Source organism: Leclercia sp. UBA5076 (assembly GCF_002416465.1).
In the GTDB taxonomy this organism is placed as follows: Bacteria; Pseudomonadota; Gammaproteobacteria; order Enterobacterales; family Enterobacteriaceae; genus Enterobacter.
Map to the genome: position 1 here is coordinate 57,672 of NZ_DIAO01000019.1, position 51,881 is coordinate 109,552.

Below are 51,881 nucleotides of genomic sequence, written 5' to 3' on the forward strand. Positions count from 1 at the left end.
GCTGGCTCCGCAACCCATCAGCACAGCCACGATACCGTTGCAGGTTAGCGCCACGGTGGCGAACGCGTTAGGAAGTAGCCAGACGATTAAGCTGGATGGTGAAGCCGTTATCAGCCTTGTTTACTTGTAATCGGATCGGCGAGCAGGCCCGCCGATCCGTCAGGATCACACTTCGAGGTAGTTCATGATGCCGTCAGCTGCTTTACGGCCTTCGGCAATGGCGGTCACCACCAGGTCTGAACCGCGAACGATATCGCCACCGGCGAAGATTTTCGGGTTGCTGGTCTGGAACGCGTTGTCGCTGCCTTCCGGGGCGATGATGCGGCCCTGTGAATCCAGCTCGACGCTGTGCTTCGCCAGCCACTCCATGCTGTGAGGGCGGAAACCGAACGCCATGACGACCGCGTCAGCCGGGATCACAAACTCCGAACCAGCCACAATCTCGGCGCGGCGACGGCCTTTGGCATCCGGGGCTCCCATCTCGGTACGCGCCATCTTCACGCCGCTCACTCTGCCGTTGGCATTCACTTCAATACCCAGAGGCTGGATGTTGAACTGGAATTCCACGCCCTCTTCACGCGCGTTTTTCACTTCGCGTTTTGAGCCCGGCATGTTCTCTTCGTCACGACGGTATGCGCAGATTACGTGTGCCGCATTCTGACGAATGGAGGTCCGCACGCAGTCCATCGCGGTATCGCCCCCGCCCAGCACCACTACGCGTTTGCCTTCCATACTCACAAACGGCTCGTCGGCGGTTTCGCCATAGCCCATCAGCTGCTTGGTGTTGGCAATCAGGAACGGCAGCGCGTCGTATACGCCCGGCGCCTCTTCGTTCTCCAGCCCGCCACGCATCGACTGATAGGTACCCACGCCCAGGAATACGGCGTCGTAATCTTTCAGCAGATCGTCGAGCATCACGTCGCGGCCCACTTCGGTGTTGAGTTTGAACTCAATGCCCATGCCGGTGAAGATTTCACGGCGGCGGGTCATCACCTCTTTTTCCAGCTTGAAGGCCGGGATGCCGAAGGTCAGCAGACCGCCGATCTCCGGATGACGGTCAAACACCACCGCTTTCACGCCGTTGCGAGTCAGCACGTCGGCACAGGCCAGGCCTGCCGGACCGGCACCAATGATCGCCACGCGTTTGTCAGTCTGACGCACGCCGGTCATGTCCGGGCGCCAGCCCATCTCAAACGCTTTATCGTTGATATAGCGTTCAATATTGCCGATGGTCACCGCGCCGAACTCGTCGTTCAGGGTGCAGGAGCCTTCACACAGACGGTCCTGCGGACACACGCGGCCGCACACTTCCGGCAGGGTGTTGGTCTGGTGAGAGAGCTCGGCGGCCTCAAAAATACGTCCTTCGTTAGCCAGCTTCAGCCAGTTCGGGATGTAGTTATGTACCGGACATTTCCACTCGCAGTACGGGTTGCCGCAGGAGAGGCAACGGTCTGCCTGTGCTTTGGCCTGGCCTTCGGAAAACGGCTCATAAATTTCAACAAATTCAATTTTACGGATCTTCAGCGGCTTCTTCGGCGGATCCACACGCTGCAGGTCGATAAACTGGTAAACATTCTGGCTCATCTGAATTCCTTACTGCGCCTGCACACGCAGCTCTGCTGCGCTACGACTACGGTGACCCAACAGGGCTTTAACATCGCTGGACTTCGGTTTAACCAGCGCGAATTTCGCAGAGAACGCCGGCCAGTTGGCCAGGATCTCTTCGCCGCGCACGGAACCGGTATGATGCACGTGCTCGGTAATCAGACCACGCAGGTGCTCCTCGTGGATCGCCAGGCTATCAACCTCCAGCACTTCCACCAGTTCCGGGTTCACGCGTTTGCGGAACTCACCGTCTTCATCCAGTACGTAGGCGAAACCACCGGTCATACCTGCACCGAAGTTAACGCCCGTTTTGCCCAGTACGCAGACAATCCCGCCGGTCATGTATTCACAGCCGTTATCGCCGATACCTTCCACCACGGTGATAGCACCGGAGTTACGCACCGCAAAACGCTCACCTGCACGGCCTGCGGCGAACAGACGACCACCGGTGGCACCGTACAGACAGGTGTTGCCGATGATGCTCGCATCACAGCTGCGGAAGGCAGAACCCACCGGAGGACGTACCGCCAGCAGACCGCCCGCCATGCCTTTACCGACGTAGTCGTTGGCATCGCCAGTCAGGTACAGCTCAACGCCGCCGGCGTTCCAGACGCCGAAGCTCTGGCCCGCGGTACCGCTGAAGTGCGCGATAATCGGATCGGCAGCCAGGCCCTGGTCGCCGTGCGTCTGCGCGATGTAGCCAGAGAGCGACGCGCCTACGGAACGGTCGGTGTTGCGAATATCAAACCAGAAGGTTTTGCTCTGCTTCTCATCCACAAACGGCTTCGCCTGCTGCAACAGCTGCGCATTCAACACGCCATTGTCGAACGGCGGGTTGTTCTCGGTGCAGTAGACCGCTTTACCCGGATGCGGCTCAGCCGTTTCCAGCAGGCGGGAAAGCTTCAGGTTCTGCTGTTTAGCCGTGAACCCGTCCAGCTCTTTCAGCAGGTCGGTACGGCCAATCAGATCCACCAGACGCGTTACGCCCAGCTGCGCCATCAGCTCGCGGGTTTCGCGGGCGATGAAGTCAAAGTAGTTGGTCACTTTGAACGGCAGACCGTGATAGTGGTTCTTACGCAACTTCTCGTCCTGGGTAGCAACACCGGTTGCGCAGTTGTTCAGGTGACAAATACGCAGGTATTTACAGCCCAGCGCCACCATCGGGCCGGTACCGAAACCAAAGCTCTCTGCACCCAGAATCGCCGCTTTAATGATGTCGAGACCGGTTTTCAGGCCGCCATCCACCTGCAGACGGATCTTGTGACGCAGGCCGTTAGCCACCAGCGCCTGCTGGGTTTCCACCAGACCCAGCTCCCACGGACAGCCCGCGTATTTCACGGAGGAGAGCGGGCTTGCGCCGGTGCCGCCGTCGTAACCGGCGATGGTGATGAGATCCGCATAGGCTTTTGCCACGCCGGTGGCGATGGTGCCGACACCCGGTTCGGAAACCAGCTTCACGGAGATCATCGCTTTCGGGTTGACCTGTTTCAGGTCGAAAATTAGCTGCGCTAAGTCCTCGATAGAGTAGATATCGTGGTGCGGCGGCGGGGAGATGAGCGTCACGCCCGGTACCGAGTAGCGCAGTTTGGCGATGTACGGGGTCACTTTGTCACCAGGTAACTGGCCGCCTTCGCCCGGTTTTGCACCCTGAGCGACTTTAATCTGAATCACGTCGGCGTTGACCAGGTACGCTGGGGTCACACCGAAGCGACCGGATGCCACCTGCTTGATACGCGACACTTTATTGGTGCCGTAGCGCGCCGGATCTTCACCGCCTTCGCCGGAGTTAGAGTTGCCGCCGATGCTGTTCATCGCCTCAGCCAGCGCCTCGTGGGCTTCCGGGCTCAGCGCACCGATGGACATCGCAGCGGTATCGAAGCGTTTGAACAGTTCAGACGCAGGCTCTACGTCGTCGATGCTCACAGCCTCGTCACCCGGGTTCAGCGCCAGCAGGTCACGCAGTGTGGCCGCCGGGCGGTTGTTAACCAGCTCAGCATACTGCTGATAATCGCTGTACTCGCCGCTCTGGACAGCCTGTTGCAGGGTGCGAACCACGTCCGGGTTATAGGCGTGGTATTCGCCGCCGTGCACGTACTTCAGCTGTCCGCCCTGATCCAGCGGCTTACGTGCCAGCCAGGCGCGTTTGGAGAGATTCAGCAGATCCTGCTGGAAGTCGCTGAAGCCCGCTCCGCCGATACGGCTGATCACACCCTGGAAGCAGAGATCGGCGACATCATCATGCAGACCAACGGCTTCGAACAGCTTCGAGCAGCGGTAAGAGGCGATGGTCGAGATGCCCATTTTGGACATGATCTTGTACAGACCTTTGTTGATGCCGTTACGGTAGTTCAGCATCACGGTACGGTAATCTTTTTCGATGGCGTTGGTGTCGACCAGTTTTGCCAGCGTTTCGTAGGCCAGGTACGGGTAGATCGCCGTCGCACCAAAGCCCAGCAGCACGGCAAAGTGGTGCGGGTCGCGCGCACTTGCGGTCTCAACAATGATGTTGGCGTCGCAGCGCAGGCTCTTCTCCACCAGGCGGGTCTGGATTGCACCCACCGCCATAGGCGCCGGAACCGGCAGACGGTTCTTCGCGATATTACGGTCGGACAGCACCAGCAGAACGGTACCGTTACGCACCATCTGTTCGGCCTTATCGCACAGCGCTTTCACCGTCTCTTCGAGGTTCGCTTCGGTCACGTCGAAGGTGATATCGAGCGTGTCGGCGCGGTAGTGCTCCTCTTGCATGGTGGTCAGCTGGGTAAAATCGGAGTAGAGCAGGATCGGCGATTTAAAGGTCAGACGGTGGGCCTGGCCTTCGGCTTCGCAGAAGACGTTCATCTCGCGACCAATGCTGGTCGCCAGCGACATTACGTGGGCTTCACGCAGCGGGTCGATCGGCGGGTTGGTGACCTGCGCGAACTGCTGACGGAAATAGTCATAAATAATGCGCGGCTGGCTGGAGAGCACGGCAAACGGGGTATCGTCACCCATAGAGCCGACCGCTTCCTGGCCGTTTTCACCCAGTACGCGGATAACAGAGTCCAGCTCTTCCGCACTGTAATTAAACTGTTTCTGGTAGCTGGCGAGGGTATCGTCATCCAGCTCGCGGCTGCCCACGTCGTTATCCGGCAGATCTTCGAACGGCACCAGACGGCGGACGTTTTTCTCCATCCACTCTTTATACGGGTGACGGCTCTTCAGATCGTTGTCGGTTTCCGCGGAGTGCAGGATGCGACCGCCACGGGTGTCGATGACCATCAGCTCGCCAGGGCCAACGCGGCCTTTTTCTACCACTTCGTCAGGCTGGTAATCCCAGATGCCTACTTCGGAGGCACAGGTGATCAGCTTGTCTTTGGTGATGACATAGCGCGCCGGACGCAGACCGTTACGGTCGAGGTTACAGGCGGCAAAGCGACCGTCGGACATGACGATACCCGCCGGGCCATCCCACGGCTCCATGTGCATGGAGTTAAAGTCGAAGAAGGCACGCAGCTCCGGATCCATATCCGGGTTGTTCTGCCATGCTGGTGGAACGAGCAGGCGCATGGCGCGGACGATATCCATCCCGCCGGCGAGCAGCAGCTCCAGCATGTTATCCATAGAGCTGGAGTCCGAGCCGGTTTCGTTAACGAACGGCGCGGCATCGTGCAGATCCGGGATCAGCGGGGTCTGGAATTTATAGGTACGGGCGCGGGCCCACTGGCGGTTACCGGTGATGGTGTTGATCTCGCCGTTGTGCGCCAGATAGCGGAACGGCTGAGCCAGCGGCCAGCGAGGTACGGTGTTGGTGGAGAAGCGCTGGTGGAACAGGCAAATGGCCGATTCCAGACGCAGGTCCGCCAGGTCCAGGTAGAAGCGCGGCAGGTCAGCCGGCATACAGAGACCTTTATAGATGTTCACCAGGTTCGAGAGGCTACAAACGTAGAACTCTTTATCGTCCTGGAGACGTTTTTCAATGCGGCGGCGGGCGATAAACAGGCGGCGTTCCATATCACGCGGACGCCAGCCCGCAGGCGCGTTGACAAAGATTTGCTCGATACGAGGCAGCGAGGAGAGGGCGATTTCACCGAGCACCCCTTCGTTGGTTGGCACATCGCGCCAGCCGACAATAGAGAGGGTTTCACGTTGAAGTTCTTCTTCGACGATGCGGCGTGATACGGCGGCTTTTTCAGCGTCCTGATTCAGGAACAGCATGCCGACAGCGTAGTTTTTGGCTAAACGCCAGCCGCGCTCTTCCGCCACGATACGGAAGAAACGATCCGGTTTTTGCAGCAGCAGACCGCAACCGTCGCCGGTTTTACCATCCGCAAGGATAGCGCCACGGTGCTGCATACGGGCCAGTGCGTGTATAGCGGTACGCACTACCTTGTGGCTAGGTTCGCCTTCTATGTGGGCGATCAGGCCGAAACCACAGTTATCCTTCTCAAGGGATTTATCGTACAACATATCAGTGAACCTCCCCAGGCTCGTCGGGCTTCCCACTGAACCGTGGCGCACAGGCACAGAAAGAGCATGGCGACGGGGTTTGCGCTTCATACGCGTACCTCGCATTCGCCCTCTTAATATCCTTTTCGCGCAGGTAAACAAGTTTGAGGACTTGCTTCAGAGGGAATCTCAATTACTGCATAAATATGATGAGCAGGCTGCTCATCCAGAAAGCTTCCAGCGGATTTCCAACTTATCGGGAATCTGTACACAGGTCAAATGGCAATCTTATTTATCCAGATATGTGCTACTAACAGGTTATATCATTGATTTAAGTATATATTTAGCTGCTTTCACATCACTGTAACCTTGCTGTGGGCTTTTGGGGAGTGTGATCTGACTCACTATATGAAAGCGGTATTATCGCTGTAGCATGCTAAATAGTGCGATTTAAGCAGGATTAAATGCTGTCATGCTACTAAAGCCCGCATGATGTCACTGTTTTTCAGCAAAGACGATATAAATGAAAAAAACCATCAGAACATAAGGAAAAGTAATTAAGCAGGCGGTGAATGAAATTGCAATTATCCTGGTTAATTATTCAAAAGATAAAAGCGCACCAGGGCGATTGATCCAGGTCATCGCCGACGGCGGTTAAAAATGGCAGGCTTGTCCCCTTTCAACGGGGCGGTCTAACAGATTATGCAGTTACAGAAATTAGTCAATATGTTTGGTGGGGATCTTTCGCGCCGGTACGGGCAAAAGGTTCATAAGCTGTCGCTCCACGGGGGATTTAGCTGCCCGAACCGCGACGGCACTATCGGACGCGGCGGCTGTACCTTCTGTAATGTGGCCTCTTTTGCTGACGAAGCGCAGCAGTACCAGTCTATCGCTGCCCAGCTCGCCCATCAGTCCACGCGGGTTAACCGGGCGAAGCAGTATCTGGCCTATTTCCAGGCTTATACCAGTACCTGGGCTGAAGTACAGGTGCTGCGGTCGATGTATCAACAGGCGGTGAGCCAGGCGAATATCGTCGGGCTCTGCGTCGGCACCCGCCCCGACTGCGTACCGGAAGCGGTACTGGATCTGCTCAGCGAATATAAAGCGCAGGGGTACGAGATCTGGCTGGAGCTGGGATTGCAGACCGCCCACGATAAAACTTTGCACCGCATCAACCGTGGTCACGATTTTGCCTGCTATCAGCGCACCACCCGGCTGGCGCGCGAGCGCGGGCTGAAGGTCTGTACCCACCTTATTGTTGGCCTGCCGGGAGAAGGGCGACATCATGCACTGGAAACCCTGCACAGTGTGGTAGAGACCGGCGTGGATGGCATCAAGCTGCACCCGCTGCATATCGTCAGTGGCAGCATTATGGCGAAAGCGTGGGAAGCCGGGCGGCTGAACGGGATTGAGCTGGACGAGTATGTTCTCACCGCCGGGGAGATGATTCGCCACACACCACCGGAAGTGGTCTATCACCGCATCTCCGCCAGCGCCCGTCGCCCAACGCTACTGGCACCGCTGTGGTGTGAGAATCGCTGGACGGGGATGGTAGAGCTGGACCGCTATCTGAACGAGCAGGGCGTGCAGGGGTCGGCGCTGGGCACACCCTGGGTACCCACGCTATCTCCGGCGTCCGCCCAGTAAACTGCCCAGCACACCGCGGACAATCTGATTCGTCACCTGACGTGCCGCGCTTTTCGCCATGGTTTGCACCACCCCGTCGCGTTTACCGCCGCGCGGCCCGGTGCTGCCAAACAGAATCTCTTTTAACCCGCCGAGAATGCCCTCATCGACCGCCACGGACTGGCCTTTAGCGGCTGGCGCCTGCTGCTGCTCTGTGGTGGCCTGCACCCCTTTTTGCAGCATCTCAAACGCGGACTCCCGGTCCACCTGATCTTCATATTTTCCGTAGAGCGGGGAATGGTTGATCAGCCCGTTACGCTCGTCGTCGCTAATCGGCCCCATTCTGGAGTAGGGCACAATGACCATCGCGCGCTCCACCATAGATGGGCTGCCTTTGGCATCCAGGAAAGAGATCAGCGCTTCGCCGGTGCCGAGCGCCTGAATAGCGGACTCGGTATCAAAGGCCGGATTGGCGCGCATGGTCTGAGCCGCGGCTTTGACCGCTTTCTGATCTTTCGGCGTAAAGGCGCGCAGGGCATGCTGGACGCGGTTACCCAGCTGGCCCAGGACGTTATCAGGAATATCGGCCGGGTTTTGCGAAACGAACCAGACGCCCACTCCTTTAGAGCGGATCAGGCGGATCACCTGTTCGATCTTATCCAGCAGCACCTGCGGCGCATCGCTGAACAGCAGATGGGCTTCGTCGAAGAAGAAGACCAGCTTCGGTTTGTTCAGATCGCCCGCTTCCGGTAGCTGTTCATAGAGCTCTGAGAGCATCCAGAGCAGGCTGGCCGCGTAGAGCTTCGGCATCTGGTAGAGCTTTTCCGCGCTCAGGATGTTGATAATACCTTTGCCGTTGCTGTCGGTTCGCATCCAGTCCCGGATGTCGAGCATCGGCTCGCCAAAGAAGTGTTCAGCTCCCTGCTGCTCCAGGGAGAGTAAGCCACGCTGGATGGCGCCGATGGAGGCGGGACTGATATTGCCGTACTGCGTCTGGAAGGCTTTGGCGTTATCCCCGATATAGTGCGTAATGGCCCGCAGATCTTTGAAATCGAGCAGCAACAGCCCCTGGTCATCGGCAATGCGGAAGATAATGTTCAGCACGCCGGTCTGCACCTCGTTCAGATCGAGCAGACGTGCCAGCAGCAGCGGGCCGAGATCGGAAACGGTCGCCCGTACCGGGTGCCCATGCTCGCCAAAAATATCCCACGCCACCACCGGGTTGCCCTGCGGCTGCCAGTCGGTCACGCCAATACTCTTCAGCCGTTCGAGTAACTTATCCGATGCGGCCCCCTCCCGGGCAACGCCGCTGAGATCGCCTTTCACGTCAGCCATAAACACCGGCACGCCAATAGTGGAAAATGACTCGGCCAGCTTTTGCAACGTTACCGTTTTCCCCGTGCCCGTTGCGCCGGTGATCAGACCATGACGGTTTGCCATCGCGGGCAGCAAAAACAGTTCTGTGTCCGGCGTCCGGGCAATCAGCAGGGGTGTACTCATGATGCGCATCCTCGTGGAATCCTGGGTGGAGTATAGGCAACCTGCCGGCAAAATGAATGTGTCAATTTCTTAGTTTGCAGCGCATTACGCAGCGCGGACTATGCTTTTGCATACGGTTAACAACATATTGGAAAGCTATGTCCAGATTCTTCTTTAACGACCGCAAACAGCTGGTGAATGATGCCATTGAAGGGATGCTGATCTCCGCCCCGCACGGCAATCTCGCCAGGCTGGATATCGATCCGGCTATCCGCGTAGTGGTGCGTGCCGACTGGGATAAAAGTCGCGTGGCGGTGATATCCGGCGGGGGCTCCGGCCATGAACCGGCGCACGCGGGCTTTGTTGGTAAAGGGATGCTGACCGCGGCCGTCTGCGGCGATCTGTTTGCGTCCCCCAGCGTCGAGGCGGTGCTCAGCGCCATTGTGGCCGTCACGGGCGATCGGGGCTGTCTGCTGATCGTCAAAAACTACACCGGGGATCGTCTCAACTTTGGCCTCGCGGCAGAAAAGGCCAAACGCTACGGGCTCAAAGTGGAGATGGTGATCGTGGCCGATGACATTGCCCTGCCGGATAACAAGCAGCCGCGCGGCATCGCCGGAACCGCGCTGGTGCATAAGGTAGCCGGGTATGCTGCCGAACAGGGCAAGTCGCTAAACGAGGTGCGGGATATGGCCCGCCAGGCCTGCGATAATCTCTGGAGCCTGGGTGTGGCTATGCAGACCTGCAATCTGCCGGGCAGCGACGATGAAGAGGGGCGCATCAAAAAAGGCCATGTCGAGCTGGGGCTGGGGATCCACGGCGAGCCCGGGGCCTCGGTGGTAGAGACACAAAACAGCCAAGCCATTATCGATACGCTGGTGCAACCCCTGCTGGCGCAGGCGGGGCAGGGGCGACTGGCGATCCTGATCAATAACCTCGGCGGCGTGTCGGCCCTGGAGATGGCGCTGCTGACCAAAGAGCTGGCCCATTCCGCCCTGAAGGATCAGATTGCGTATTTGATTGGCCCGGCGCCGCTGGTGAGCTCGCTGGACATGAAAGGCTTTTCGTTATCGCTGCTGAAGCTGAACGCGGCATTTGAGCAGGCGCTGAACGCCCCGGTGGAGACGCTGGGCTGGCAAAAGCCCGTCGTCTTTGCGCCGCTGCGTACGCTGACCCATACCCCGCTGCACGACAGCGTAGAATTTACCCCGTCGGCAAATGCGCAGGTGGCGCAGCACGTCGCTGCGGTGGCGGAGCGGTTAATTGCCCTGGAAAACCGCCTTAACGCCCTGGACGCGAAAGTGGGCGATGGCGATACCGGTTCGACCTTTGCGCAAGGTGCGCGGGACATTGCGCAATGGCTGGAGGAGGATCGCCTGCCGCTGAACGATCTGCCGCAGCTGCTGCTGGTGGTGGGGGAGCGGCTGGCAACGGTGATGGGCGGGTCGAGCGGGGTGTTGATGTCGATCTTCTTTACCGCCGCCGGGCAGGCGCTGCGTAGCGGCAAGCCTCTGCCGGATGCTTTGCTGACCGGGCTTGCGCAAATGAAGCACTATGGCGGCGCCGATCTGGGCGATCGCACCTTGATCGATGCGCTGCAGCCCGCGCTGGAAGCGTGGCAGAAAGAGGGGCTTCAGGCTGCCGTCAGGGCGGCAAAAGAGGGGGCAGATGCCACGACGAGCATGGGCAAAGCCGGAGCGGGGCGCTCATCCTATGTGAATAAGGAGAATCTGCAGGGCGTTGCCGATCCTGGCGCGGTTGCGGTGGCGGAGGTGTTTGCGGCTCTGGTGCGGTTGTAGAGAAACGCCCGGTGGCGCTACGTTTACCGGGCCTACAAAGCACATGTAGGCCGGGTAAGGCGTGGCCGCCACCCGGCACATTGACGTCAAAAATCCGCTTTTAATACCACACGGTAACGGGCTTTTCCGTCACGAACATGCTGGATCGCTTCGTTGATTTTCGACATCGGATACATCTCGATAGTCGGCGCGACACCGGTGCGGCCAGCAAACTTCATCAGTTTGCGCAGCTCGTACGGCGTGCCCGTTGCGGAACCGGAGATGCTGCGGTCGCCACCGATCAGCGTAAAGGCGGGAACCGGGAGCGGCTTCAGCACGGCACCGACGGTATGGAAGTTTCCGCCATAGGCCAGCGCTTCAAAGTAGGGCTGCCAGTCGAGATCGACATTTACGGTGTTGATGATCAGATCGAACTGCCCCGCCAGAGCGGTCAGCGCCTCGGGATCGCGGCTGTTGACCACTTTGTCAGCCCCCATCGCCAGCACTTCCTGCTCTTTGGCCGGGTTTGAGCTGAAGGCGGTCACTTCACAGCCCATCGCATGCAGCAGCTTAATGGCAATGTGGCCCAGACCACCGATGCCAATCACCCCCACGCGGCTGGTGGCGGTGACGTGGTGCATCAGCAGCGGTTTAAAGACCGTGATCCCGCCGCACAGCAGCGGACCGGCAGATTCAATATCCATCTGCTCAGGGAGAGGAATGACCCACTGCCAGTCGGCACGCAGTTTGTCGGCGAAGCCGCCGTTGTTCAGGATGGTGGGTGTGGCCCCTTGCAGACAGTTGATCTGGTTGCCGCTGATACAGGCATCACAATGACCACAGCTACGGGCGGTCCAGCCAATGCCCACGCGCTGACCAATTTTCAGCCCCTTATCCTGTGCGGCATCGCCCAGGGCAACAACGCGACCGATCACTTCATGACCGGCAATCAGCGGGTATTGTGAGAAGCCCCACTCGTTATCGATCATCGACAGGTCGGAATGGCAAATGCCGCAGTAATCCACCTGCACTTCGACGTCTTCTGCTTTCAGCTCGCCTGCATCGTATTCGTACAGCTCAAGCTCTGCACCCGCCTGCGGTGCAGCGTAGCTTTTTATCTTTGACATCAGTTTTCCCCTTCGTGGTGTTGAACTGAGAGTGTAGAGCATTCAGTTTACAACCGCTTAACAGAAGGGGGCAGGAGAGAGGTTACAGCGTTTTCAGCATCCGCACTTCGCAATCAACATGGCCGGTACAGCCCAGCGGCTGGTCAATATGCTCAAAGCCGAGATGCTCGTACAGCCTGATGGCTTCGGTCAGAAAGGCGGTGGTTTCAAGGTAGCAGCGCTTAAACCCTTGCGCGCGGGCATGATCGAGCGCCTGTAACGCCAGTTTTTTCGCCAGGCCTTGTCCACGGACGACAGGCAGGAAATACATTTTTTGCAGCTCGCAGATATCGGGTTCGCTGCAGGCGAGCGGTGCAATACCACCGCCGCCCACAACCTGCCCGTTCTGCTCGACAACCCAATAGGCATGTCCCGGCTGGCTGTACAGGGCGTACAGTTCGTCGAGATTGGGGTCCGCAACGGTATAACCTTTATCGGCCGTCAGGCCGTATTCGGCAGATACCCGGCGGATAACGCCGGCAATGGCCGGGTTATCCGTGGCGGTGATACGGCGCAGGTGCGCCGTTACTGGAGCATTTACACGCATTGCTTCACTCATTACAACGCACTAATGATCGCCTGCTGTTCAATCAGCTTCGCTTTTGCTTGTGCATAACCGTTCAGCTTTTCACGCTCTTTGGCGATCACCGCTTCCGGGGCACGGGCAACGAAGCCTTCATTGGACAGTTTGCTTTCGATACGGCCAATTTCATCGTCGACTTTAGCCACTTCTTTCGCCAGACGTGCCAGCTCAGCATCTTTGTCAATCAGGCCTGCCATCGGGATCAGCAGCTCGGCGCCGTCGATGATTTTGGTCACGGAAACCGGACCTTTATCATCGGCTGGCAGCACGGTGATGCTCTCCAGACGTGCCATGGTCTGCAGGAAGGTACTGTTCTCGGTCACGCGACGCTGTGCCGCTTCGCTGCAACCGCGCAGCAACAGCGCCAGTGGTTTGCCCGGGGCGATGTTCATTTCGGCACGGATATTACGCACCGCAATGATTGCCTGCTTCAGCCATTCGGTATCGGATGCGGCGGCTTCATCAATCTGCGTGGCATCGAAGGACGGGAACGGCTGCAGCATGATGGTATCAGCATTGATGCCCGCAATGACCTTCACACGCTGCCAGATGGTTTCGGTGATGAACGGGATGATCGGGTGCGCCAGGCGCAGCAGACCTTCCAGAACGGTAATCAGCGTATGGCGCGTGCCGCGCAGTTCCGCTTCAGTGCCGCCGTTCATGACCGGCTTGGTCAGCTCCAGGTACCAGTCGCAGAACTGGTTCCAGGTGAATTCGTACAGAATGCCTGCCGCGATATCGAAGCGATAGTTATCCAGCGCTTCGCGGAACGCTTTGATGGTCTGGTTGAATTCAGCCAGGATCCAGCGGTCTGCCAGGGACAGGGTCATTTCGCCGCCGTTAAAGCCGCAATCCTGATCCTCGGTGTTCATCAGCACAAAGCGGCTGGCGTTCCACAGCTTGTTACAGAAGTTACGGTAACCTTCCAGGCGCTTCATGTCCCAGTTGATATCACGGCCGGTAGAGGCCAGCGCCGCCAGAGTGAAACGCAGGGCGTCAGTACCGTGCGGCTCAATGCCGTTCGGGAACTGTTTCTCGGTGCGCTTGCGGATCTTCTCAGCCAGCTGCGGCTGCATCATGTTGCCGGTACGTTTCTCCAGCAGCTCTTCCAGAGAGATACCGTCAACCATATCCAGAGGGTCAATAACGTTACCCTTCGACTTGGACATCTTCTGGCCTTCGTCGTCACGAATCAGACCGGTCATATAGACGGTATGGAACGGAACCTGCGGCTTGCCGTTTTCATCTTTGATGAAGTGCATGGTCATCATGATCATGCGGGCGATCCAGAAGAAGATGATATCGAAGCCGGAGACCATCACGCTGGTTGGGTGGAACTGACGCAGCGCATCGGTGTTTTCTGGCCAGCCGAGGGTGGAGAAGGTCCACAGCGCGGAGGAGAACCAGGTGTCCAGTACGTCTTCGTCCTGACGCAGGGCAACGTCAGCGCTCAGGTTGTTTTCCTGACGCACTTCGTCTTCAGTACGGCCAACGTAGACATTGCCTTCGTTGTCATACCATGCCGGGATACGGTGACCCCACCACAACTGACGGGAGATACACCAGTCCTGAATATCGCGCATCCAGGAGAAGTACATGTTTTCGTACTGTTTTGGCACGAACTGGATGTCGCCGTTTTCGACCGCTTCAACCGCCGGTTTCGCCAGTACGTCAGCACGGACGTACCACTGGTCGGTCAGCATCGGCTCGATCACCACGCCGCCACGGTCGCCATAAGGGACGGTCAGGTCGTGTGGCTTGATTTCGTCCAGCAGGCCCAGGGCGTCGACAGCGGCAACGATCGCTTTACGCGCGGCGAAGCGCTCCAGCTTCTGGAACTCAGCCGGAATGTCGCTTGAGTAAACGTCGGATTCGTTACCTTTGGTGTCATACACCTCTGCGCTTTCACGGATATCGCCGTCAAAGGTCAGGATGTTGATCATTGGCAGGGCGTGACGACGACCCACTTCGTAGTCGTTAAAGTCGTGTGCCGGGGTGATCTTCACGCAGCCGGTACCTTTTTCCATGTCGGCGTGTTCGTCGCCCACAATCGGAATACGGCGGTTCACCAGCGGCAGCACCACAAATTTACCAATCAGATCTTTGTAACGCGGATCTTCCGGGTTAACGGCCACGCCGGTATCGCCCAACAGCGTTTCCGGTCGGGTGGTCGCGACAATCAGGTAATCTTTACCGTCTGCCGTTTTTGCGCCATCGGCCAGCGGATAGCGGATATGCCACATGGAGCCTTTCGACTCGCGGTTTTCCACTTCCAGGTCAGAGATGGCGGTGCGCAGTTTCGGGTCCCAGTTTACCAGGCGCTTGCCACGGTAAATCAGGTCTTCTTTATAAAGACGGACGAACACTTCTTTAACGGCGTTGGAAAGACCTTCGTCCATGGTGAAGCGCTCGCGCTCCCAGTCCACGGAGTTGCCGAGACGGCGCATCTGACGGGTAATGGTGCCGCCAGATTCAGCTTTCCACTGCCAGATTTTGTCGATAAAGGCGTCGCGGCCATAGTCGTGACGGGTTTTACCTTCTTCAGCGGCAATCTTACGCTCAACCACCATCTGGGTAGCGATACCCGCGTGGTCAGTACCGGCCTGCCACAGGGTGTTTTTGCCCTGCATGCGCTGGTAACGGATCATGGTATCCATGATGGTCTGCTGGAAGGCATGCCCCATATGCAAACTGCCGGTGACGTTCGGCGGCGGGATCATGATGCAGAAGGACTCTTTGCTTTCATCGCCGTTAGGCTTGAAATAGCCCTGCTGTTCCCAGTGCTCGTAAAGCGGCTGTTCGATATCGCGTGGGTTATATGTCTTTTCCATTATTTCCAGGTTGCCGTATTCAGGTTAAAACCAGCCAGGCGGTACGCTTTATAGCGTTCGCGCGCCAGTTGTTTCAGGGAATCTTCGTGAGGGACAAAGTCTATCACTTCTGTGAAAGCGGTGGCAAAATCTGCAAAGCCGCTGCGCAGGCTAATCAGAATATCGCGTGGACTGCTGTTACGCTTTTGCGGCCAGGCGATCTCCACCGGCGCACCGCCGCGCGGTCCTTCTCCCGCCAGATTATGCGGAACAAAACTTTCCGGCGGTCGTGCCCACAGCGCTTCATCCAGACGGATGGCCTGCTGCTCATCTTCGCAGGCAATCAGCACGCGAAGACCCGCGCGCCAACGTTCTGCGGCAATGTCACACACCAGTTGTTCAACGGCGCTTAAGCCATCCTGTTGGGTGTCATTGTCCAGAAGATAGAACGTTGCGTTTTTCATATATGGGGTTTCTTGTGGTGACTTTAAATGCTTAAGCCCGGTGGCGCTACGCTTACCGGGCCTACGGTTTACTGCCGTTTGTAGGCCGGGTAAGGCGAAGCCGCCACCCGGCATTTACCTTTACTCGTCGCCGTTAAAACCGGCGCGATTGAGCAGGAACTGCGACAGCAGAGCCACTGGACGGCCGGTTGCGCCTTTGGCTTTACCGGAGCGCCATGCGGTGCCCGCGATATCCAGGTGTGCCCAGTTATACTTGCGGGTAAAGCGCGACAGGAAGCAGCCCGCGGTAATTGCACCGCCAGGACGACCGCCGATATTTGCCATATCCGCAAAGTTAGACTCAAGCTGCTCCTGATACTCGTCACCCAGCGGCAGACGCCATGCGCGATCGCCCGCCTGCTCAGAGGCACCAATCAGCTCATGCGCCAGCGGGTTGTGGTTCGACATCAGGCCGGTAATGTGGTGACCCAGGGCAATCACGCAGGCGCCAGTCAGGGTGGCAACATCGATAACCGCTTCCGGATCGAAGCGCTCAACGTAGGTCAGCACGTCGCACAGCACCAGACGGCCTTCGGCGTCAGTGTTCAGGACTTCAACGGTCTGCCCGGACATGGTGGTGAGGACGTCGCCTGGACGATAGGCGCGCCCGCCCGGCATGTTTTCGCAGCCCGCCAGCACGCCAGTGACGTTAATTGGCAGCTGCAGCTCGGCCACCATGCGCATTACGCCGTAAACCGCCGCCGCGCCGCACATGTCGTACTTCATCTCGTCCATGCCTTCGGCAGGCTTGATGGAGATACCGCCGGAGTCGAAGGTCAGGCCTTTACCCACCAGCACAATCGGGCGTGCATCTTCCGCCGGGTTGCCTTTGTACTCAATGACCGACATCAGGGATTCATTTTGTGAACCGTTGCCGACGGCGAGGTAGGAGTGCATCCCCAGCTCTTTCATCTGTTGTTCGCCAATTACGCGGGTGACGACATTTTTGCTGTAGGAGTCAGCCAGCTGACGCGCCTGCGACGCAAGGTAGCCCGCGTTACAGATGTTTGGCGGCATATTGCCCAGATCTTTCGCGGCCTTGATACCGGCTGCGATAGCCAGGCCATGCTGAATGGCGCGTTCACCGCTGGTCAGCTCGCGACGGGTCGGGACGTTAAAGACCATCTTACGCAGCGGACGACGCGGTTCGCTTTTGGTGGTTTTCAGCTGATCGAAGCTATAAAGGGTCTCTTTGGCCGTTTCAACCGCCTGGCGTACTTTCCAGTAGGTGTTGCGGCCTTTAACGTGCAGTTCGGTCAGGAAGCAGACGGCCTCCATTGAGCCAGTATCATTCAACGTATTGATCGTTTTCTGAATGACCTGTTTGTACTGGCGCTCGTCCAGCTCACGCTCCTTGCCGCAGCCAATCAGCAGGATACGCTCGGAGAGGACGTTTGGCACATGATGCAGCAGCAATGTCTGGCCCGGTTTGCCTTCCAGCTCGCCGCGGCGCAGCAGGGCGCTGATGTAGCCGTCACTGATTTTATCGAGTTGTTCGGCGATTGGAGAGAGTCTGCGGGGTTCAAACACGCCGACAACGATGCAGGCACTCCGCTGTTTCTCCGGGCTACCGCTTTTTACACTGAACTCCATGAACTACGCTCCTGAATCTTAAAGACAACAGCGACAGCTACGGATAGAATTGAAACCTTTCGTAACTCGTACCCGCTGTTGCGGTGACTTCGTGTTAATCTTACGTTATTACGGTTTCGGCACGTCATAATAACTCCTGAAGCGCGAATCCGTCGGGTGTTCTAATCTTAGCGATGATTTCGACGACTCAAGAGAATAAATGACGTTTAAGCCATGAAACAAGCGATTTTCCTGCAAAGAGACGGGTTTTTACGGGCGTATTTAATGTGATAATCATAAGATATCTGGTGCGGGAGACGCTCAAAAGCCAGCTGGCGATACTCTTCATCCTGCTTCTGATCTTTTTCTGTCAGAAACTGGTAAGGATCCTCGGCGCGGCTGTTGATGGCGAAATTCCCACAAATCTGGTGCTTTCCCTGCTTGGGCTGGGCGTGCCGGAAATGGCGCAGCTTATCCTGCCACTTAGCCTTTTCCTCGGACTGCTGATGACGCTCGGTAAACTCTATACCGAAAGTGAAATCACCGTCATGCATGCGTGCGGTCTGAGCAAAGCGGTTCTGGTTAAAGCCGCTATGCTCCTGGCGTTATTCACCGGCATCGTGGCCGCCGTGAACGTTATGTGGGCCGGTCCTGTCTCTTCTCGTCATCAGGATGAAGTGCTGGCTGAGGCGAAAGCCAACCCTGGTATGGCCGCGCTGGCCCAGGGGCAGTTCCAGCAGGCAACGGATGGTAACTCCGTGCTGTTTATCGAAAGCGTGGATGGCAACCGCTTTAACGATGTATTCCTTGCGCAAATCCGTCCCAAGGGCAATGCCCGTCCCTCTGTCGTGGTGGCCGATTCCGGTCAGCTGGCGCAGGGGAAAGACGGTTCGCAGATTGTGACGCTGAACAAAGGCACCCGCTTTGAAGGTACGGCGCTGCTGCGTGATTTCCGTATCACTGACTTCCAGAACTATCAGGCAATTATTGGTCATCAGGCGGTTGCGCTGGATCCCAGCGATACCGAGCAGATGGATATGCGCACGCTGATCAACACCGATACCAATCGCGCCCGCGCGGAGCTGCACTGGCGAATCACGCTGGTGTTTACCGTCTTTATGATGGCGTTGATGGTGGTGCCGCTTAGCGTGGTAAACCCACGTCAGGGACGGGTGCTCTCCATGTTGCCCGCCATGCTGCTTTATCTGGTCTTCTTCCTGCTGCAGACATCGATCAAATCGAACGGTGGCAAAGGAAAAATTGACCCGGTTATCTGGACATGGGTGATTAACGGACTCTATCTGCTGTTGGCCGTTGCCCTCAACCTGTGGGACACCGTGCCGATGCGCCGCGTGCGGGCCCGGTTTATGCGTAAAGGAGCGGTGTAATGCAGGCGTTTGGCGTTCTTGACCGCTATATCGGTAAAACCATTTTCACCACCATCATGATGACCTTATTCATGCTGGTGTCGCTCTCCGGCATCATCAAATTTGTGGACCAGCTGAAAAAGGCCGGGCAGGGGAGCTACGATGCCATGGGCGCGGGCATGTATACCCTGCTCAGTATTCCAAAAGATGTGCAAATCTTCTTCCCGATGGCGGCGCTGTTAGGGGCGCTGCTGGGGCTGGGGATGCTGGCGCAGCGCAGTGAGCTGGTGGTCATGCAGGCCTCCGGCTTTACCCGTATGCAGGTGGCGCTCTCCGTCATGAAAACGGCCATCCCGCTGGTATTGCTGACCATGGCGATGGGCGAGTGGGTTGCGCCACAGGGCGAACAGATGGCGCGTAACTACCGCGCGCAAATGATGTATGGCGGCTCGTTGCTCTCTACCCAGCAGGGACTGTGGGCGAAAGATGGCAATAACTTTGTCTACATCGAACGCGTCACGGGCGATAACTCCCTCGGCGGTGTGAGCATTTACAGCTTTAACGACCAGCGTCGTCTGCAGGCGGTGCGTTACGCCGCGTCGGCCACGTTTGATACTGATAACAAGGTCTGGCGTCTGTCGCAGGTAGATGAATCAAACCTGCAGGATCCAAAACAGATCACCGGGTCGCAAACGGTCTCTGGCACCTGGAAAACCAACCTGACGCCGGATAAGCTCGGTGTGGTTGCGCTGGATCCGGATGCACTCTCCATCAGCGGCCTGTACAACTACGTAAAGTACCTGAAATCGAGTGGCCAGGATTCCGGACGTTATCAGCTCAACATGTGGAGCAAGGTCTTCCAGCCGCTCTCGGTGGCGGTGATGATGCTGATGGCGCTGTCGTTTATCTTTGGCCCGCTGCGTAGCGTCCCGATGGGGGTGCGTGTCGTGACAGGTATCAGCTTCGGCTTTGTCTTCTACGTTCTGGACCAAATCTTCGGCCCGCTGACGCTGGTGTACGGTATACCGCCAGTGATTGGCGCGCTGTTGCCGAGTGCCTCCTTCTTCGTGATCAGCCTCTGGCTGCTGCTGAAGCGCTCCTGATCCCCTCCCGCCTCGCTTCCCTGCCCGGGAAGTGAGGCGCATCCCCTGTTTTACCCCTCACTTTTTTGCACAACCTTCAACGTCTTGCCTGGAATTTGAGTATTATTGTGCGATGACGTCGTGAAGAGATCCCTTATGAAGCAAATTCGGTTACTGGCGCAATACTATGTCGATCTGATGATGAAGCTTGGCCTGGTGCGCTTCTCCCTGTTGCTGGCGCTGGCGCTGGTAGTGCTGGCGATTGTGGTGCAGATGGCCATTACCATGGTGCTCCATGGCCAGGTTGAGAGTATCGATCTTATACGTTCCATTTTCTTTGGCCTGTTGATTACGCCCTGGGCGGTCTATTTCCTCTCGGTAGTAGTTGAGCAACTGGAGGAGTCCCGCCAGCGGCTGACCCGGCTGGTGGAAAAGCTGGAAGAGATGCGCGAGCGCGATCTGAAGCTCAACGTGCAGCTAAAAGACAACATCGCTCAGCTGAACCAGGAGATCTCAGATCGAGAAAAAGCGGAGGCTGAGCGCCAGACTACGCTGGAACAGCTGAAAATCGAGATGAAAGAGCGTGAGCAGACGCAGATCCAGCTTGAGCAGCAGTCTTCGTTCCTGCGCTCTTTCCTTGATGCCTCCCCGGACCTGGTTTTCTACCGCAATGAAGATAAAGAGTTTTCCGGCTGTAACCGGGCGATGGAGTTACTGACCGGAAAGAGCGAAAAACAGCTTATCAATCTGCGTCCGCAGGATGTCTACTCTCCGGAGGCGGCAGCCAAAGTTATCGAAACCGATGAGAAGGTGTTCCGTCACAACGTCTCCCTGACCTACGAGCAGTGGCTCGACTACCCGGACGGGCGCAAAGCCTGCTTCGAAATCCGTAAAGTGCCCTATTACGACCGCGTCGGGAAACGCCACGGGCTGATGGGCTTCGGACGTGATATTACCGAGCGTAAGCGCTACCAGGATGCGCTGGAGCGCGCCAGCCGGGATAAAACGACCTTTATCTCCACTATCAGCCATGAACTGCGTACTCCGCTTAACGGTATCGTCGGGTTAAGCCGCATTCTGCTCGACACCGAACTGACGGCCGAGCAGGAGAAATATCTTAAAACCATCCATGTCTCGGCGGTTACGCTCGGCAATATCTTCAACGATATTATTGATATGGATAAGATGGAGCGGCGCAAAGTCCAGCTGGATAACCAGCCGGTGGATTTCACCAGCTTCCTGGCCGATCTGGAAAACCTCTCCGGTCTGCAGGCGCAGCAGAAAGGGCTACGCTTTGTGCTGGAGCCGACCTTGCCGCTGCCGCATAAGGTGGTGACCGACGGTACGCGCCTGCGCCAGATCCTGTGGAACCTGATCAGCAACGCGGTCAAATTTACCCAGAGTGGCCAGGTGGCAGTTCGCGTGCGCTACGGCGAGGGGGAGATGCTGCACTTCGAGGTGGAAGATTCCGGGATTGGTATTCCACAGGAGGAGCAGGACAAAATCTTTGCCATGTATTACCAGGTTAAAGACAGCCACGGGGGCAAACCCGCTACCGGGACCGGCATCGGTCTGGCGGTATCGCGCCGCCTGGCGAAGAGCATGGGCGGTGATATCACGGTGACCAGCAACCCTGGGCACGGCTCTGTATTTAAACTCAGCGTTCGGGCCCCGGCAGTGGCGGAAGAGGTCGAGGACACCTTTGCCCATGATGATATGCCGCTGCCTGCCCTGCATGTGCTGCTGGTGGAAGATATCGAGCTGAACGTGATTGTCGCGCGATCGGTGATGGAGAAACTGGGCAGCAGCGTGGATGTTGCTATGACCGGTAAAGCCGCGCTGGAGATGTTCACGCCGGGCGAATATGACCTGGTGCTGCTGGATATTCAGTTGCCGGACATGACCGGGCTGGATATCTCGCGCGAACTGACGAGCCGTTACGCCAGCGACGAACTGCCGCCGCTGGTGGCGCTGACCGCCAACGTGCTGAAAGACAAAAAAGAGTACCTGGATGCCGGTATGGACGATGTACTGAGCAAACCGCTGGCGGTACCCGCCTTAACCGCCATGATCAAGAAGTTCTGGGACACCTGTGACGAAGAGGAGAGCACCATGACGAAGGTAGATACAGAGAAAGCACAGTCTTTGCTGGATATCGACATGCTCGAGCAGTACATCGATCTGGTTGGTCCGAAGTTGATCACCGATGGCCTGGCCATCTTCGAGAAGATGATGCCGGGCTATTTAAACTTGCTCGAGTCAAACCTGACGGCGCGGGACAAGAAAGGCATCGTTGAAGAGGGACACAAGATCAAAGGTGCGGCCGGATCGGTGGGTTTGCGCCATCTGCAGCAGCTTGGACAGCAGATTCAGTCTCCGGATTTACCCGCTTGGGAAGATAACGTGGGTGAATGGGTTGAGGAGATGAAGCAGGAGTGGCAGAACGATGTCGCCGTGCTAAAAGCCTGGGTGGAAAGCAGAAAAAAATGACCCCGGTAGACCGGGGTGCGCGAATACTGCGCCAACACCAGGGAAATCTTGGCTGCGCCTGAATAGGAATAGTTTTTTCGTAAATGACGTAGCCGGAAACTTTAGGCCGCACGCAGTTAAGATAGCAAATCTTAAATACGTTGTTACATGAATCAGTTAAATGTGTGAAGCATACCGTTTTAATCAGAATCTTTAATGTGCATTTAACATTTTTCGAGAGGGATCGCAGGATGAAAAAGGTTGGCGTGGTACTCAGCGGGTGTGGTGTTTACGATGGTTCTGAAATTCATGAAGCTGTTTTGACGCTACTGGCTCTGGCGCGTAACGGCGCCGAAGCGGTCTGCTTCGCACCGGATAAAACCCAGGTAGACGTGATCAACCACCTGACCGGCGAAACGATGGCCGAGAGCCGTAATGTCCTGATTGAGGCTGCGCGGATCGCCCGTGGACAGGTTCGTCCGCTCAGCGAGGCGCGGGCTACCGAGCTGGACGCACTGATTGTGCCAGGCGGTTTTGGCGCGGCAAAAAACCTGAGTGATTTTGCCGCCCAGGGGAGTGGTTGCCGGGTAGACGGTGATTTAAAAGCGCTGGCGCTGCAGATGCATGAAGCCGGCAAACCGTTGGGCTTTATCTGTATCGCCCCTGCGATGTTGCCGGCCATTTTTGATATGCCGCTGCGCCTGACCATCGGAACGGATATTGATACTGCTGAGGCTATCGAGGATATGGGCGGTGAGCATATCCCCTGTCCGGTGGATGATATCGTGGTCGACGAAGAGAACAGGATCGTCACCACACCCGCTTACATGCTGGCACAAACTATTGCGGAAGCGGCGACGGGCATTGAGAAGCTGGTTACGCGCGTACTGGTGCTCGCTGCATGAAGTTAAGACGTCCGAAAGCGGGTTGGTTAAGACGGATCGTCATTCGCATTCTGTTGGTTATGGCGGTCTTCTGGGGTGGGGGCATCGCCCTGTTCAGCTTCCTGCCGGTGCCGTTTTCAGCGGTAATGGTTGAACGTCAGGTGAGCAACTGGCTGAGCGGTAATTTCAGCTACGTTGCGCACTCTGACTGGGTGAGTATGGATGAGATCTCCCCCTGGATGGGGCTGGCCGTGATTGCCGCCGAAGATCAAAAATTCCCTCAGCACTGGGGGTTTGACGTCGGGGCGATCGAGAAGGCGCTAGCGCATAACGATCGTAACGAGAGCCGTATCCGCGGAGCATCGACGCTTTCTCAGCAGACGGCGAAAAACCTGTTTTTATGGGACGGTCGCAGCTGGGTGAGAAAGGGCTTTGAAGCCGGGCTTACGCTGGGTATCGAAACGGTGTGGAGTAAGAAACGGATCCTGACCGTATATCTCAATATCGCGGAATTTGGCGAAGGGATATTTGGTGTCGAAGCTGCGGCGCAGCGCTATTTCAACAAACCTGCCAGCCGTCTGACGGCGTCGGAGGCCGCGCTGCTGGCGGCTGTGTTACCGAACCCGATTCGCTTTAAGGCCAGTGCGCCATCAGGCTATGTACGTAGCCGTCAGGCATGGATCCTGCGCCAGATGCGCCAGCTCGGTGGGGAAGGATTTATGCAGGCCAATAAGCTGCATTAATCCTCATCAAACCCGGCGTTGAACAGCGCAATAACCGCTGCCAGCGCCTCCACTTCCTGCGGGCCGGTGGCCTCAATTTCGATCTGACGGCCCTTTGCCGAATCCAGCATCAGCAGAGCGATTACGCTGTTGGCTTCGGCTTCGGTGCCTTCGTCGTTACGCAGCAGAACTTCCGCGTCAAATCCCTGCATCAGTTCAAATAACTTCATCGCCGGGCGCGCATGCATGCCCAGCTTGTTGGTGATTTCAACGGTCTGCTTTACGGTCATGTTTTACGTTTTTCCAGCGTACGATGACGGGACTGCACGTTTTTACCGCGCGAGCGGAAATAGTCAGCCAGTTGCTCAGCAATATAGACCGAACGGTGTTTGCCCCCGGTACAGCCAATCGCCACCGTCAGGTAGCTGCGATTGTTTGTCTCCAGCATCGGCAACCAGAGTTCAAGATAGCTGCGCGTCTGATAGATAAAGTTATGCACTTCCGTATGTCTGTCAAGGAAGGCAGCAACCGGCTTATCCAGGCCGGTCATCGGGCGCAGCTTCGGATCCCAGTGCGGGTTCGGTAAGAAGCGCACATCAAACACGTAGTCTGCATCGATAGGGATACCGTGCTTAAAGCCGAACGATTCAAAGACCATCGTCAGCTCGCGTTCGCGTTTACCCAGTAATCGAGTACGCAGCATCTCCGCCAGCTCATGGACCGACATCTCTGAGGTATCGACGATCAGATCGGCGCGCGAGCGCAGCGGCTCCAGCAGATCGCTCTCCTGGTCAATGGCACTTTCCAGCGACAGGTTTTTACTGGAGAGCGGATGCAGCCGGCGGGTGTCACTGTAGCGGCGAATCAGCGTGTTGCGATCGGCATCAAGGAACAGCAGCTGAGGTGAAAAGGCCTCCGGCAGGTTGCTCATCGCCTGCTCAAAGATCTCCGGCGATTCAGGCATGTTACGCACGTCGATGCTGACTGCCGCAGAGATCTGCCGATCCGCCAGCGAACGGGCCAGCTCGGGCAGAAGCACCACCGGCAGGTTATCCACGCAGTAAAAGCCCATATCTTCCAGTGCGCGCAGGGCGACCGATTTCCCGGAGCCCGAACGCCCGCTGACGATCATCAGCACCATGTACCGTTTCTCCTCAGGACCACAGATGTTAAAGCCATCACCCGATTACGCCTCATCCTGATTGCCTTCCGTTTCTGTAATAATTTGATAAAGCTCTTCGTCGCTCTGCGCCGCGCGTAAACGACGACAGATGGTTTTATCCGCCAGACGTTTAGCCACCAGCGAGAGCGTGTGCAGATGCGTTTTGGTCTGATCGGCTGGCACCAGCAGGGCAAACAGCAGATCGACCGGCTGGTTATCAATGGCATCGAAGGCGATAGGTGTTTCCAGTTGAACAAACACCCCTACAGCGCGCAGAGTATCCTCTTCCAGTTTGCCATGTGGAATGGCGATGCCGTTACCGATGCCGGTACTGCCCATTTTTTCGCGGGTGAGGATCGCTTCAAATACCACTTGTGGCGCCAGACTCAGCTGTTTTGCGGCCAGTTCACTGATGATCTCCAGCGCACGTTTTTTGCTCTGGCAGTGAACGGCACTGCGGGTACATTCCTGATTAAGGACACTGCTCAGTTGTAGAGTGGAATCGTTATTCATCATAATTTCACCTAAGCGCTAACTGTACAAAGGGCCCGTTGTGTTTCACAACAGGCCGTCCTGCACCCGTTAACTGCCCGGACAATTAGTGTTGTTTCAGTTTGTCTTTATGTTTGTTTAGCTGTCGTGCCAGCTTGTCAATCAAGCCGTCGATAGCCGCGTACATGTCCTGCCCTTCCGCACTGGCATGGATTTCGCCCCCGTTGACGTGCAAGGTAGCATCCGAGATATGAGTCACTTTTTCCACTTTTAACACAACATAGACCTGGTTGATCCTCTCGAAATACTGCTCGAGCTTAGCGAATTTGGTATTCACAAATTCACGCAGGGATTCAGTGATTTCGACATTGTGTCCTGTGATGTTGAGCTGCATAGTGTCTTCCTTATCGGTTGTGTCAGACCAGTTGTTTACGCTGGTTTGACGGCGGAATGGATAAAGACTCTCGATACTTCGCAACAGTGCGGCGTGCCACCATGATACCTTGTTCGGACAGCATGGTGGTCAACTTACTGTCACTCAGCGGTTTCGCGGGGTTTTCCGCGGCGATCAATTTTTTCACCAGCGCCCGAATGGCCGTCGACGAGGCTTCGCCGCCGCCTTCGGTGTTGACATGGCTGGAGAAAAAATACTTAAGCTCAAAAATGCCACGCGGACTGTGCAGATACTTCTGCGTCGTCACGCGAGAAATGGTCGACTCATGCATCTCGACGGCCTGGGCGATATCCGCCAGCACCATCGGTTTCATAAACTCTTCACCCTGCTCAAAAAACGCCTGTTGCTGCTCCACGATGCAGCGGCTGACGCGCAGTAGTGTATCATTGCGGCTCTCAAGGCTTTTGATCAGCCAGCGGGCTTCCTGCAGATTACTGCGGATAAACTGGTTATCCGAGTCGTTGCGCGAGCTGGTGCACATTGAGGCGTATTGCTGATTGATTTGCAGGCGGGGAATGCTGTCGGAATTCAGCTCTACGGTCCACAGACCGTTATGTTTGCGCACCAGCACATCGGGAATAACATACTCCGGCTCGCTGGTCTGGATAGATTGCCCCGGGCGCGGATCCAGCGACTGGATCAGGTTGACCGCCTCTTTCAGGATCTCCTCTTTCAGCCGCGTGACGCGCATCAGTGAGCGGAAATCGTGGTTGGCAAGCAGATCCAGATGTTCGCTGATGATAAGCCGGGCCTCTTCCAGCCACGGGGTCTCTTTAACAAACTGCGAAAGCTGAATGAGCAGGCAGTCACGGAGATCTCTCGCGGCAACGCCAATCGGGTCAAAGCGCTGAACGCGTTTCAGGACCGCTTCGACCTCTTCAAGCTCAATCTCGTCATCGCCTATGCTCTCCAGAATATCGTCCAGCGACACGGTCAGATAGCCGGTCTCATCCACGGCATCCACAATGGAGGTGGCGATGGCGCGATCGGTATCGGAGAACGGCGTCAGCTCCACCTGCCACATCAGGTAATCCTGCAGTGACTGGGTGGTCTCGCCCTGATAGACCGGCAGCTCGTCATCCTGGTAGTCTGCGCGCGTACCGGATGGCGTGCCGGCGGTGTAGATCTCATCCCAGCTGGCATCGAGAGGGAGCTCGTCAGGCATCTCTTTTTGCTCAAGAGCATCCACCGTGTCGAGGGTCTCGTTATCCTGGCTTTGTTGCGTTTCTACCTCATCGTGAAGATCGGTTTGCTCGAGCAGAGGGTTACTCTCCAGCGCTTGCTGGAGCTCCTGCTGCAGTTCCAGCGTCGACAGTTGCAACAGACGAATAGCCTGTTGTAACTGCGGCGTCATTGCCAGCTGTTGGCTGAGCCTTAATTGCAAACCTTGCTTCATGTTCAGAGCATTTTTCTCCGTTTACGCGAGTCTTAACTTCTACCCTATCAGAGTCTGAAGTCTTCCCCAAGATACACGCGCTTAACATGATCGTCTTCGAGGATCTGCTGCGGGGTACCGTGGGCGATGAGGTGGCCCTGGCTGACGATATAGGCACGCTCACACACCGCCAGCGTCTCACGTACGTTGTGGTCGGTGATGAGAACCCCGAGGCCACTGTCGCGCAGATGCTCAATAATACGTTTGATATCGATAACCGAAATGGGGTCAACCCCGGCAAACGGTTCATCGAGCAGAATAAATTTCGGATTAGCCGCCAGCGCACGGGCAATTTCCACACGGCGGCGTTCACCGCCGGAGAGCGCCTGGCCCATGCTGTCGCGCAGGTGTTCGATATGGAACTCTTCCATCAGCTCGTTGGCGCGATCCTGACGCTGTTCGGCGGTCAGATCATCGCGGATCTGCAGCACCGCCATCAGGTTATCGAAAACGCTCAGACGACGGAAAATTGAGGCTTCCTGCGGCAGATAACCGATCCCGCGGCGCGCACGGGCGTGCAGGGGCAGCAGGCTGATATCTTCTTCATCAATAATGATGTTACCCGCGTCGCGCGGAACAATGCCCACCACCATATAAAAGGTGGTGGTTTTACCTGCACCGTTAGGACCCAACAGGCCGACAATCTCGCCGGAGTTGACGGTCAAACTGACATCTTCCACGACGCGGCGGCCCTTATAGGCTTTGGCGAGATTCTTTGCAGTTAATGTTGCCATAACGAATTAGTTACTCTTTTTCTGTGCCGGGGCCTGATTGCTATTTTTGTCCTGCAGCTGCGATGGAACCAGTACGGTGGTCACGCGTTTGCCTTTCTCGCTGAAGGCCTGCATTTTCTGCTCTTTGACCAGGTAGGTGATCTTGTCGCCCTTGATGTTGCTGTCGAGCTGCTCCAGATACGCATTACCGGTAAGGACAACGAAATCTTTCGCCAGCTCGTAGTGCATCTGGGAGGCGTGGCCTTTCACCGGCTTGCCGTTATCCTGCATCTGATAGAAGGTGGCCGGGTTGCCGTAGCCATCGATAATCTCTTTCCCGTCCTCACCGCCAGGACGCGTCACCACCACTTTGTCGGCATTAATTTTGATGGTGCCCTGAGTCACAACCACGTTGCCGGTAAAGGTCACCACGTTGCCTTGCATATCGAGTGATTGCGTATCGGATTCGATATGAATCGGCTGCTCGGTATCACCCGTCACAGCAAGCGCAGGCAGGCTAAGGGCCAGCAGGGCGCTGGCTATAACACAATTAAGGCTGAGTTTGTTTGTTTTGAATTTCATAAGAGGTTCTAACCTTTTCAATCAGCTCTGCGTTCTTGCTGCGTAAGTTCCCGCGCATTCTCAGACCGCTGGAATTAAATGTTGTGCCGTATAACGTGACCAGATCCTGCGATGTTACATCCTGCGTCACAAGGTTTATCTGTGCGTTATCGGTCGTGATTTTGCGCAACTGCGCATCTGCGGTCAGCGCATTCACTTCAACATGGCCATACAGATAAAGCATACGGTCATTCGTCAGTTTTGCCCGATCTGCTTTAATCGACCATGTCGGAATTTTATCGGTATCAAACGTGGTCATCACGGGTTGAGTAAACCATGAGACGCCCTGTTCGGAAAAATACTCAACGTGCTGAGCGATAAGGCGATAATTCAGCGCCCCTTCCGGGCTGTAAACGACGGTATCGCTGTGATCGCTTTTATACGTTGGATCGTTGGTGTTGACCGTAGGCGCTTGTTCGTCGTCCCGGTCAGCGAGATTCACACCAATCAGTACCAGTGCGACAAGCGTTAGCAGAATAATAACCCAACGTCTGGTTTTACTCATATCGATTGCCCTTTGGCCTCATCAAGCTTACCTTGCGCCAGCAGTAACAGGTCGCAGACTTCTCGTACTGCGCCACGGCCACCGTTAATCCGGGTGACATAGTCAGCGCGTGGGATCAAAAGCGGATGGGCATCGGCCACGGCGATGCTAAGCCCAACTTCTGCCATCACTGGCCAGTCAATAAGATCGTCTCCGACATAGGCAACGTTTTCCGGGGCGATGGCAAGTTTACCAAGTAAGTCCCTGAAAGCGACCATCTTATCGGATTGCCCCTGATAGAGATGGGTAATGCCCAGCGTTTCGCACCGATCTTCTACCAGTTTAGCCTTACGTCCGGTGATGATGGCAACTTCTATGCCAGACGTCAGGGCACAGCGAATCCCATAGCCATCACGCACGTTGAACGCTTTCAGCTCTTCACCATTATTGCCCATGTAAATCAGGCCGTCTGACAGCACGCCATCCACATCCAGGATCAGCAGGCGAATTTTCTCGGCCTGCGACATCATCTGCGCGCTTACCGGGCCATAACAGGTTGCAAGGGATGCACCCGTATTAATCATTGTCTTATCCTTCATTACACTACGCCTGCGCGCAAAAGATCATGCATATGTACCACACCCAGTAACTGGTCGCCATCGGCAACCATAACGGAGGTGATATGGCGGGACTGCATCAGGTTCAGTACCTCAACGGCCAGCGTGCCGGGACGCACCCGAATGCCGCCTGAGGTCATCACATCGGCGATACCCAGCTTACGGACATCCACACCCATATCGAACACGCGACGGAGATCCCCATCGGTAAAGATACCCTCAATCTTCATCTGATCGTTGCAGATGACGGTCATCCCCAGGTTTTTACGGGTAATTTCCAGCAGCGCATCGCGCAGGGAGGCCTCTTTACTGACGTGCGGAATTTCATCCCCCGTATGCATAATATCATTCACGCGCAGCAGCAGTTTACGTCCCAGCGCACCGCCCGGATGGGAGAGGGCGAAATCTTCGGCGGTAAAGCCGCGCGCTTCCAGCAGGGCGACGGCCAGCGCATCACCCATAACCAGCGCGGCAGTGGTGCTGGAGGTCGGCGCCAGCCCCAGGGGACAGGCTTCTTTTGGCACTTTAACGCACAGGTGGATATCTGCGGCGCGCGCCATGCTGCTCTCCGGACGGCTCGTAATACAGATCAGGGGAACGTGCAGGCGTTTCAGGACCGGGATCAGCGCCAGGATCTCATTCGATTCGCCCGAGTTGGATAACGCAATGACGATATCCTGTGACGAAACCATACCCAAATCGCCATGCGCCGCTTCGCCGGGATGGACGAAAAACGCTTTCGTGCCGGTACTGGCGAAGGTCGCTGCCATTTTACGGCCAATATGGCCAGATTTACCCATCCCCATCACCACGACTTTGCCAGGACAGTGGAAAAGTTTTTCGCACGCCAGGCTAAAGTCCTGATTAATGTATTGATCTAACTGCGCCAGACCTTCACGTTCAATCTCCAGAACCTCTTTTCCTGCTTTCTGAAAGTCAAAACCCGGCTGCAATTCTATTTGCGACATAATGCGTTTCCGTTTACCCAGAGAGAAGCGGCGAGAGCCAGTACAGCATCGCCATCCATACGACAAATCCCACCGTCAGCAGCGCACCAGCGCCCTGACCAATCTGCCTTTTTCGCCGCCAGCAGAGCAGGGCGAAAATTACGCTGACTAAGACCATCACCCCATAATCGCGGCTGAACGCGAGCGGATTAAACGCGCCAGGGGCAATCAGGGCAGGCAGGCCAAGCACGATAGCAATATTAAAAATATTCGAGCCGATGATATTGCCAATCGCCATGTCGTCTTCACCCTTACGCGCCCCGGCGATAGCCGTTGCGAGCTCAGGCAAACTGGTACCAATGGCAATCACCGTCAGGCCGATGGTTAACTCGCTCATGGCGAAATAGTTGGCCAGAACCGTAGCGTTATCTACAATCATCTGCGTCGCCATGGGCATGATGATTAACGCCACGCCCAGCCAGAGCAGCGCGACGGGTAAGTTCCCCTCACGCGGCAGCTCTGCCACCTGTTCGCGGGTTAACGTGTCACTGCCTTGCTTTTCTGCCGCCCGGGCAAGCTTCACGATATAAAACAGCCAGATGACCGCCAGCGCCAGCAGAAAAATGCCATCGCTGAGGGTGAACTGCCCGTCATATAACACATAACCCGCCAGCAGGCTGACAATTAACATTAGCGGTAATTCACGCCGCAGAACATCAGAATGCACGCGAAAAGGATGCAGTAGCGCAGCCAGGCCCAGGATGAGCAAGATATTGACGATATTGGAGCCAATAGCCGTTCCCACCGCAAGATCAACCTGATCGTGCATCGAGGCGGCCGCAGAGACGATGATCTCCGGCAGGGAAGTGCCTACGCTGACCACCGTCATCCCAATAATCAGGGGGGGAACACCCAACAAACGGCAGAGGATAGAAGCGGAGAACACCAGACGGTCGGCACTGTAGACCACCAAAAGTAAACCAATTATTAACAGTGCCGTTGCAAGAAGCATCAAAAGTCCTTTCTTCAGGTATACTCGCCGGTCCACTGAGAAAAAATCTCTGCCGCTGCATACTGTCTGTAGATGTAACGAATCCTAATTTTGACTTTATGCGCTGTAAAAGTAAAACAAATGCCAGCTTTCGCTTACCTGCAGAGGTAATATTCTGTAAAAATGTTGGGTTTGCGGCGAAATCAGGCATCAAGCTGATCCTGAACCGGCAACAGAAAGGAAATGTACATGAGCCTGAATGAGGCGAATATAGTCGATGTCCGTGGCGTCAGCTTCACGCGCAGCAGCCGGGTCATTTTTGACAACATCTCTCTCACCGTGCCCCGCGGTAAAATTACCGCCATCATGGGCCCTTCCGGCATTGGTAAAACAACGCTGTTACGCCTGATTGGGGGGCAAATTCCGCCAGGCGAGGGCGAGATCCTTTTTGATGGCGAAAATATTCCGGCGATGTCACGTTCGCGCCTCTATACCGTGCGTAAACGCATGAGCATGCTGTTCCAGTCCGGGGCGCTATTTACTGACATGAATGTCTTCGATAATGTCGCCTACCCGCTGCGCGAGCATACGCGCCTGCCGCCGGCGCTGCTGAAAAGCACCGTGATGATGAAGCTCGAGGCTGTGGGACTGCGTGGGGCGGCGAAGCTGATGCCTTCTGAACTCTCTGGTGGTATGGCCCGCCGGGCGGCGCTGGCGCGCGCGATTGCGCTGGAACCCGATTTGATCATGTTCGATGAGCCGTTTGTCGGGCAGGACCCTATCACCATGGGCGTGCTGGTCAAACTTATCTCTGAGCTGAACAGCGCGCTGGGTGTAACCTGTATTGTGGTATCTCACGACGTACCGGAAGTGCTGAGCATTGCCGACTACGCCTATATCGTAGCGGATAAAAAAATTGTGGCGCATGGCAGTGCCCAATCATTGCAGACCAACAGCGATGCGCGAGTTCGTCAGTTCCTCGACGGCATTGCAGATGGCCCCGTGCCGTTCCGTTATCCTGCGGGTGATTATCATAAAGATCTATTGGGAATAGGGAGTTAAGCCACTCATGCTGTTAAATGCGTTGGCCGCTCTCGGACACCGTGGCATAAAAACCATCAGGACGTTCGGGCGTGCCGGGTTGATGTTATTCAATGCGCTGGTCGGGAAACCGGAATTCCGCAAACATGCCCCTCTGCTGGTACGCCAGCTGTATAATGTCGGCGTGCTGTCGATGCTCATTATCATCGTTTCCGGGGTCTTTATCGGGATGGTGCTGGGGCTGCAGGGGTATCTGGTTCTCACCACCTACAGCGCAGAAACCAGCCTCGGAATGCTGGTGGCGCTCTCCCTGCTGCGTGAGCTGGGGCCGGTGGTCGCCGCGCTGTTATTCGCAGGGCGTGCCGGTTCAGCGCTGACCGCTGAAATCGGCCTGATGCGCGCCACGGAGCAGCTCTCCAGTATGGAAATGATGGCCGTGGATCCGCTGCGTCGGGTCATCTCGCCGCGCTTCTGGGCCGGTATGATTTCGCTGCCGCTGTTAACGATCCTCTTTGTCGCGGTCGGCATCTGGGGCGGTTCGATGGTTGGCGTGCAGTGGAAAGGGATCGATGCCGGCTTCTTCTGGTCAGCGATGCAAAGCGCCGTTGACTGGCGTCTGGATCTGGTTAACTGCCTGATTAAAAGCGCGGTATTTGCCGTGACGATCACCTGGATTGCGCTGTTCAATGGCTACGATGCGATCCCGACCTCTGCCGGTATCAGCCGGGCAACCACCCGTACCGTTGTTCATTCGTCGCTGGCCATACTGGCTCTGGATTTTGTGCTCACCGCACTGATGTTTGGGAAATGAGTTCATGCAAACGAAAAAAGTAGAAATTTGGGTTGGCGTATTTGTCCTGCTGGCGCTGCTGGCAGCACTCTTTTTAAGCTTTAAAGTGGCGGACGTAACGACCATCCGCACCGAGCCGACATACCGTATTTATGCCACCTTCGATAACATCGGTGGCCTGAAGAGCCGTTCTCCGGTGCGTATTGGCGGGGTGGTAGTAGGGCGTGTTGCCGATATCACCCTCGATGAGAAAACCTATCTGCCACGCGTGGCGCTGGATATCGAAGAGCGCTACAACCATATCCCTGACACCAGCTCCCTCTCTATCCGTACATCCGGTCTGTTAGGGGAACAATATCTGGCGCTGAACGTCGGTTTTGAGGATCCCGAGCTGGGAACGACTATCCTGAAAGACGGTGGCGTGATTCAGGATACGAAATCAGCCATGGTGCTGGAAGATATGATTGGTCAGTTCCTTTACAACAGCAACAGTAAAGGGGGTGACGAGAATCAAGCTGCGCAGACCCCTGCGCAGAGTGACATTACGCCGCCTGTTGGCACGACGAATTCATCTCAGGAGAAGTAATTCATGATTAAACGACTGTTAATGGTTGCCATGCTGATGATTGCCCCTCTGACTGCAGCTAACGCAGCCGATCAGAGCAATCCTTATCAACAGATGAATGAGGCAGCAAAGAAAACCTTCGATCGCCTTAAAAATGAGCAGCCGAAGATCCGCTCCAATCCTGATTACCTGCGTGATGTGGTTGACCAGGAACTGCTGCCCTATGTCCAGGTGAAATATGCCGGCGCGCTGGTGCTGGGCCGTTACTACAAAGACGCAACGCCTGCGCAGCGCGAAGCCTATTTCGCTGCGTTCCGTGAATATCTGAAGCAGGCCTACGGTCAGGCTCTCGCCATGTACCACGGTCAGACGTATCAGATCGCACCGGAACAGCCGCTGGGTTCTGCGACCATCGTGCCTATTCGCGTGACCATCGTCGATCCGAACGGTCGTCCGCCAGTGCGTCTGGATTTCCAGTGGCGTAAGAACACCCAGAGCGGTAACTGGCAGGCTTACGACATGATTGCGGAAGGCGTCAGCATGATCACCACCAAGCAGAACGAATGGAGCGATCTGCTGCGTACCAAGGGCATTGATGGTCTGACCGCGCAGCTGAACAGCATCGCACGTCAGAAAATTACCCTGGAAGGAAACAAGTAATTATGTCGCAGTTGAGCTGGACCCGTGAGGGTGAGACGTTATTACTCTCAGGCGAGCTGGATCAGGATTATCTGAATCCTCTGTGGGATGCGCGGGACGATGCCATGAAGGGGGTTTCCCGTATCGACCTGAGCGGTATCTCTCGCGTGGATACGGCGGGTGTAGCGTTGCTGGTTCATCTGGTCTCAACGGGCAAGCAGCAGGGCATCCCGGTGACGCTTTCGGGCGTCAGCGACAATGTCGTCACCCTGGCCCAGCTCTATAATCTGCCGGAAGACGTATTGCCCCGCTAATTTTTTCAGTACGTTACTATCAAAAGCCCTGACAGTTTCATCGTCGGGGCTTTTTGCTTATTTAAGACCGCGCCACTTTGCTCTAAGATGTTGGGCTTGTTTTCACTACCAGATGATATAGAACCCATGGAAAATCATGAAATCCAGACAGTGCTGATGAACGCACTTGCCCTTCAGGAAGTCCACGTCTCCGGCGACGGCAGCCACTTTCAGGTTATTGCTGTGGGTGAGATTTTTGTCGGCATGAGCCGCGTGAAGAAGCAGCAGGCTGTCTATGCGCCGCTGATGGAATATATCGCGGATAATCGTATCCATGCCCTGTCGATCAAGGCGTTTACCCCTACAGAGTGGGCACGCGATCGCAAACTAAACGGTTTTTGAGCTGAGGGTGATTTGCCCGCAGCACGGTTGAATTCATACAGAGAGTAATTACATGGACAAATTTCGTGTTCAGGGGCCGACGCGTCTCCAGGGCGAAGTCACAATTTCCGGCGCTAAAAATGCCGCGCTGCCGATCCTCTTCGCCGCACTGCTTGCGGAAGAGCCGGTAGAGATCCAGAACGTACCGAAGCTGAAAGACATTGATACCACCATGAAACTGCTCGGCCAGTTGGGTACCAAGGTTGAGCGTAACGGATCCGTATGGATCGATGCCAGCAACGTAAATAACTTCTCAGCCCCTTACGATCTGGTGAAGACCATGCGCGCATCCATCTGGGCGCTGGGTCCGCTGGTGGCCCGTTTTGGGCAGGGCCAGGTCTCTCTGCCGGGCGGGTGCGCCATTGGTGCGCGTCCGGTGGATCTGCACATTTTTGGCCTTGAGAAGCTGGGCGCAGAAATTAAGCTGGAAGAGGGCTACGTGAAGGCCTCCGTGAATGGCCGTCTGAAAGGCGCCCACATCGTGATGGACAAGGTAAGCGTTGGCGCTACCGTCACCATCATGTCCGCAGCGACGCTGGCCGAAGGGACCACCATCATCGAGAACGCCGCGCGCGAGCCGGAGATCGTGGATACCGCGAACTTCCTGAATACGCTGGGCGCGAAGATCACCGGTCAGGGCACCGATCGTATTACCATTGAAGGCGTTGCACGTCTGGGTGGTGGTGTATATCGCGTCCTGCCTGACCGTATCGAAACCGGGACCTTCCTGGTCGCTGCAGCCATCTCCGGCGGTAAGATCGTCTGCCGCAACGCCCAGCCTGATACGCTGGACGCGGTACTGGCAAAACTGCGCGAAGCCGGTGCCGATGTTGAAACTGGCGAAGACTGGATCAGCCTGGATATGCACGGTAAGCGTCCGAAAGCCGTTAACGTGCGTACCTCTCCGCATCCGGCATTCCCGACCGATATGCAGGCCCAGTTCACTCTGCTGAACCTGGTGGCGGAAGGGACGGGTGTGATCACTGAAACGATCTTTGAAAACCGTTTTATGCACGTACCGGAACTGATCCGTATGGGCGCCCACGCTGAGATCGAAAGTAATACCGTGATCTGTCATGGCGTAGAGAAACTGTCTGGTGCTCAGGTGATGGCAACCGATCTGCGTGCTTCTGCGAGCCTGGTGCTGGCAGGTTGTATTGCGGAAGGTACGACGCTCGTGGATCGTATTTATCACATCGATCGCGGCTATGAACGCATTGAAGATAAACTGCGCGCCCTGGGTGCAAATATTGAGCGTGTAAAAGGCGAGTAATCGTCCCGGCAGCCCCCTGCCACATTGACCGGGGGGTTGCTAGTCCCGTTTAGATGAGCGTCATTCCTGGCGCTCTTTTTCTTGTTTTTTCTGGCGCATCATGCGCGTTCTGTCGACAAATTCGTGCGTGATCGGGTCGTGGTAGCGCGATGGCCAGATAATCCAGGGGTCAGTGCCGAGTGCCGTAGCAATGATCAGTTCTCCCTTTGGCCAGGGGCGGGTCAGCGCATTTGCCAGGGTGGATGAACTCAGGCCATTACGGCGGGATTCTGCAGCAAGCGATGTTCCCTTTTTACGCAGCGCGGCGATGATATCGGCCGAGTGCCAGTCGGTAAATTTCTTATCCATTCAGCTATCCCTCTGTTCGGGTACATGTACGTCATTTCCTCTTAAATGACAGTGTTACTATACCTTCTTCGAACATCGGTTCTAAAAAGTTCGCATTACAGGAGGCAATATTCGGATTTTGCCAGGGCTTTAATCATGCGGCCTGTAAGCGGATTATTTAACAATTTGATGGATAAAAACTGGAGCTTATTGGAACTCTCTTTTCACGTAAAAGAGAGTTCATTGAGGATTATCGATCGCGCTGAACGGCAATATGCGCGAGCCCGATCAGGGCATCTCGCCATGGGCTGTCAGGGATGACCTGAAGTGCGGCGATCGCTTTATCGGCCTCTTCCTCTGCACGCTGGCGCGTCCATTCCAGGGAACCACAGGTTGCCATTGCTTCCAGTACTGGTTCCAGAAGGTGTCGGCCGTTTCCTTGCTCAATGGCTTCGCGGATAAGCTTAGCCTGCTCAGGGGTGCCGTTACGCATAGCATGCAGCAGCGGCAGCGTCGGTTTACCTTCGTTCAGGTCATCACCGACGTTCTTGCCGAGCGTTTCGCCGTCGGCGCTATAGTCGAGCAGATCGTCAATCAGCTGGAAGGCGGTGCCAAGGTAGCGCCCGTAATCCTGCAGCCCACGCTCCTGCTCGTCAGTACAGCCGGCCAGAATACCGGAGCACTGGGCAGCGGCCTCAAACAGACGGGCGGTTTTGCTGTAGATCACCCGCATGTAGCTCTCTTCGGTGATGTCCGGGTCGTTGACGTTCATCAGCTGCAGAACTTCACCTTCCGCGATGACGTTCACCGCTTTGGACATCACTTCCAGGATCTTCAACGATCCCAGGCTGGTCATCATCTGGAAAGCGCGCGTATAGATAAAATCGCCTACCAGTACGCTGGCTGCATTGCCGAACGCGGCGTTGGCAGTGGCTTTGCCACGACGCATATCGGACTCATCGACAACGTCATCATGCAGCAGCGTGGCGGTATGGATAAATTCGATCAGCGCTGCGATCGTTACGTGCGCGTTCTCCTGATAGCCGACCGCGCGGGCGGCCAGCACAGCGATCATCGGACGGATGCGTTTACCCCCGCCGCTGACGATGTAATAACCCAACTGATTGATTAGTTGAACGTCAGAATCGAGCTGTTCCAGGATCGCTGCATTCACACCCGCCATATCTTGCGCGGTTAACTCATTGATTTTTTCTAAATTCATCGCAAAAGCCGGGCTTTAAGTCCTGTTTACCACATGTCAAATGGGCTAACGAAGGGTTCGGTTTATCAATAGTAGCGCTGATTGTACTGAAAAAACGCGGCAGATAAACGTTACCGTACGTGTTGTGTTTTTTTTCTTCATGTATTGACTGTAGCACTTGTCAAAGGCTCGCGTTTTGCGTAATATTCGCGCCCTATTGTGAATATTTATAGCGCACTCTGAATCACACGAGGATGTGCGCGGAAGCGGAGTTTATATGTACGCGGTTTTCCAAAGTGGTGGTAAACAACACCGAGTAAGCGAAGGTCAGACCGTTCGCCTGGAAAAGCTGGACATCGCAACTGGCGAATCTATTGAATTCGCTGAAGTTCTGATGATCGCAAACGGTGAAGAAGTCAAAATCGGCGTTCCTTTCGTTGATGGCGGCGTTATCAAAGCTGAAGTTGTTGCTCATGGTCGTGGCGAGAAAGTTAAAATCGTTAAGTTTCGTCGTCGTAAACACTACCGTAAGCAGCAGGGCCACCGTCAGTGGTTCACTGATGTGAAAATTACTGGCATCAGCGCCTAAGACCTGAGGAGAGATTTAAATGGCACATAAAAAGGCTGGCGGCTCCACACGTAACGGTCGCGATTCAGAAGCTAAACGCCTCGGCGTTAAGCGTTTCGGTGGCGAAACCGTTCTGGCGGGTAGCATCATCGTTCGTCAGCGTGGCACTAAGTTCCACGCGGGTAACAACGTAGGTTGCGGTCGTGACCACACTCTGTTTGCTAAAGCAGACGGTAAAGTGAAATTTGAAGTTAAAGGCCCGAACAACCGTAAATACATCAGCATTGTTGCTGAGTAAGGTTTTCTCGGTCCGGTAACGGATTAAAGCCCCGCAACGTGTTGCGGGGCTTTTTACATTGGAAACCCGGTAATTTTTTCGGTAGGGAAAACGGGCATGAAGCAGCAGGCCGGCATTGGTATTCTTTTGGCGCTCACTACCGCAATGTGCTGGGGTGCGCTGCCAATTGCAATGAAGCAGGTACTGGAAGTGATGGAGCCGCCAACGGTGGTCTTCTACCGCTTCCTGATGGCCGGTATTGGATTGGGCATTATCCTTGCGCTAAAGGGTAAGCTTCCTCCGCTGCGCATCTTTCGCAAACCGCGCTGGCTGGTGCTGCTGGCGATTGCGACAGGCGGCCTGTTCGGGAACTTCATTCTGTTCAGTTCTTCCCTGCAATACCTCAGTCCCACGGCCTCGCAGGTAATTGGCCAGCTCTCGCCGGTAGGCATGATGGTTGCCAGCGTCTTTATCCTGAAGGAGAAGATGCGCGGCACGCAGATTATCGGGGCACTGATGCTGCTTTGCGGTCTGGTGTTGTTCTTCAATACCAGTCTGATAGAGATTTTTACCCGCCTGACGGATTACACCTGGGGTGTAATTTTCGGGGTGGGCGCGGCGGCGGTATGGGTGAGTTATGGCGTCGCGCAAAAGGTGTTATTACGCCGTCTGGCGTCACAGCAGATTCTGTTTTTGCTGTACACTTTATGTACTATTGCCCTGTTGCCACTGGCGAAGCCGGGAGTCATTTCCCAGTTAAGCGACTGGCAGCTGGCGTGTCTGATCTTTTGTGGTCTGAACACGTTAGTGGGTTATGGCGCGCTGGCAGAAGCAATGGCGCGCTGGCAGGCAGCGCAGGTAAGTGCGCTGATTACGCTGACACCACTGTTTACACTGTTATTTTCAGATTTATTATCAATGGCCTGGCCCGATTTCTTCGTCAAACCGATGTTAAACCTGTTGGCTTATCTCGGTGCGTTTGTCGTGGTTGCGGGCGCGATGTATTCCGCCATTGGTCATCGTCTTTGGGGACGTTGGCGCAAAAATGAAGCGGCCCCCGCTCAGGCGAATGATTTACGGAGAGTAAAATGAAGTTTGTTGATGAAGCAACGATCCTGGTCGTGGCAGGTGATGGCGGTAATGGTTGCGTAAGCTTCCGCCGCGAAAAATACATTCCCCGTGGCGGCCCTGACGGCGGCGACGGCGGCGACGGCGGTGACGTGTGGTTAGAGGCGGACGAAAACCTCAACACCCTGATCGATTACCGTTTCGAAAAATCATTCCGTGCTGAGCGCGGTCAGAATGGCCAGAGCCGTGACTGTACCGGTAAACGCGGAAAAGACGTCACGGTTAAAGTCCCTGTCGGAACGCGCGTTATCGATCAGGGTACTGGCGAAACCATGGGTGATATGACCAAGCATGGTCAGCGCCTGATGGTCGCTAAAGGCGGCTGGCATGGTCTGGGTAATACCCGTTTCAAATCCTCCGTTAACCGTACCCCGCGTCAGAAGACGATGGGTACGCCGGGTGATAAGCGCGATCTGCAGCTGGAACTGATGCTGCTGGCGGACGTGGGTATGCTGGGGATGCCAAACGCAGGTAAATCCACCTTTATCCGTGCTGTCTCTGCGGCCAAACCAAAAGTGGCCGACTATCCGTTTACCACCCTGGTCCCTAGCCTCGGCGTAGTGCGTATGGACAACGAGAAGAGCTTCGTCGTGGCCGATATCCCGGGCCTGATCGAAGGCGCTGCCGAAGGGGCGGGCTTGGGTATTCGCTTCCTGAAGCACCTTGAGCGTTGCCGCGTTCTGCTGCACCTCATCGATATCGATCCTATCGACGGTTCCGATCCGGTGGAAAACGCCCGTATCATTATCGGCGAGCTGGAAAAATACAGCGACAAACTGGCTGCCAAGCCGCGCTGGCTGGTCTTCAACAAGATCGACCTGATGGATAAAGCGGAAGCCGAAGCGAAGGCGAAAGCCATTGCCGAAGCGATGGGCTGGGAAGACAAGTACTATCTCATCTCCGCCGCAAGCCAGATGGGCGTGAAAGAGCTGTGCTGGGATGTGATGACCTTCATCATCGAGAACCCGGTAACGCAGGCAGAAGAAGCGAAACAGCCTGAGAAAGTCGAATTCATGTGGGATGACTACCACCGTCAGCAGCTTGAAGAGCAGGTGGAAGAAGACGACGAAGAGTGGGATGACGACTGGGATGAAGATGACGAAGAAGGCGTCGAATTCATCTATAAGCGTTAAGACCGTCAAGAGCCCCCTTATCAAGGGGGCTTTTTAATTCAGTGTTTCTGGCAGCCAGCAGGTGACTATCAAGCCGCCTTCGGGGCGATTCTCCAGCGTCAGCTTGCCGCGATGCAGCTGTACAATACGCTGAACGATGCTCAGCCCCAGCCCGCTTCCGCCATAGCGTTGATCGATGCGGCGAAACGGCTCGGTAATCGACTGGCGATGGGCTTCATCTATGCCAGGCCCCTGATCGCTGACGCTCACCTGCGTACCGCCGTCGACCTCCTGCATGGCGACTTCAATAGTGGTTCCCGCCGGGCTGTAACGCACCGCGTTTTCCAGCAAATTGCGCAACATTAGCCGTAAGAGGATTGCATCGCCCTGTACGTTCTGTGGGCTCGCCTGCGGCCAGATGAGGGTATGGCTTTTTACCTCATTCTCCAGCGCCAGCGGCGCAATAATGGCTTCGCTCCAGTTAACCGTGTCGTAGTGGCCGCTGGCCATAGCTTGACCCGCCCGGGCCAGCATTAGCAGCTGCTCTACGGTATGCATCAGTTGATCGATTCGGGTAATCAGCGTCGTCGCCTGGGGCGAGCCTGACTGCGCCATCAGCTCCAGATGCAGGCGAATACCCGCCAGCGGCGTACGCAGCTCATGTGCGGCATCAGCGGTGAACAGGCGCTCCTGCTGAATGGTTTGATCCAGCCGGGCGAGCAGTTGATTCAGCGAGGTGGTGACGGCGCCTATTTCCTCCATATCGGAGTACATCGGCAGCGGCGTAAGATTATCGGCAGAACGGTTCGCAAGGCTGGTGCGTAGCTGATTCAGCGGACGGGTGATCCAGCTGACGGCCCAGAAAGAGAAGAGCAGGGTAAACCCGACCATCACCAGTGAAGGGACCAGCAACGAGGCGATCGCCTCCCGGATCTCTTTCTCGACATGCTGGTTGCGGGATTTTGCCGACAGCGTCTCGCTCACCAGAAAGCTAATTTGCTCCCGGCTCTCATGCCAGAGCCAGATGACGCTGATCAGTTGAAAGAAAAGCAGAATGACTGCCAACAGCACCATCAGACGACGGCGCATGCTGTTCATTTTTGACTCTCAAGGCGATATCCCACGCCGCGTACCGTTTTGATCCGGTCTTTGCCCAGCTTGCGTCGCAGATTATGAATATGCACCTCCAGCGTATTAGAGCCGGGATCGTCCTGCCAGGAGTAAATATCCTGCTGTAAGGTTTCCCGGTGGACGGTCTGACCGGTGCGCATAATCAGCCGGGTTAGCAGAGCAAACTCTTTAGGGGTCACTTCGACCGGCTGGGATTGCTGTAAAACCTGCTGGGTTTGCAGATTTAACGTCAGATCGCCATCGCTGAGCAGGTTATCGCTGTGCCCCTGATAGCGCCGGATCAACGCTCTGGCGCGCGCCTGAAGTTCTGCCAGCGCAAAGGGCTTCACCAGATAGTCATCGGCACCGGAGTCCAGGCCGTTAATCCGGTCTTCCAGCGCGTCGCGGGCGGTCAGGATCAGCACAGGATTATCGATACCCCGTCGGCGCCACTGGCTTAGCAGGGTGGCGCCGTCTTTATCGGGCAGGCCAAGATCGAGGATCACCAGGCTGTATTCGCCGCTCTGGATAAGGCCATCAGCTTCGGCGGCGGTACCCGCGCAATCAAGCGTGTAACCTTCAGCCGAGAGCGCCAGCGCCAGTCCTTCCTGTAACAGCAGATCGTCTTCAACAATGAGTAATTTCATCGCTAGTTGTTCTGATAAATGTCCTTGTAAAGCCGGCTTTCAAAGCGCACCAGCGGGATACGGCGGTTACGCTGGTCGGCAGGTTCCACCGCGTAGCCAGAAAGATACTGCACAAATGCCATCCGCTGTCCGCTGGCGGTGGTGATAAACCCGGCAAGGTTATACACCCCCTGCAGGGAGCCCGTTTTGGCGGAGACTTTGCCATCGACGCCCGCGGCGTGCAGGCCCGCACGGTACTGCAGGGAGCCGTCATAACCGGCGAGCGGCAGCATTGAGATAAAGTTTAGTTCAGTGTCGTGCTGAGCAATGTACTGAAGGACCTGCATCATGGTGGCAGGAGAGATCAGGTTATGGCGCGACAGACCCGAACCATCGACCGCGATGGTGTTGCCAAGATCGATGCCAGCCTGCTGGCGGAGGATCTGACGAACCGCATCTGAACCGGCACGCCAGGTGCCAGGTACGCCAAAGCGGGCATGCCCAATCATGCGAAATACGGTATCCGCAATCATGTTGTCCGATTTTTTCAGCATGATCTTCAGCAGATCGTGCAGCGGCGCCGACTGCTTACTGGCAATCACGGTGCCGGGCTCGTTGCTCTGCGTCTGACGCAGCAGGGTACCACTGTAAGTGATGTTGGCCTGCTTCAGTTCATTCTTAAGGATCGCCCCGGCATAGCTTGCGCCATCCTGAATGGCGAAGGCCAGCGGCAGTGGATCGGCCCGCTGCGTCAGGCAGCCGGTCAGGGTAAAGCGGTTCAAATCGCCCGGGACGACATCCAGTTCGCAGTACTGCGCTTCCGGGGAACCTTTCGCCAGGGTACGCACCTGGCTGAACATGTTGACCGGATAGTAAGAGGCCACCCGAATGAAGGCTAAATCGTTCGGTTTGGGCGCGCTGTATAACGAAATGGAGAAGCAGTTGCGATCGACGATCGCGGCCGCGGGCGGGGCGCTAAAGCACTGAGTCATATCATTCCACGGCCAGCCGGGGGCTTTATCGTGGCTGGCAAAAATGGACGTATCGATAAGCACATTGCCTTCAATCCGCTGTACGCCAGACTTCTTTAGCACGGCGACCATGTTGCGGATATCCTGACGCTTAAATGTCGGATCGCCGCCAAAACGGGCAATAAGATCGCCTTTCAGCACACCGTTCTCAATGTTGCCTTTGCTTTCAAGCGTGGTCGTAAAACGAAAGTCGGGCCCAAGCTGCAGCAGGGCAGCCAGCGCCGTGATCACCTTTTGGGTACTGGCAGGCAGCGCCATCTGCTGGCTGTGATAATCAATCTCAGGCGCCTGAGCTCCTACCTTTTGCACGACCAGGGCAAGATTGGCGCCATCGGGCAGCTGATTAATATACTCATCAACGTTCGCTGCCTGGACAGTGAACGCAATAGTGGTGGTCAATCCGATGATAAATCTGGAAAATCGCATAATCTCGCGCTAACAACCCGGAAACAAACCGTCATACTACGGCCCAACGCCCTGTAAAGTAAACGATGACCCATACTGAACTTCGCGTTAAAATACGTATCAAACTGAAAAATTGCTGCTGACCTGGAACATTGTTTCCGGGTCAGTTTTCTTTTGCTTCTGACCTGTGCCAGGCTGTGATGCCTGCGGGGCCAGTAGTCGGGTCGGTTAACCGTACCTAACAGGAATGTCAAAGAGGTATAACAAATGCAAGCTATTCCGATGACCTTACGTGGTGCTGAAAAACTGCGTGAAGAGCTGGATTTTTTGAAATCTGTTCGCCGCCCTGAAATCATCGCCGCCATTGCGGAAGCACGTGAGCATGGCGATCTGAAAGAGAATGCTGAGTATCACGCCGCGCGTGAGCAGCAGGGGTTCTGCGAAGGGCGTATCAAAGATATCGAAGCCAAGCTGTCAAATGCGCAGGTGATTGATATCACAAAAATGCCAAATAACGGACGCGTGATTTTTGGCTCTACCGTCACCGTGATCAACCTGGATACGGACGAAGAGGTCTCCTACCGCATCGTGGGTGATGACGAGGCTGATTTTAAGCAGAATCTGATCTCAGTAAACTCGCCAATCGCACGCGGTCTGGTGGGGAAAGAGCAGGACGATGTCGTCACCATCCGTACGCCAGGCGGCGAAGTGGAATTCGAAATTACCAAGGTTGATTACCTGTAATTCGCATCCCCGGACAGATGTTGATAGATTGTAAAGATAGGAAAAAGGCCGCATAGCGGCCTTTTATCAACTCAAGGAGCATGGCATTTTGCTCACCTGCTAAAGAAAAACCCCTCGTTTTACACAGTAAATGTGTTCAATTCAGGATAATCTTAGCGTGGCAGCGAGATTTTACGCTCTTTAGATGGGCGGTAGAGCACCAGCGTTTTACCGATGACCTGTACATTACAGGCGCCGGTCTCGCGCACGATTGCTTCCACGATCAAGGTCTTGGTGTCTCTGTCTTCAGAGGCGATTTTCACCTTGATTAATTCGTGGTGCTCCAGCGCTTGTTCAATCTCGGCCAGTACCCCTTCGGTCAAACCATTGTTGCCAAGCATAACTACAGGCTTGAGCGGATGTGCCAGACCTTTAAGGTGCTGTTTTTGTTTAGTACTCAGATTCATCGTATATTTTTGCTTACGTTGGGATTGAAAACGGTTCATTCTACCGCCATCTCCCTAATATCGCCAAATTGCTGAGTGGAAATTTACACCACAGGCTACGATGAACCAGGACGGAAAGTTAAATGACAGGTAAAAAGCGTTCTGCTAGCTCGAGCCGCTGGCTCCAGGAACACTTTAGCGATAAATATGTTCAACAGGCACAGAAAAAGGGGTTACGTTCCCGTGCCTGGTTTAAACTTGATGAAATACAGCAAAGTGACAAACTCTTTAAACCGGGGATGACAGTTGTTGACCTCGGTGCAGCGCCCGGTGGATGGTCGCAATATGCGGTAACGCAAATCGGCGGAACGGGCCGAATTATCGCCTGCGATCTTTTACCTATGGATCCTATCGTTGGTGTGGACTTCCTTCAGGGCGATTTTCGTGATGAATTAGTACTGAAAGCGTTACTTGAACGGGTAGGTGACAGTAAAGTTCAGGTTGTCATGTCCGATATGGCGCCAAATATGTGCGGAACACCGGCGGTGGATATCCCCCGCTCCATGTATCTGGTAGAACTGGCGTTAGAAATGTGTCGTGATGTATTAGCGCCGGGTGGTAGTTTTTTAGTAAAGGTGTTCCAGGGCGAAGGTTTCGAGGAGTATCTGAAGGAAATTCGCTCCCTGTTTACGAAGGTCAAAGTTCGTAAACCGGACTCTTCGCGTGCGCGTTCACGTGAAGTGTATATTGTAGCGACCGGGCGAAAATGATAACCGGTGAATTTCAGGCGAAAGTTTGAAATAAATCGGATACAGAGTATCCTGACGCTGTTTTTAACACAGTTGTAATAAGAGGTTAATCCCTTGAGTGACATGGCGAAAAACCTAATACTCTGGCTGGTCATTGCCGTTGTGCTGATGTCAGTATTCCAGAGCTTTGGGCCCAGCGAGTCTAATGGCCGTAAGGTGGACTACTCTACCTTCCTGCAAGAGGTCAACCAGGATCAGGTTCGCGAAGCGCGTATCAACGGACGTGAGATCAACGTTACCAAGAAAGATAGTAACCGTTACACGACTTACATTCCGGTGAACGATCCTAAGCTGCTTGATAACCTGCTGACTAAAAACGTTAAGGTTGTCGGCGAGCCGCCGGAAGAGCCAAGCCTGCTGGCTTCTATCTTCATTTCCTGGTTCCCGATGCTGCTGCTTATCGGCGTCTGGATCTTCTTTATGCGTCAGATGCAGGGCGGCGGTGGCAAAGGCGCCATGTCGTTCGGCAAGAGCAAGGCGCGTATGCTGACGGAAGACCAGATCAAAACCACTTTTGCTGACGTTGCAGGTTGCGACGAAGCGAAAGAAGAGGTGGGTGAACTGGTTGAATACCTGCGTGAGCCGAGCCGTTTCCAGAAACTGGGCGGTAAGATCCCGAAAGGCGTTCTGATGGTAGGTCCTCCTGGTACCGGTAAAACCCTGCTGGCGAAAGCCATCGCAGGTGAAGCGAAGGTGCCGTTCTTTACCATTTCCGGTTCTGACTTCGTTGAAATGTTCGTGGGTGTGGGTGCATCTCGTGTGCGTGACATGTTCGAACAGGCCAAGAAAGCCGCACCGTGCATCATCTTCATCGATGAAATCGACGCCGTAGGCCGCCAGCGTGGCGCGGGCCTGGGCGGTGGTCACGATGAACGTGAGCAGACGCTGAACCAGATGCTGGTTGAGATGGATGGCTTTGAAGGTAACGAAGGCATTATCGTTATCGCCGCAACTAACCGTCCGGACGTTCTTGACCCTGCGCTGCTGCGTCCAGGTCGTTTTGACCGTCAGGTTGTGGTTGGTCTGCCAGACGTTCGTGGCCGCGAGCAGATCCTGAAAGTGCATATGCGTCGCGTACCGCTCTCTCCGGACATCGATGCGGCAATTATTGCACGTGGTACGCCGGGCTTCTCCGGTGCCGATCTCGCTAACCTGGTGAACGAAGCCGCACTGTTTGCTGCCCGTGGCAACAAGCGTGTGGTCTCCATGGTGGAGTTCGAGAAAGCGAAAGACAAAATCATGATGGGTGCGGAACGTCGCTCCATGGTGATGACGGAAGCGCAGAAAGAGTCCACGGCTTACCACGAAGCGGGTCACGCGATTATCGGTCGCCTGGTGCCGGAACACGATCCGGTGCATAAAGTGACGATTATTCCACGTGGCCGTGCGCTTGGCGTAACGTTCTTCCTGCCGGAAGGCGATGCTATCAGTGCCAGCCGCCAGAAACTGGAAAGCCAGATTTCAACCCTCTATGGTGGTCGTCTGGCAGAAGAGATTATCTACGGTGTGGAACATGTTTCGACCGGTGCGTCTAACGACATTAAAGTCGCGACCAACCTGGCGCGTAACATGGTGACCCAGTGGGGCTTCTCCGACAAACTTGGTCCGCTGCTCTATGCGGAAGAAGAAGGCGAAGTGTTCCTTGGCCGCAGCGTGGCGAAAGCGAAACATATGTCCGATGAGACAGCTCGTATCATCGACCAGGAAGTGAAAGCGCTGATTGAACGTAACTACGGTCGCGCCCGTCAGATCCTGAATGACAATATGGATATCCTGCACGCCATGAAAGATGCGCTCATGAAATATGAGACCATCGATGCGCCGCAGATTGATGACCTGATGGCTCGCCGTGATGTTCGTCCGCCTGCGGGCTGGGAAGATCCAGGTGCCTCTAACAACTCTGACAACAACGGTACGCCACGTGCGCCGCGTCCGGTCGATGAACCGCGTACGCCAAACCCGGGTAACACCATGTCAGAACAGTTGGGCGATAAATAAGCCACCGCTGTCAATGATCTTCTCTTAACCTGAAACCCTGGGGCTTGCCCCGGGGTTTTTCTTGTCTGCTTAACCAAAAATCAGGGATTTGCTATGAAACTCTTCGCCCAGGATTCTTATCTCGATCTTTCTCATCCCCATGTGATGGGGATCCTGAACGTCACGCCAGACTCTTTTTCCGATGGCGGCACGCATAACTCGCTTATTGATGCGGTCAGGCATGCGAATCTGATGATCAACGCTGGCGCGACGATCATCGACGTAGGTGGAGAGTCAACGCGACCTGGGGCTGCGGATGTCAGTGTTGATGAAGAGTTATCGCGCGTTATCCCAGTCGTTGAGGCGATAGCCCAGCGTTTCGAAGTCTGGATCTCTGTCGATACCTCCAAACCTGAGGTGATTCGCGAATCGGCAAGAGTGGGCGCTCACATTATCAATGACGTTCGCTCCCTCACCGAGCCCGGTGCGCTTGAGGCGGCTGCTGAGACCGGTTTACCGGTATGCCTGATGCATATGCAGGGCCAGCCGAAAACCATGCAGGATGCGCCGAAATACAGCGACGTGTTTGCGGACGTGAACCGCTACTTTGAAGAGCATATTGCGCGCTGTGAACGTGCCGGTATCGCAAAAGCGAAATTGCTGCTCGACCCGGGCTTCGGTTTCGGTAAAAATCTCTCTCACAACTACGAACTTCTTGCGCGCTTATCGGAGTTTCACCATTTTGGCCTGCCGCTGCTGGTCGGAATGTCGAGAAAATCCATGATAGGCCAACTGCTTAACGTTGGGCCATCAGAACGTCTAAGTGGCAGCCTGGCCTGTGCGGTGATTGCAGCGATGCAGGGAGCACATATAATTCGCGTCCATGACGTAAAAGAAACAGCAGAAGCCATGCGAGTGGTGGAAGCCACACTGGCAGCTAAGGAAAACTCCCGCTATGAGTAATCGTAAATTTTTTGGTACCGACGGCATTCGTGGACGCGTGGGCGATGCGCCAATCACTCCTGAGTTTGTACTGAAGTTAGGCTGGGCGGCTGGCAAGGTGCTGGCAAGCCACGGGTCGCGCAAAATCATTATCGGTAAAGATACGCGTATTTCCGGTTACATGCTCGAATCCGCACTGGAAGCGGGTCTGTCTGCCGCTGGGCTCTCCGCCTCTTTCACGGGCCCTATGCCGACCCCCGCAGTGGCCTATCTGACCCGCGCGTTCCGTGCCGAAGCGGGCATCGTGATCTCTGCCTCGCATAACCCGTTCTACGATAACGGCATCAAATTCTTCTCCATTGACGGCACCAAACTGCCGGATGACGTTGAAGAAGCGATTGAAGCGGAAATGGAAAAAGAGCTGACCTGCGTTGACTCCGCTGAGCTGGGTAAAGCCAGCCGTATCGTCGATGCTGCGGGTCGCTACATTGAATTTTGCAAAGGCACCTTCCCGAACGAACTCAGCCTGGGTCATCTGAAAATCGTGGTGGACTGCGCTAACGGTGCAACCTACCACATCGCCCCTAACGTATTCCGCGAACTGGGCGCGCAGGTTGTTGCCATCGGTTGCGAGCCAAACGGTCTGAATATCAATGCCGAGGTAGGTGCAACGGATGTTCGCGCTCTGCAGGCGCGCGTACTGGCGGAGAAGGCCGATCTCGGGATTGCTTACGATGGCGATGGTGACCGCGTCATCATGGTTGACCATGAAGGCAATAAAGTCGATGGCGACCAGATCCTCTATATCATCGCCCGCGAAGGGCTGCGTCAGGGACAGCTGCGCGGCGGTGCCGTTGGAACGCTGATGAGCAACATGGGCCTGGAGCTGGCGCTCAAGCAGTTGGGTATCCCGTTTGCGCGCGCGAAGGTTGGCGACCGTTACGTACTGGAAAAACTGCAGGAGAAAGGCTGGCGCATCGGTGCGGAGAACTCCGGTCACGTGATCCTGCTCGATAAAACCACTACCGGTGACGGGATCGTGGCGAGCCTGCAGGTTGTGGCAGCGATGGTGCGTAACCATATGTCCCTGCACGATTTGTGCAGTGGGATGAAAATGTTCCCGCAGATCCTGGTCAATGTTCGCTTTACGGCAGGTAAGGGCGATCCACTGGAAAACGAGAACGTGAAAGCGGTGATGGCTGAAGTGGAAGCGGCGTTGGGCTCCCGTGGCCGCGTTCTGCTGCGTAAGTCGGGTACCGAACCGCTGATCCGTGTGATGGTGGAAGGGGAAGACGAAGCACAGGTCACCGAGTTTGCCCATCGCATCGCTGATGCGGTAAAAGCTGCATAACCTCTGGTAAGTGTTTAAAAAGGCGGCTTATGCCGCCTTTGTTTTGTACAGTTGTGGCGGTTTTGCTGTTTTTTTCCGCACTTGATACAATGAGCTGAAATTGCCCTTGCGAAGGTCATTCGCTTTGGTTAGTATTCACACCCGCTTCAGTGGGAAAGCAAAATTCCTGCTTATTGGTTGAAGCATTGGTATGCGGCAAATCCGCAAGGAACAGGTTGATTATGTACGAAGCTCTTTTAGTTGTTTTCCTTATTGTAGCCATCGCTCTGGTAGCGCTGATCATGCTGCAGCAAGGTAAAGGCGCTGATATGGGGGCCTCTTTTGGAGCAGGCGCTTCTGGTACGCTGTTCGGTTCAAGTGGTTCTGGTAACTTCATGACCCGCGCAACGGCGATTCTGGCAACGCTGTTTTTCATCATCAGTCTGGCGCTTGGCAATATCAATAGCAACAAGATCAACAAAGGAAGCGAGTGGGATAACCTGAGCGCGCCAGCGAAATCTGAGCAGACTCAGCCAGCTGCACCGGCTAAGCCGACCAGCGATATCCCGCAGTAAGAGTAGTATCTGTGCTGGGGGGGGGGAAATGGTAGAAACGCTACCCTGAGGTGGTAGTGTCCTAACGGGCTTGTGGGTTTGAGTTCCATCCTCCGTAACAATATTTCGAAAGAAAAACGTCGGAAGACGTCTTTTTTTTCGTCTGTGCGTTGCCTTTTCTTAGGGCCGGCAAGCGTTTCACCGTCGCCCCTGCCCGACCTCCATGTCACGGAAATCGGCAATAACAAAGGGTGCCCCCAGCCCCCTTAGCACTTTAAATCCC

The 51,881-nt window shown here is 55.6% G+C and carries 50 protein-coding genes (1 of these 50 only partly in view); 25 read left to right on the forward strand and 25 right to left on the reverse strand.

Annotated features, from left to right (window positions below; translation table 11 throughout):
- Nucleotides 1-130 carry the end of a DUF1120 domain-containing protein gene (locus B3X29_RS19725; protein WP_236560472.1) on the forward strand. Its footprint begins 572 nt before the window's first position, so the window shows 130 of its 702 coding nt (coding positions 573-702); the start codon falls outside the window, past its left edge; it ends in the stop codon at nucleotides 128-130.
- Between the two features lie 35 nt (nucleotides 131-165).
- Here B3X29_RS19725 and gltD read toward each other — a convergent pair whose 3' ends face one another.
- Complete coding sequence (gene gltD, locus B3X29_RS19730) at nucleotides 166-1,584, reverse strand: glutamate synthase subunit GltD (RefSeq protein WP_103177208.1); 1,419 nt, start codon at nucleotides 1,582-1,584, stop codon at nucleotides 166-168.
- Nucleotides 1,585-1,593: 9 nt separating this feature from the next.
- Nucleotides 1,594-6,054, reverse strand: coding sequence for a glutamate synthase large subunit (gene gltB, locus B3X29_RS19735; protein WP_146052371.1), 4,461 nt, complete (start codon nucleotides 6,052-6,054; stop codon nucleotides 1,594-1,596).
- A gap of 681 nt (nucleotides 6,055-6,735) precedes the next feature.
- On the opposite strand from gltB, the gene B3X29_RS19740 reads away from it, so the two are divergent.
- Entirely contained in the window at nucleotides 6,736-7,680 is a 945-nt protein-coding gene (locus B3X29_RS19740; protein WP_159339883.1) for a TIGR01212 family radical SAM protein, read from the forward strand.
- Here B3X29_RS19740 and B3X29_RS19745 read toward each other — a convergent pair.
- Nucleotides 7,657-9,159 (reverse strand): helicase HerA-like C-terminal domain-containing protein, encoded by a 1,503-nt coding sequence (locus tag B3X29_RS19745; protein ID WP_159339884.1) that lies wholly within the window; start codon nucleotides 9,157-9,159, stop codon nucleotides 7,657-7,659. The two genes, B3X29_RS19740 and B3X29_RS19745, sit on opposite strands and share 24 nt — an antisense overlap.
- Nucleotides 9,160-9,296: 137 nt before the next feature.
- On the opposite strand from B3X29_RS19745, the gene B3X29_RS19750 reads away from it, so the two are divergent.
- The gene (locus B3X29_RS19750; protein WP_159339885.1) at nucleotides 9,297-10,937 is read left to right on the forward strand and encodes a dihydroxyacetone kinase subunit DhaK; all 1,641 of its coding nucleotides are present in this window, start codon (nucleotides 9,297-9,299) and stop codon (nucleotides 10,935-10,937) included.
- Nucleotides 10,938-11,023: 86 nt separating this feature from the next.
- Here B3X29_RS19750 and ahr read toward each other — a convergent pair whose 3' ends face one another.
- The 5 genes from ahr to pepA all read right to left on the reverse strand — a co-directional run bounded on the left by ahr (nucleotide 11,024) and on the right by pepA (nucleotide 17,571).
- Nucleotides 11,024-12,043, reverse strand: coding sequence for an NADPH-dependent aldehyde reductase Ahr (gene ahr, locus B3X29_RS19755; RefSeq protein WP_103177204.1), 1,020 nt, complete (start codon nucleotides 12,041-12,043; stop codon nucleotides 11,024-11,026).
- An 82-nt stretch (nucleotides 12,044-12,125) separates the two neighbouring features.
- Nucleotides 12,126-12,629 (reverse strand): GNAT family N-acetyltransferase, encoded by a 504-nt coding sequence (locus B3X29_RS19760; protein ID WP_103177203.1) that lies wholly within the window; start codon nucleotides 12,627-12,629, stop codon nucleotides 12,126-12,128.
- Between the two features lie 11 nt (nucleotides 12,630-12,640).
- Entirely contained in the window at nucleotides 12,641-15,496 is a 2,856-nt protein-coding gene (locus tag B3X29_RS19765) for a valine--tRNA ligase (protein WP_156655280.1), read from the reverse strand.
- Nucleotides 15,496-15,939, reverse strand: coding sequence for a DNA polymerase III subunit chi (gene holC, locus B3X29_RS19770; RefSeq protein WP_103177201.1), 444 nt, complete (start codon nucleotides 15,937-15,939; stop codon nucleotides 15,496-15,498). The genes B3X29_RS19765 and holC overlap by 1 nt, the downstream gene beginning before the upstream one ends.
- A gap of 120 nt (nucleotides 15,940-16,059) precedes the next feature.
- Nucleotides 16,060-17,571, reverse strand: a complete 1,512-nt coding sequence (gene pepA / locus B3X29_RS19775; protein ID WP_103177200.1) for a leucyl aminopeptidase — start codon at nucleotides 17,569-17,571, stop codon at nucleotides 16,060-16,062.
- 266 nt (nucleotides 17,572-17,837) lie between these two features.
- Here pepA and lptF point away from each other — a divergent pair, with 266 nt between their 5' ends.
- From lptF to mtgA, 5 genes are all read left to right on the forward strand, one after another.
- On the forward strand, nucleotides 17,838-18,938 hold the full coding sequence (gene lptF / locus B3X29_RS19780; protein ID WP_103177199.1) for an LPS export ABC transporter permease LptF: 1,101 nt from the start codon (nucleotides 17,838-17,840) through the stop codon (nucleotides 18,936-18,938).
- Entirely contained in the window at nucleotides 18,938-20,020 is a 1,083-nt protein-coding gene (lptG, locus tag B3X29_RS19785) for an LPS export ABC transporter permease LptG (RefSeq protein ID WP_103177198.1), read from the forward strand. Before lptF ends, lptG begins: the two co-directional genes overlap by 1 nt.
- Before the next feature lie 135 nt (nucleotides 20,021-20,155).
- Nucleotides 20,156-22,489 carry an aerobic respiration two-component sensor histidine kinase ArcB gene (gene arcB, locus B3X29_RS19790; protein WP_159339886.1) on the forward strand — a complete coding sequence of 778 codons (2,334 nt, stop codon included), beginning with the start codon at nucleotides 20,156-20,158 and terminating at the stop codon, nucleotides 22,487-22,489.
- A gap of 230 nt (nucleotides 22,490-22,719) precedes the next feature.
- On the forward strand, nucleotides 22,720-23,373 hold the full coding sequence (gene elbB / locus B3X29_RS19795) for an isoprenoid biosynthesis glyoxalase ElbB (RefSeq protein ID WP_159339887.1): 654 nt from the start codon (nucleotides 22,720-22,722) through the stop codon (nucleotides 23,371-23,373).
- A complete protein-coding gene (mtgA, locus tag B3X29_RS19800) occupies nucleotides 23,370-24,095 on the forward strand; it encodes a monofunctional biosynthetic peptidoglycan transglycosylase (protein ID WP_159339888.1) in 726 nt (241 codons plus the stop codon). Before elbB ends, mtgA begins: the two co-directional genes overlap by 4 nt.
- Here the strand turns inward: mtgA and npr are convergent.
- The 11 genes from npr to B3X29_RS19855 form a co-directional block, all read right to left on the reverse strand.
- Nucleotides 24,092-24,364: a PTS phosphocarrier protein NPr gene (gene npr / locus B3X29_RS19805; protein ID WP_032614489.1), complete on the reverse strand. Its 273-nt coding sequence runs from the start codon at nucleotides 24,362-24,364 to the stop codon at nucleotides 24,092-24,094. The two genes, mtgA and npr, sit on opposite strands and share 4 nt — an antisense overlap.
- Complete coding sequence (rapZ, locus tag B3X29_RS19810) at nucleotides 24,361-25,215, reverse strand: RNase adapter RapZ (protein WP_032614487.1); 855 nt, start codon at nucleotides 25,213-25,215, stop codon at nucleotides 24,361-24,363. Before rapZ ends, npr begins: the two co-directional genes overlap by 4 nt.
- Before the next feature lie 45 nt (nucleotides 25,216-25,260).
- Nucleotides 25,261-25,752, reverse strand: coding sequence for a PTS IIA-like nitrogen regulatory protein PtsN (ptsN, locus tag B3X29_RS19815; RefSeq protein WP_103177194.1), 492 nt, complete (start codon nucleotides 25,750-25,752; stop codon nucleotides 25,261-25,263).
- Nucleotides 25,753-25,834: 82 nt separating this feature from the next.
- Nucleotides 25,835-26,122 carry a ribosome hibernation promoting factor gene (gene hpf / locus B3X29_RS19820; protein WP_103177193.1) on the reverse strand — a complete coding sequence of 96 codons (288 nt, stop codon included), beginning with the start codon at nucleotides 26,120-26,122 and terminating at the stop codon, nucleotides 25,835-25,837.
- 22 nt (nucleotides 26,123-26,144) lie between these two features.
- The gene (gene rpoN, locus B3X29_RS19825; RefSeq protein WP_103177192.1) at nucleotides 26,145-27,578 is read right to left on the reverse strand and encodes an RNA polymerase factor sigma-54; all 1,434 of its coding nucleotides are present in this window, start codon (nucleotides 27,576-27,578) and stop codon (nucleotides 26,145-26,147) included.
- 47 nt (nucleotides 27,579-27,625) lie between these two features.
- Nucleotides 27,626-28,351, reverse strand: a complete 726-nt coding sequence (gene lptB, locus B3X29_RS19830; RefSeq protein WP_103177191.1) for an LPS export ABC transporter ATP-binding protein — start codon at nucleotides 28,349-28,351, stop codon at nucleotides 27,626-27,628.
- Nucleotides 28,352-28,357: 6 nt separating this feature from the next.
- Entirely contained in the window at nucleotides 28,358-28,912 is a 555-nt protein-coding gene (lptA, locus tag B3X29_RS19835) for a lipopolysaccharide ABC transporter substrate-binding protein LptA (RefSeq protein WP_103177190.1), read from the reverse strand.
- Entirely contained in the window at nucleotides 28,881-29,456 is a 576-nt protein-coding gene (lptC, locus tag B3X29_RS19840; protein WP_103177189.1) for an LPS export ABC transporter periplasmic protein LptC, read from the reverse strand. The genes lptA and lptC overlap by 32 nt, the downstream gene beginning before the upstream one ends.
- Nucleotides 29,453-30,019, reverse strand: coding sequence for a 3-deoxy-manno-octulosonate-8-phosphatase KdsC (gene kdsC / locus B3X29_RS19845; RefSeq protein ID WP_103824984.1), 567 nt, complete (start codon nucleotides 30,017-30,019; stop codon nucleotides 29,453-29,455). The genes lptC and kdsC overlap by 4 nt, the downstream gene beginning before the upstream one ends.
- Nucleotides 30,020-30,033: 14 nt before the next feature.
- Entirely contained in the window at nucleotides 30,034-31,020 is a 987-nt protein-coding gene (kdsD, locus tag B3X29_RS19850; protein WP_103177188.1) for an arabinose-5-phosphate isomerase KdsD, read from the reverse strand.
- 13 nt (nucleotides 31,021-31,033) lie between these two features.
- A complete protein-coding gene (locus B3X29_RS19855; RefSeq protein WP_159339889.1) occupies nucleotides 31,034-32,011 on the reverse strand; it encodes a calcium/sodium antiporter in 978 nt (325 codons plus the stop codon).
- Nucleotides 32,012-32,239: 228 nt separating this feature from the next.
- Between B3X29_RS19855 and mlaF the strand changes: the two genes are divergently transcribed.
- From mlaF to murA, 7 genes are all read left to right on the forward strand, one after another.
- Complete coding sequence (gene mlaF, locus B3X29_RS19860; RefSeq protein ID WP_103177186.1) at nucleotides 32,240-33,052, forward strand: phospholipid ABC transporter ATP-binding protein MlaF; 813 nt, start codon at nucleotides 32,240-32,242, stop codon at nucleotides 33,050-33,052.
- Nucleotides 33,053-33,059: 7 nt separating this feature from the next.
- The gene (mlaE, locus tag B3X29_RS19865; RefSeq protein ID WP_032614466.1) at nucleotides 33,060-33,842 is read left to right on the forward strand and encodes a lipid asymmetry maintenance ABC transporter permease subunit MlaE; all 783 of its coding nucleotides are present in this window, start codon (nucleotides 33,060-33,062) and stop codon (nucleotides 33,840-33,842) included.
- A 4-nt stretch (nucleotides 33,843-33,846) separates the two neighbouring features.
- Nucleotides 33,847-34,407: an outer membrane lipid asymmetry maintenance protein MlaD gene (gene mlaD, locus B3X29_RS19870; protein WP_103177185.1), complete on the forward strand. Its 561-nt coding sequence runs from the start codon at nucleotides 33,847-33,849 to the stop codon at nucleotides 34,405-34,407.
- A 3-nt stretch (nucleotides 34,408-34,410) separates the two neighbouring features.
- A complete protein-coding gene (mlaC, locus tag B3X29_RS19875; RefSeq protein ID WP_103177184.1) occupies nucleotides 34,411-35,046 on the forward strand; it encodes a phospholipid-binding protein MlaC in 636 nt (211 codons plus the stop codon).
- Nucleotides 35,046-35,339 carry a lipid asymmetry maintenance protein MlaB gene (gene mlaB, locus B3X29_RS19880; protein WP_103177183.1) on the forward strand — a complete coding sequence of 98 codons (294 nt, stop codon included), beginning with the start codon at nucleotides 35,046-35,048 and terminating at the stop codon, nucleotides 35,337-35,339. Before mlaC ends, mlaB begins: the two co-directional genes overlap by 1 nt.
- A 126-nt stretch (nucleotides 35,340-35,465) precedes the next feature.
- Entirely contained in the window at nucleotides 35,466-35,720 is a 255-nt protein-coding gene (gene ibaG / locus B3X29_RS19885; RefSeq protein ID WP_159339890.1) for a BolA family iron metabolism protein IbaG, read from the forward strand.
- A gap of 52 nt (nucleotides 35,721-35,772) precedes the next feature.
- Entirely contained in the window at nucleotides 35,773-37,032 is a 1,260-nt protein-coding gene (murA, locus tag B3X29_RS19890) for a UDP-N-acetylglucosamine 1-carboxyvinyltransferase (RefSeq protein ID WP_039031637.1), read from the forward strand.
- A gap of 60 nt (nucleotides 37,033-37,092) precedes the next feature.
- Here the strand turns inward: murA and sfsB are convergent, their stop codons facing one another.
- Complete coding sequence (gene sfsB, locus B3X29_RS19895) at nucleotides 37,093-37,380, reverse strand: DNA-binding transcriptional regulator SfsB (RefSeq protein WP_156655274.1); 288 nt, start codon at nucleotides 37,378-37,380, stop codon at nucleotides 37,093-37,095.
- A gap of 229 nt (nucleotides 37,381-37,609) precedes the next feature.
- Nucleotides 37,610-38,581, reverse strand: coding sequence for an octaprenyl diphosphate synthase (gene ispB / locus B3X29_RS19900; protein ID WP_103177180.1), 972 nt, complete (start codon nucleotides 38,579-38,581; stop codon nucleotides 37,610-37,612).
- Between the two features lie 256 nt (nucleotides 38,582-38,837).
- Here ispB and rplU point away from each other — a divergent pair, with 256 nt between their 5' ends.
- From rplU to cgtA, 4 genes are all read left to right on the forward strand, one after another.
- Complete coding sequence (rplU, locus tag B3X29_RS19905) at nucleotides 38,838-39,149, forward strand: 50S ribosomal protein L21 (protein WP_042325074.1); 312 nt, start codon at nucleotides 38,838-38,840, stop codon at nucleotides 39,147-39,149.
- A 19-nt stretch (nucleotides 39,150-39,168) separates the two neighbouring features.
- Nucleotides 39,169-39,426, forward strand: a complete 258-nt coding sequence (gene rpmA, locus B3X29_RS19910; RefSeq protein ID WP_007673187.1) for a 50S ribosomal protein L27 — start codon at nucleotides 39,169-39,171, stop codon at nucleotides 39,424-39,426.
- 96 nt (nucleotides 39,427-39,522) lie between these two features.
- Nucleotides 39,523-40,497, forward strand: a complete 975-nt coding sequence (locus B3X29_RS19915) for a DMT family transporter (RefSeq protein ID WP_103177179.1) — start codon at nucleotides 39,523-39,525, stop codon at nucleotides 40,495-40,497.
- Entirely contained in the window at nucleotides 40,494-41,666 is a 1,173-nt protein-coding gene (gene cgtA, locus B3X29_RS19920; RefSeq protein WP_103177178.1) for an Obg family GTPase CgtA, read from the forward strand. The genes B3X29_RS19915 and cgtA overlap by 4 nt, the downstream gene beginning before the upstream one ends.
- Nucleotides 41,667-41,699: 33 nt before the next feature.
- On the opposite strand, the gene pmrB is transcribed toward cgtA, so the two are convergent.
- Genes pmrB through dacB form a run of 3 tightly spaced genes read right to left on the reverse strand, consistent with a single transcriptional unit; the run spans nucleotide 41,700 to nucleotide 44,838 of the window.
- Nucleotides 41,700-42,743 carry a two-component system sensor histidine kinase PmrB gene (pmrB, locus tag B3X29_RS19925; protein ID WP_103177177.1) on the reverse strand — a complete coding sequence of 348 codons (1,044 nt, stop codon included), beginning with the start codon at nucleotides 42,741-42,743 and terminating at the stop codon, nucleotides 41,700-41,702.
- Nucleotides 42,740-43,402 carry a two-component system response regulator PmrA gene (pmrA, locus tag B3X29_RS19930; protein WP_103177176.1) on the reverse strand — a complete coding sequence of 221 codons (663 nt, stop codon included), beginning with the start codon at nucleotides 43,400-43,402 and terminating at the stop codon, nucleotides 42,740-42,742. Before pmrA ends, pmrB begins: the two co-directional genes overlap by 4 nt.
- Nucleotides 43,403-43,404: 2 nt before the next feature.
- Complete coding sequence (dacB, locus tag B3X29_RS19935) at nucleotides 43,405-44,838, reverse strand: serine-type D-Ala-D-Ala carboxypeptidase (protein WP_156655273.1); 1,434 nt, start codon at nucleotides 44,836-44,838, stop codon at nucleotides 43,405-43,407.
- Between the two features lie 246 nt (nucleotides 44,839-45,084).
- On the opposite strand from dacB, the gene greA reads away from it, so the two are divergent.
- A complete protein-coding gene (greA, locus tag B3X29_RS19940; protein WP_103177174.1) occupies nucleotides 45,085-45,561 on the forward strand; it encodes a transcription elongation factor GreA in 477 nt (158 codons plus the stop codon).
- A gap of 152 nt (nucleotides 45,562-45,713) precedes the next feature.
- Here greA and yhbY read toward each other — a convergent pair whose 3' ends face one another.
- Nucleotides 45,714-46,007, reverse strand: a complete 294-nt coding sequence (gene yhbY, locus B3X29_RS19945) for a ribosome assembly RNA-binding protein YhbY (RefSeq protein WP_032614629.1) — start codon at nucleotides 46,005-46,007, stop codon at nucleotides 45,714-45,716.
- Between the two features lie 122 nt (nucleotides 46,008-46,129).
- Between yhbY and rlmE the strand changes: the two genes are divergently transcribed.
- From rlmE to secG, 5 genes are all read left to right on the forward strand, one after another.
- A complete protein-coding gene (rlmE, locus tag B3X29_RS19950) occupies nucleotides 46,130-46,756 on the forward strand; it encodes a 23S rRNA (uridine(2552)-2'-O)-methyltransferase RlmE (protein ID WP_103177173.1) in 627 nt (208 codons plus the stop codon).
- A gap of 102 nt (nucleotides 46,757-46,858) precedes the next feature.
- Entirely contained in the window at nucleotides 46,859-48,793 is a 1,935-nt protein-coding gene (ftsH, locus tag B3X29_RS19955; protein ID WP_039031647.1) for an ATP-dependent zinc metalloprotease FtsH, read from the forward strand.
- A gap of 93 nt (nucleotides 48,794-48,886) precedes the next feature.
- A complete protein-coding gene (gene folP / locus B3X29_RS19960; RefSeq protein WP_103177172.1) occupies nucleotides 48,887-49,735 on the forward strand; it encodes a dihydropteroate synthase in 849 nt (282 codons plus the stop codon).
- The gene (glmM, locus tag B3X29_RS19965; protein ID WP_103177171.1) at nucleotides 49,728-51,065 is read left to right on the forward strand and encodes a phosphoglucosamine mutase; all 1,338 of its coding nucleotides are present in this window, start codon (nucleotides 49,728-49,730) and stop codon (nucleotides 51,063-51,065) included. The genes folP and glmM overlap by 8 nt, the downstream gene beginning before the upstream one ends.
- Before the next feature lie 221 nt (nucleotides 51,066-51,286).
- On the forward strand, nucleotides 51,287-51,619 hold the full coding sequence (gene secG, locus B3X29_RS19970; RefSeq protein ID WP_039031650.1) for a preprotein translocase subunit SecG: 333 nt from the start codon (nucleotides 51,287-51,289) through the stop codon (nucleotides 51,617-51,619).
- The last annotated feature ends 262 nt before the right edge of the window (nucleotides 51,620-51,881 follow it).

Bases quoted from the DNA above. Each gene is read 5' to 3' on its own strand.
- gltD (WP_103177208.1), bottom strand. From the start codon at position 1,584: ATGAGCCAGAATGTTTACCAGTTTATCGACCTGCAGCGTGTGGATCCG.
- gltB (WP_146052371.1), bottom strand. From the start codon at position 6,054: ATGTTGTACGATAAATCCCTTGAGAAGGATAACTGTGGTTTCGGCCTG.
- B3X29_RS19740 (WP_159339883.1), top strand. From the start codon at position 6,736: ATGCAGTTACAGAAATTAGTCAATATGTTTGGTGGGGATCTTTCGCGC.
- B3X29_RS19745 (WP_159339884.1), bottom strand. From the start codon at position 9,159: ATGAGTACACCCCTGCTGATTGCCCGGACGCCGGACACAGAACTGTTT.
- B3X29_RS19750 (WP_159339885.1), top strand. From the start codon at position 9,297: ATGTCCAGATTCTTCTTTAACGACCGCAAACAGCTGGTGAATGATGCC.
- ahr (WP_103177204.1), bottom strand. From the start codon at position 12,043: ATGTCAAAGATAAAAAGCTACGCTGCACCGCAGGCGGGTGCAGAGCTT.
- B3X29_RS19760 (WP_103177203.1), bottom strand. From the start codon at position 12,629: ATGCGTGTAAATGCTCCAGTAACGGCGCACCTGCGCCGTATCACCGCC.
- B3X29_RS19765 (WP_156655280.1), bottom strand. From the start codon at position 15,496: ATGGAAAAGACATATAACCCACGCGATATCGAACAGCCGCTTTACGAG.
- holC (WP_103177201.1), bottom strand. From the start codon at position 15,939: ATGAAAAACGCAACGTTCTATCTTCTGGACAATGACACCCAACAGGAT.
- pepA (WP_103177200.1), bottom strand. From the start codon at position 17,571: ATGGAGTTCAGTGTAAAAAGCGGTAGCCCGGAGAAACAGCGGAGTGCC.
- lptG (WP_103177198.1), top strand. From the start codon at position 18,938: ATGCAGGCGTTTGGCGTTCTTGACCGCTATATCGGTAAAACCATTTTC.
- arcB (WP_159339886.1), top strand. From the start codon at position 20,156: ATGAAGCAAATTCGGTTACTGGCGCAATACTATGTCGATCTGATGATG.
- elbB (WP_159339887.1), top strand. From the start codon at position 22,720: ATGAAAAAGGTTGGCGTGGTACTCAGCGGGTGTGGTGTTTACGATGGT.
- mtgA (WP_159339888.1), top strand. From the start codon at position 23,370: ATGAAGTTAAGACGTCCGAAAGCGGGTTGGTTAAGACGGATCGTCATT.
- npr (WP_032614489.1), bottom strand. From the start codon at position 24,364: ATGACCGTAAAGCAGACCGTTGAAATCACCAACAAGCTGGGCATGCAT.
- rapZ (WP_032614487.1), bottom strand. From the start codon at position 25,215: ATGGTGCTGATGATCGTCAGCGGGCGTTCGGGCTCCGGGAAATCGGTC.
- ptsN (WP_103177194.1), bottom strand. From the start codon at position 25,752: ATGATGAATAACGATTCCACTCTACAACTGAGCAGTGTCCTTAATCAG.
- hpf (WP_103177193.1), bottom strand. From the start codon at position 26,122: ATGCAGCTCAACATCACAGGACACAATGTCGAAATCACTGAATCCCTG.
- rpoN (WP_103177192.1), bottom strand. From the start codon at position 27,578: ATGAAGCAAGGTTTGCAATTAAGGCTCAGCCAACAGCTGGCAATGACG.
- lptB (WP_103177191.1), bottom strand. From the start codon at position 28,351: ATGGCAACATTAACTGCAAAGAATCTCGCCAAAGCCTATAAGGGCCGC.
- lptA (WP_103177190.1), bottom strand. From the start codon at position 28,912: ATGAAATTCAAAACAAACAAACTCAGCCTTAATTGTGTTATAGCCAGC.
- lptC (WP_103177189.1), bottom strand. From the start codon at position 29,456: ATGAGTAAAACCAGACGTTGGGTTATTATTCTGCTAACGCTTGTCGCA.
- kdsC (WP_103824984.1), bottom strand. From the start codon at position 30,019: ATGATTAATACGGGTGCATCCCTTGCAACCTGTTATGGCCCGGTAAGC.
- kdsD (WP_103177188.1), bottom strand. From the start codon at position 31,020: ATGTCGCAAATAGAATTGCAGCCGGGTTTTGACTTTCAGAAAGCAGGA.
- B3X29_RS19855 (WP_159339889.1), bottom strand. From the start codon at position 32,011: ATGCTTCTTGCAACGGCACTGTTAATAATTGGTTTACTTTTGGTGGTC.
- mlaF (WP_103177186.1), top strand. From the start codon at position 32,240: ATGAGCCTGAATGAGGCGAATATAGTCGATGTCCGTGGCGTCAGCTTC.
- mlaE (WP_032614466.1), top strand. From the start codon at position 33,060: ATGCTGTTAAATGCGTTGGCCGCTCTCGGACACCGTGGCATAAAAACC.
- mlaD (WP_103177185.1), top strand. From the start codon at position 33,847: ATGCAAACGAAAAAAGTAGAAATTTGGGTTGGCGTATTTGTCCTGCTG.
- mlaC (WP_103177184.1), top strand. From the start codon at position 34,411: ATGATTAAACGACTGTTAATGGTTGCCATGCTGATGATTGCCCCTCTG.
- ibaG (WP_159339890.1), top strand. From the start codon at position 35,466: ATGGAAAATCATGAAATCCAGACAGTGCTGATGAACGCACTTGCCCTT.
- murA (WP_039031637.1), top strand. From the start codon at position 35,773: ATGGACAAATTTCGTGTTCAGGGGCCGACGCGTCTCCAGGGCGAAGTC.
- sfsB (WP_156655274.1), bottom strand. From the start codon at position 37,380: ATGGATAAGAAATTTACCGACTGGCACTCGGCCGATATCATCGCCGCG.
- ispB (WP_103177180.1), bottom strand. From the start codon at position 38,581: ATGAATTTAGAAAAAATCAATGAGTTAACCGCGCAAGATATGGCGGGT.
- rplU (WP_042325074.1), top strand. From the start codon at position 38,838: ATGTACGCGGTTTTCCAAAGTGGTGGTAAACAACACCGAGTAAGCGAA.
- rpmA (WP_007673187.1), top strand. From the start codon at position 39,169: ATGGCACATAAAAAGGCTGGCGGCTCCACACGTAACGGTCGCGATTCA.
- B3X29_RS19915 (WP_103177179.1), top strand. From the start codon at position 39,523: ATGAAGCAGCAGGCCGGCATTGGTATTCTTTTGGCGCTCACTACCGCA.
- cgtA (WP_103177178.1), top strand. From the start codon at position 40,494: ATGAAGTTTGTTGATGAAGCAACGATCCTGGTCGTGGCAGGTGATGGC.
- pmrB (WP_103177177.1), bottom strand. From the start codon at position 42,743: ATGAACAGCATGCGCCGTCGTCTGATGGTGCTGTTGGCAGTCATTCTG.
- pmrA (WP_103177176.1), bottom strand. From the start codon at position 43,402: ATGAAATTACTCATTGTTGAAGACGATCTGCTGTTACAGGAAGGACTG.
- dacB (WP_156655273.1), bottom strand. From the start codon at position 44,838: ATGCGATTTTCCAGATTTATCATCGGATTGACCACCACTATTGCGTTC.
- greA (WP_103177174.1), top strand. From the start codon at position 45,085: ATGCAAGCTATTCCGATGACCTTACGTGGTGCTGAAAAACTGCGTGAA.
- yhbY (WP_032614629.1), bottom strand. From the start codon at position 46,007: ATGAATCTGAGTACTAAACAAAAACAGCACCTTAAAGGTCTGGCACAT.
- rlmE (WP_103177173.1), top strand. From the start codon at position 46,130: ATGACAGGTAAAAAGCGTTCTGCTAGCTCGAGCCGCTGGCTCCAGGAA.
- ftsH (WP_039031647.1), top strand. From the start codon at position 46,859: ATGGCGAAAAACCTAATACTCTGGCTGGTCATTGCCGTTGTGCTGATG.
- folP (WP_103177172.1), top strand. From the start codon at position 48,887: ATGAAACTCTTCGCCCAGGATTCTTATCTCGATCTTTCTCATCCCCAT.
- glmM (WP_103177171.1), top strand. From the start codon at position 49,728: ATGAGTAATCGTAAATTTTTTGGTACCGACGGCATTCGTGGACGCGTG.
- secG (WP_039031650.1), top strand. From the start codon at position 51,287: ATGTACGAAGCTCTTTTAGTTGTTTTCCTTATTGTAGCCATCGCTCTG.